At 72.5% G+C, this 57,370-nt stretch carries 46 protein-coding genes (2 of these 46 running past the window's edge); 23 read left to right on the top strand and 23 right to left on the bottom strand.

Features of this window, described 5'->3' with window-relative positions:
* On the bottom strand, positions 1-1,419 hold the 5' portion of the coding sequence (locus ACWZEH_RS13575) for an NB-ARC domain-containing protein (protein WP_456198445.1). The gene continues 6 nt to the left of window position 1, outside the view; only the first 1,419 of its 1,425 coding nucleotides appear in the window; it begins with the start codon at positions 1,417-1,419; the stop codon falls past the left edge of the window.
* Between the two features lie 246 nt (positions 1,420-1,665).
* On the opposite strand from ACWZEH_RS13575, the gene ACWZEH_RS13570 reads away from it, so the two are divergent.
* On the top strand, positions 1,666-5,091 hold the full coding sequence (locus ACWZEH_RS13570; protein ID WP_456198444.1) for an AfsR/SARP family transcriptional regulator: 3,426 nt from the start codon (positions 1,666-1,668) through the stop codon (positions 5,089-5,091).
* A 368-nt stretch (positions 5,092-5,459) separates the two neighbouring features.
* On the opposite strand, the gene ACWZEH_RS13565 is transcribed toward ACWZEH_RS13570, so the two are convergent.
* On the bottom strand, positions 5,460-5,603 hold the full coding sequence (locus tag ACWZEH_RS13565) for a hypothetical protein (protein ID WP_456198442.1): 144 nt from the start codon (positions 5,601-5,603) through the stop codon (positions 5,460-5,462).
* A 1,250-nt stretch (positions 5,604-6,853) separates the two neighbouring features.
* Here ACWZEH_RS13565 and ACWZEH_RS13560 point away from each other — a divergent pair.
* The gene (locus tag ACWZEH_RS13560) at positions 6,854-7,762 is read left to right on the top strand and encodes a Bax inhibitor-1/YccA family protein (protein ID WP_456198440.1); all 909 of its coding nucleotides are present in this window, start codon (positions 6,854-6,856) and stop codon (positions 7,760-7,762) included.
* 124 nt (positions 7,763-7,886) lie between these two features.
* On the opposite strand, the gene ACWZEH_RS13555 is transcribed toward ACWZEH_RS13560, so the two are convergent.
* Positions 7,887-8,120 carry a DUF4287 domain-containing protein gene (locus ACWZEH_RS13555; protein WP_055573748.1) on the bottom strand — a complete coding sequence of 78 codons (234 nt, stop codon included), beginning with the start codon at positions 8,118-8,120 and terminating at the stop codon, positions 7,887-7,889.
* Between the two features lie 99 nt (positions 8,121-8,219).
* On the opposite strand from ACWZEH_RS13555, the gene ACWZEH_RS13550 reads away from it, so the two are divergent.
* The gene (locus ACWZEH_RS13550) at positions 8,220-8,531 is read left to right on the top strand and encodes a hypothetical protein (protein WP_176726225.1); all 312 of its coding nucleotides are present in this window, start codon (positions 8,220-8,222) and stop codon (positions 8,529-8,531) included.
* A 107-nt stretch (positions 8,532-8,638) separates the two neighbouring features.
* Here ACWZEH_RS13550 and ACWZEH_RS13545 read toward each other — a convergent pair whose 3' ends face one another.
* From ACWZEH_RS13545 to ACWZEH_RS13535, 3 genes are all read right to left on the bottom strand, one after another.
* Positions 8,639-9,448 (bottom strand): hypothetical protein, encoded by an 810-nt coding sequence (locus ACWZEH_RS13545; protein ID WP_456198438.1) that lies wholly within the window; start codon positions 9,446-9,448, stop codon positions 8,639-8,641.
* A gap of 306 nt (positions 9,449-9,754) precedes the next feature.
* Positions 9,755-10,975 (bottom strand): acetyl-CoA C-acetyltransferase, encoded by a 1,221-nt coding sequence (locus ACWZEH_RS13540; RefSeq protein WP_456198436.1) that lies wholly within the window; start codon positions 10,973-10,975, stop codon positions 9,755-9,757.
* A gap of 105 nt (positions 10,976-11,080) precedes the next feature.
* Entirely contained in the window at positions 11,081-12,160 is a 1,080-nt protein-coding gene (locus ACWZEH_RS13535; RefSeq protein WP_456198435.1) for an SGNH/GDSL hydrolase family protein, read from the bottom strand.
* Positions 12,161-12,396: 236 nt separating this feature from the next.
* On the opposite strand from ACWZEH_RS13535, the gene ACWZEH_RS13530 reads away from it, so the two are divergent.
* Positions 12,397-13,785, top strand: coding sequence for a cystathionine beta-synthase (locus ACWZEH_RS13530; RefSeq protein WP_456198433.1), 1,389 nt, complete (start codon positions 12,397-12,399; stop codon positions 13,783-13,785).
* A gap of 440 nt (positions 13,786-14,225) precedes the next feature.
* Here ACWZEH_RS13530 and ACWZEH_RS13525 read toward each other — a convergent pair whose 3' ends face one another.
* Positions 14,226-14,660, bottom strand: coding sequence for a hypothetical protein (locus ACWZEH_RS13525; RefSeq protein ID WP_456198432.1), 435 nt, complete (start codon positions 14,658-14,660; stop codon positions 14,226-14,228).
* A gap of 196 nt (positions 14,661-14,856) precedes the next feature.
* Between ACWZEH_RS13525 and ACWZEH_RS13520 the strand changes: the two genes are divergently transcribed.
* Together ACWZEH_RS13520 and ACWZEH_RS13515 are read left to right on the top strand one after the other, a co-directional pair.
* On the top strand, positions 14,857-15,702 hold the full coding sequence (locus ACWZEH_RS13520) for a MurR/RpiR family transcriptional regulator (protein WP_456198431.1): 846 nt from the start codon (positions 14,857-14,859) through the stop codon (positions 15,700-15,702).
* Positions 15,703-15,817: 115 nt separating this feature from the next.
* The gene (locus tag ACWZEH_RS13515) at positions 15,818-16,402 is read left to right on the top strand and encodes a hypothetical protein (protein WP_456198429.1); all 585 of its coding nucleotides are present in this window, start codon (positions 15,818-15,820) and stop codon (positions 16,400-16,402) included.
* Positions 16,403-16,433: 31 nt separating this feature from the next.
* On the opposite strand, the gene ACWZEH_RS13510 is transcribed toward ACWZEH_RS13515, so the two are convergent.
* Positions 16,434-17,867, bottom strand: coding sequence for a type III PLP-dependent enzyme domain-containing protein (locus ACWZEH_RS13510; RefSeq protein WP_456198427.1), 1,434 nt, complete (start codon positions 17,865-17,867; stop codon positions 16,434-16,436).
* Positions 17,868-17,993: 126 nt separating this feature from the next.
* Between ACWZEH_RS13510 and hutU the strand changes: the two genes are divergently transcribed.
* From hutU to hutI, 4 genes are all read left to right on the top strand, one after another.
* On the top strand, positions 17,994-19,712 hold the full coding sequence (gene hutU, locus ACWZEH_RS13505; RefSeq protein ID WP_456198425.1) for a urocanate hydratase: 1,719 nt from the start codon (positions 17,994-17,996) through the stop codon (positions 19,710-19,712).
* Positions 19,713-19,744: 32 nt separating this feature from the next.
* Positions 19,745-20,998: an allantoate amidohydrolase gene (locus ACWZEH_RS13500; protein ID WP_456199589.1), complete on the top strand. Its 1,254-nt coding sequence runs from the start codon at positions 19,745-19,747 to the stop codon at positions 20,996-20,998.
* Positions 20,999-21,117: 119 nt separating this feature from the next.
* On the top strand, positions 21,118-22,461 hold the full coding sequence (locus tag ACWZEH_RS13495; protein ID WP_456199588.1) for a formimidoylglutamate deiminase: 1,344 nt from the start codon (positions 21,118-21,120) through the stop codon (positions 22,459-22,461).
* Between the two features lie 80 nt (positions 22,462-22,541).
* On the top strand, positions 22,542-23,750 hold the full coding sequence (gene hutI / locus ACWZEH_RS13490) for an imidazolonepropionase (protein WP_456198424.1): 1,209 nt from the start codon (positions 22,542-22,544) through the stop codon (positions 23,748-23,750).
* A 225-nt stretch (positions 23,751-23,975) separates the two neighbouring features.
* On the opposite strand, the gene ACWZEH_RS13485 is transcribed toward hutI, so the two are convergent.
* Positions 23,976-24,905 carry an RNA polymerase sigma factor SigF gene (locus tag ACWZEH_RS13485; protein WP_456198422.1) on the bottom strand — a complete coding sequence of 310 codons (930 nt, stop codon included), beginning with the start codon at positions 24,903-24,905 and terminating at the stop codon, positions 23,976-23,978.
* A 239-nt stretch (positions 24,906-25,144) separates the two neighbouring features.
* Here ACWZEH_RS13485 and ACWZEH_RS13480 point away from each other — a divergent pair, with 239 nt between their 5' ends.
* Both ACWZEH_RS13480 and ACWZEH_RS13475 read left to right on the top strand, forming a co-directional pair.
* Entirely contained in the window at positions 25,145-25,522 is a 378-nt protein-coding gene (locus ACWZEH_RS13480; RefSeq protein ID WP_456199587.1) for an STAS domain-containing protein, read from the top strand.
* A 308-nt stretch (positions 25,523-25,830) separates the two neighbouring features.
* Entirely contained in the window at positions 25,831-26,424 is a 594-nt protein-coding gene (locus tag ACWZEH_RS13475; RefSeq protein ID WP_456198420.1) for an ATP-binding protein, read from the top strand.
* A gap of 466 nt (positions 26,425-26,890) precedes the next feature.
* On the opposite strand, the gene ACWZEH_RS13470 is transcribed toward ACWZEH_RS13475, so the two are convergent.
* Positions 26,891-28,387: an oligopeptide:H+ symporter gene (locus ACWZEH_RS13470; RefSeq protein WP_456198418.1), complete on the bottom strand. Its 1,497-nt coding sequence runs from the start codon at positions 28,385-28,387 to the stop codon at positions 26,891-26,893.
* Positions 28,388-28,925: 538 nt separating this feature from the next.
* Here ACWZEH_RS13470 and ACWZEH_RS13465 point away from each other — a divergent pair.
* Together ACWZEH_RS13465 and ACWZEH_RS13460 are read left to right on the top strand one after the other, a co-directional pair.
* Entirely contained in the window at positions 28,926-29,603 is a 678-nt protein-coding gene (locus tag ACWZEH_RS13465; protein ID WP_456198416.1) for a response regulator transcription factor, read from the top strand.
* 43 nt (positions 29,604-29,646) lie between these two features.
* Positions 29,647-30,918, top strand: coding sequence for an ATP-binding protein (locus tag ACWZEH_RS13460; protein ID WP_456198414.1), 1,272 nt, complete (start codon positions 29,647-29,649; stop codon positions 30,916-30,918).
* 55 nt (positions 30,919-30,973) lie between these two features.
* Here the strand turns inward: ACWZEH_RS13460 and ACWZEH_RS13455 are convergent, their stop codons facing one another.
* Entirely contained in the window at positions 30,974-31,528 is a 555-nt protein-coding gene (locus ACWZEH_RS13455; RefSeq protein WP_456199585.1) for a GtrA family protein, read from the bottom strand.
* 195 nt (positions 31,529-31,723) lie between these two features.
* Here ACWZEH_RS13455 and ACWZEH_RS13450 point away from each other — a divergent pair, with 195 nt between their 5' ends.
* The 3 genes from ACWZEH_RS13450 to ACWZEH_RS13440 are packed head-to-tail and all read left to right on the top strand — an operon-like array spanning position 31,724 to position 34,598.
* Positions 31,724-32,863 (top strand): 5-(carboxyamino)imidazole ribonucleotide synthase, encoded by a 1,140-nt coding sequence (locus tag ACWZEH_RS13450; protein ID WP_456198412.1) that lies wholly within the window; start codon positions 31,724-31,726, stop codon positions 32,861-32,863.
* The gene (purE, locus tag ACWZEH_RS13445; protein WP_456198410.1) at positions 32,860-33,390 is read left to right on the top strand and encodes a 5-(carboxyamino)imidazole ribonucleotide mutase; all 531 of its coding nucleotides are present in this window, start codon (positions 32,860-32,862) and stop codon (positions 33,388-33,390) included. Before ACWZEH_RS13450 ends, purE begins: the two co-directional genes overlap by 4 nt.
* Positions 33,387-34,598 carry a dipeptidase gene (locus tag ACWZEH_RS13440; protein WP_456198409.1) on the top strand — a complete coding sequence of 404 codons (1,212 nt, stop codon included), beginning with the start codon at positions 33,387-33,389 and terminating at the stop codon, positions 34,596-34,598. Before purE ends, ACWZEH_RS13440 begins: the two co-directional genes overlap by 4 nt.
* A 328-nt stretch (positions 34,599-34,926) precedes the next feature.
* On the opposite strand, the gene ACWZEH_RS13435 is transcribed toward ACWZEH_RS13440, so the two are convergent.
* Complete coding sequence (locus ACWZEH_RS13435; protein ID WP_456198407.1) at positions 34,927-35,286, bottom strand: VOC family protein; 360 nt, start codon at positions 35,284-35,286, stop codon at positions 34,927-34,929.
* Positions 35,287-35,427: 141 nt separating this feature from the next.
* Between ACWZEH_RS13435 and ACWZEH_RS13430 the strand changes: the two genes are divergently transcribed.
* Positions 35,428-35,970, top strand: a complete 543-nt coding sequence (locus ACWZEH_RS13430) for a CGNR zinc finger domain-containing protein (RefSeq protein ID WP_456198405.1) — start codon at positions 35,428-35,430, stop codon at positions 35,968-35,970.
* 100 nt (positions 35,971-36,070) lie between these two features.
* Here the strand turns inward: ACWZEH_RS13430 and ACWZEH_RS13425 are convergent, their stop codons facing one another.
* Complete coding sequence (locus ACWZEH_RS13425) at positions 36,071-37,414, bottom strand: UDP-glucose dehydrogenase family protein (protein WP_456198404.1); 1,344 nt, start codon at positions 37,412-37,414, stop codon at positions 36,071-36,073.
* Positions 37,415-37,663: 249 nt separating this feature from the next.
* Between ACWZEH_RS13425 and ACWZEH_RS13420 the strand changes: the two genes are divergently transcribed.
* A complete protein-coding gene (locus ACWZEH_RS13420) occupies positions 37,664-38,836 on the top strand; it encodes an acyl-CoA dehydrogenase family protein (RefSeq protein ID WP_456198403.1) in 1,173 nt (390 codons plus the stop codon).
* Positions 38,837-38,896: 60 nt separating this feature from the next.
* Here ACWZEH_RS13420 and ACWZEH_RS13415 read toward each other — a convergent pair whose 3' ends face one another.
* On the bottom strand, positions 38,897-39,943 hold the full coding sequence (locus ACWZEH_RS13415; protein ID WP_456198401.1) for a glycosyltransferase family 2 protein: 1,047 nt from the start codon (positions 39,941-39,943) through the stop codon (positions 38,897-38,899).
* 211 nt (positions 39,944-40,154) lie between these two features.
* Between ACWZEH_RS13415 and ACWZEH_RS13410 the strand changes: the two genes are divergently transcribed.
* The gene (locus tag ACWZEH_RS13410; protein ID WP_456198399.1) at positions 40,155-41,627 is read left to right on the top strand and encodes an LCP family protein; all 1,473 of its coding nucleotides are present in this window, start codon (positions 40,155-40,157) and stop codon (positions 41,625-41,627) included.
* Positions 41,628-41,653: 26 nt separating this feature from the next.
* Here the strand turns inward: ACWZEH_RS13410 and ACWZEH_RS13405 are convergent, their stop codons facing one another.
* Positions 41,654-42,247 carry an acyl-CoA thioesterase gene (locus ACWZEH_RS13405; protein ID WP_456198397.1) on the bottom strand — a complete coding sequence of 198 codons (594 nt, stop codon included), beginning with the start codon at positions 42,245-42,247 and terminating at the stop codon, positions 41,654-41,656.
* A 90-nt stretch (positions 42,248-42,337) separates the two neighbouring features.
* On the opposite strand from ACWZEH_RS13405, the gene ACWZEH_RS13400 reads away from it, so the two are divergent.
* Positions 42,338-43,624 carry an LCP family protein gene (locus tag ACWZEH_RS13400; protein ID WP_456198395.1) on the top strand — a complete coding sequence of 429 codons (1,287 nt, stop codon included), beginning with the start codon at positions 42,338-42,340 and terminating at the stop codon, positions 43,622-43,624.
* Positions 43,625-43,751: 127 nt separating this feature from the next.
* Here the strand turns inward: ACWZEH_RS13400 and ACWZEH_RS13395 are convergent, their stop codons facing one another.
* The 6 genes from ACWZEH_RS13395 to ACWZEH_RS13370 form a co-directional block, all read right to left on the bottom strand.
* The gene (locus ACWZEH_RS13395) at positions 43,752-44,114 is read right to left on the bottom strand and encodes a four-helix bundle copper-binding protein (protein WP_456198393.1); all 363 of its coding nucleotides are present in this window, start codon (positions 44,112-44,114) and stop codon (positions 43,752-43,754) included.
* Between the two features lie 131 nt (positions 44,115-44,245).
* A complete protein-coding gene (locus ACWZEH_RS13390; RefSeq protein WP_456198391.1) occupies positions 44,246-45,958 on the bottom strand; it encodes an LCP family protein in 1,713 nt (570 codons plus the stop codon).
* Positions 45,959-46,122: 164 nt separating this feature from the next.
* Positions 46,123-47,877 carry an LCP family protein gene (locus tag ACWZEH_RS13385; protein ID WP_456198389.1) on the bottom strand — a complete coding sequence of 585 codons (1,755 nt, stop codon included), beginning with the start codon at positions 47,875-47,877 and terminating at the stop codon, positions 46,123-46,125.
* Between the two features lie 281 nt (positions 47,878-48,158).
* Positions 48,159-49,982 (bottom strand): LCP family protein, encoded by a 1,824-nt coding sequence (locus ACWZEH_RS13380; protein WP_456198388.1) that lies wholly within the window; start codon positions 49,980-49,982, stop codon positions 48,159-48,161.
* A 240-nt stretch (positions 49,983-50,222) separates the two neighbouring features.
* Positions 50,223-51,512, bottom strand: a complete 1,290-nt coding sequence (locus ACWZEH_RS13375; RefSeq protein ID WP_456198386.1) for an LCP family protein — start codon at positions 51,510-51,512, stop codon at positions 50,223-50,225.
* A 300-nt stretch (positions 51,513-51,812) separates the two neighbouring features.
* Positions 51,813-52,568: a TIGR03089 family protein gene (locus tag ACWZEH_RS13370; protein ID WP_456198384.1), complete on the bottom strand. Its 756-nt coding sequence runs from the start codon at positions 52,566-52,568 to the stop codon at positions 51,813-51,815.
* A gap of 128 nt (positions 52,569-52,696) precedes the next feature.
* Here ACWZEH_RS13370 and ACWZEH_RS13365 point away from each other — a divergent pair, with 128 nt between their 5' ends.
* Together ACWZEH_RS13365 and manB are read left to right on the top strand one after the other, a co-directional pair.
* Entirely contained in the window at positions 52,697-54,184 is a 1,488-nt protein-coding gene (locus ACWZEH_RS13365; protein ID WP_456198382.1) for a peptidoglycan recognition protein family protein, read from the top strand.
* Between the two features lie 132 nt (positions 54,185-54,316).
* On the top strand, positions 54,317-55,399 hold the full coding sequence (manB, locus tag ACWZEH_RS13360) for a mannose-1-phosphate guanylyltransferase (RefSeq protein WP_456198380.1): 1,083 nt from the start codon (positions 54,317-54,319) through the stop codon (positions 55,397-55,399).
* 83 nt (positions 55,400-55,482) lie between these two features.
* Here manB and ACWZEH_RS13355 read toward each other — a convergent pair whose 3' ends face one another.
* Positions 55,483-56,517 carry a DNA-3-methyladenine glycosylase family protein gene (locus ACWZEH_RS13355; RefSeq protein ID WP_456198378.1) on the bottom strand — a complete coding sequence of 345 codons (1,035 nt, stop codon included), beginning with the start codon at positions 56,515-56,517 and terminating at the stop codon, positions 55,483-55,485.
* 112 nt (positions 56,518-56,629) lie between these two features.
* Positions 56,630-57,370 carry the 3' portion of a coenzyme F420-0:L-glutamate ligase gene (locus ACWZEH_RS13350; protein WP_456198376.1) on the bottom strand. The gene runs 609 nt beyond the window's last position, so only the last 741 of its 1,350 coding nucleotides appear in the window; its start codon lies off the right edge, out of view — the gene reads right to left on this strand; it ends in the stop codon at positions 56,630-56,632.

Below are 57,370 nucleotides of genomic sequence, written 5' to 3'. Positions count from 1 at the left end.
TCGGGTGTCTCCTGTCAGGGCATGGGAACGGCACCGCGCGGTACCGGGTACGGGTTCGTGCACCGTCGGATCCGCCTGTGCACGTGCGAACTGACTCACCAGCGGCGGGAGTCCGTACCGCCCGGCCACGTCCGTCCGCTCCAGCAGCCCGGCGTCGACGAGTTCGTCGAGGAGGTCCTCGACGGTGTCCGCGTCCCGTTCCAGGGAGCGGGCGAGCGCGGTCACGGACGCGTGGGCCATCGTGTCCACGGACGGCGCGGTCCGGGTCGCCGCGAACCGGCGCAGCACGAGACGGGCCTGCGGGGTGAGCCGGAGGCGGGCGTCGTCGTAGCGCTCGGCGAGGTTCTCGTCGCCGACCCGCAGTCGGGCGAACATCTTTTCCCCGGCGACCAGTTCGGTGATCGCCTCGGTGAGCAGGGCCGCCGGGCGGGCCGCCAGCCGGCGCCCGGCGAGGGTGAGGGCGAGCGGCAGGTCACCGCAGGCCTCGGCGAGCACGAGACCCGCCCGCGGGGCGGCAGCGAGCCGCTTTCGGCCGAGGACCGAGGCAAGCAGCTCCATCGACTCGTCCCGGTCCAGTACCGGCAGAGCGAGGCGTCGTATCCCGTCCAGGCCGAGCAGCCGGGACCGGGCGGTCAGCACGATCCGGCAGTGCGGGGCGGCCACCATCAGCTCGCGCACCTGGCGTTCCTGACGCACTCCGTCGAACACCACGAGCAGCCGCCGCTCACGCAGCACCGACCGGTACAGGCCCACGCGCTGCGCCGGGTCGTCGGGGACCTGCTCCGGCTCGACGCCGAGCGCCCGCAGCAGGTCGCCCGCGATGCCGGCCGCGTCCCTGCGGCCGTCGGCGGCCGGGCCGAGGTCCACGTACAGCTGCCCGTCCGGCAGGCCGGCCGCCAGTTCGGCGGCCAGACGCAGCGCGAACGCCGACTTGCCGACGCCGGTCTGGCCGTGGACCAGCAGCGGCGGGGCGGGCCTGCCGGCCGGACCGGTCAGCATCCGCGCCCGGCCCAGCAGCCGGGTCCGGCCGGCCAGCGGCCGCGGCTCCATGGGGAGCTGGGCGGGTGTCGGCGGCAGCGCTCGTACGGCGGCGCCCCGCACCCGCGCCTCCGGCACCCGGTGCACGCCCCCGGCGGCCGGCCGGCCCTCGCTGCCCGCCTCCCGTGCGGCCTCCAGCCAGCGCCGCTCCCACACGGCCCGTTCCCCGCCGCACGCCTCGGCGAAGGCGAGCGCCACCTGAAGACTCGGCAGCCGGTAGCCGGCCGCCGCGTCCGAGAGGACCGAGGCGGAGAACAGTGCCCGCCTCGCCAGCTCCCGGTAGCTGGGGGAGCCCGCCCCGGACCGGAGCCGGCGCAGCTCCCGGGCGAAGTCGGTGGCCGGTCCGGCGTCCTGCGCCAACGGCTTCTCCGGTCTGCCCACGCCCACGCTCCTCGGGGATCAGTGGCGGTGCGCCGCGGGGTCGCCGCGGGTCCTCGCCGTCTGCTGCCTGGTCCCCGCAGACTCCGGTGGGCCGTTCCCGTTCCCCTCCCGGTGCGGTACCGCTGCCCCTTCCTGTCCCTTCCTGCCGCTTTCGTCGCTCCCCGTATCGCTCACCCGGCCGAGCGTTTATGATCCGGCTTGCCCGGAGCCCCGGTCGGGGGACGGGCATGGGGGCGGGGGAGCCGAATGACAGTCATGCATGTGAGGAACGGCGGGAACAGAGCCACGGACGGCGGTCCGTTCCGCCCGTCGTCCGGCGATTCGGACACGGGGTCGGTCCGCGAACGCCCGGCGGACGGGGCGACCCCCGCGCAGGGGCTGTGCTTCCTGCTGCTCGGCCCGCTGGAGGGCTGGTCGCAGGGAACCAGGCTCAGGCTGAGCGGCACCATCCAGGAACGCGTCCTGGCGATGCTGCTGCTCGAGCCGGGCCGGCTGGTCCCGGTGTCCCGGCTGGTCGAGGCGGCCTGGGAGGAGAACCCGCCGGCCACCGCCGGCCATCAGGTCCGCAAGGCGGTCGCCGATCTGCGCCGGCGCATTCCCGGCGGCAGCGAGGTGATCGTCACCGACGGCCCCGGTTACCGTGCCGCGCTCACCGGCGTCCGGCTCGACCTGCTGGAGTTCGGCGCCCATCTGCGGTCCGCCGCCTCCGCCGAGTCCGCCGGCCGCGTCACCGACGCCGTACGGGAACTGACCTCGGCGCTCACCCTGTGGCGCGGGCCCGTCCTGGCCAAGACCGGCGGAGCGGTGATCGAAGCGGCCGCCGCGGTCCTGGAGGAACGCCGGATCACCGCGGCCGAGCAGCTGTTCACGCTGAGGTTGACGCGCGGAGACGGCACGGCGCTCGTCCCCGACCTGCGGGACCTCGTCGCCGCCCACCCGCTGCGCGAGCCCCTGCGCGGCCAGCTGATGCTCGCCCTCTACCGCTCGGGACGGCAGGCGGAGGCACTGGAGGAGTACGGCCGTGTCCGCACCCTCCTGGTGGAGGAACTCGGCGTCGACCCCGGCCCGCACCTGGCCAAGTTGTACGAGGACATCCTGCGCGACAGCACGGACCTCCTTGCGGACCAGGGAGCGTTACCGTCTGCCGAACCGTCACTGCGGTGGATCGGCCGTGGGAGTGCCCCGGCCTGGGGCCGGGGCGAAGCCGCCGGACGTGCGAGGGCTGCCGGGGGCGCCAAAAGCGTGTCTCCCGGGGCTGCCGGGACCGCGGGAGACACGGACGGTCACGGCGGGACCGCGGGCGCGGAAGGCGCCGGGAACAGCGGGAGCGCGGGGAGCGGCCGGAGCGCCGGGCCTGCCGCGCGCGCCGGGGCCCACGAGGCCGGCGGGCCGGCCGGGGCAACCGGCGTCACCAGCCCCGTGCCCGCCGGCACACCCTCCCCCACGCCTCCCTCCCCCCAGCCGCCGGAGGCCCCCTGCACCCTCCCCTACGACCTCTCCGACTTCACCGGCCGGCGTACCGAACTCACCCGCATCGTCGGGCTCGCCACCACCGCCTCCGCCCGGGAGAACCGCGCCCGGATCATCGCCATCGACGGGATGGGCGGAACCGGCAAGACCTCTCTCGCCGTCCACGCCGCGCACCAGCTCGCCGGCGACTACCCCGACGGCCAGCTCCACCTCGACCTGCGCGGTTTCACGCCGGGTGAGGAAGCGATGCGCCCCGGGAGCGCGCTCGACGTCCTGCTGCGCATGCTCGGCATCCCGGGCGAGCGCATTCCGGCGGACCTCCAGAGCCGCGCGGCGCTGTGGCGGTCCGCCCTCGTCGGCCGGCGGATGCTGCTCCTGCTGGACAACGCCGTCGACGCCGCCCAGCTGCGCCCGCTGCTGACCGCCGCCCCGGGCTGCCTGGTGCTGATCACCAGCCGGGCCCGGCTGGTCGACCTGGACGGCGCGTCCTGGCTCTCCCTCGGCCTGCTGCCGCCCGGGGAAAGCGCCGCGCTGGTCGCCGAGACGCTGGGCGCCGACCGGGTCGCCGCCGAGCCGGACGCCGCCGCCGAACTCACCGAACGCTGCGGCCATCTCCCGCTGGCTCTGCGGATCGCCACGGCCCGGCTGCGCAACCGGCCCCGCTGGACGCTGGCCTACCTGGTCGACCGGCTCCGCGACGAGACCCGCCGGATGGTCGAGCTCACCTCCGGCGAACGGGGGGTCGCGGCCACCCTGCGCCTGTCCTACCTGGCGATGACCGAGCGGCACCGCACCGCGTTCCGGCTGCTGGCGATGCACCCCGGCACGCGCATCGACCCCCACGCGGCGGCCGCCCTGCTCGGTCTGGAGCTGTTCGACGCGGAGGACCTCCTGGAGCACCTGCTGGACGTCCACCTGCTCCAGCAGCCCGACATCGGCCAGTACACCTTCCACGACCTGGTGCGCAGCTTCGCCCGCGAACTGCCCACCTCCGAGGAGGAGACGGCGGCCGTCGTGGAACGCCTTCTCGGCTACTACGTCTCGGCGACCGAGGCCGCGTGCCAGATCCTCTTCCCGGGCCGCATGCAACACCCGACGGAGCTGCCCCCGTACGAGGGAGAACTGCCCCCGCTGGCCGACGCGGCCGCCGCCCGCCGCTGGTTCGCCCTGGAGCACAAGGGCCTGATCGCGACGACCGCGCTGGGCTCCGGCCGCGGCCTCGACCGGCACACCGCCGTCCTCGCCCGCAACCTGGTCTTCCACCTCAACGCCCGCGGCCACTTCACCGAGTACGCGGAGGTCGCCCGCACCGCGGCGGCCGCCGCGCGCCGCACCGGCGACCTGTGGCTGCTCAGCTGCGCCCTGTCGAACCTGGGCGTGGCCTGCTGGAAGCTCGGCCTGCTGGAGGAAGGCATCGAGACGGTCACGGAGGCCCGCGAGGCGGCCGTGCAGGCCGGTAACCGTCCCACCGAGGCGCACGCCGACAGCGTCCTGGGGATCCTGCACGCCACCGGCGCCGACTACGGACCCGCCCTCTTCCACCTGCGCCGCTCGCTGGCGCTGGCGCTGGAGCTGGGGGCCGAACGCAATCAGGCGGACGTCCTGTGCACGCTCAGCACCGTCCACGAGGAGCTCGGCCGCCATGCCGAAGCGGCGGAGGCCGCCCGGGAGGCCGCCGGGATCTCCCTGCGCCTCGGCTATCTCAACAACCAGGTGACGTCCCTGACGGACCTCGCGTTCGCCGAGGTAGGCCTGGGTGACGCGAGCGCCGCCGAGGAGAGCCTCGCCCGGGCCCGCGCGCTGTGCGACGAACGGGTTCCGGCCGGCGACAAGGCTCTGCTGCTCGCCCTGTCCGCCCGGGTCGCCCAGCTTCTCGGCGACACCGAGGCCGGCCACGGTTTCGCCGCCCGAGCCCTGACCCTGGCCGACGAGACCGACGCCCCGCTGCGTCGTGCCAAGACCCAGAACGTCGTCGCCCGCTTCCACTTCCACGCCGGCGCCCACGAGACGGCCCGCGCCCTGCACGAGCAGGCCCATCGCAACGCCACGCAGGCCCGGCTGCGCGCCGAGGAGTGGCACGCGCTGTCGGGCATGGCGAGCGCGGCACGCGAACTGGACGACCCGCTGGCGAGCACCCACCGGGCAGCCGCCCACGCTCTGCTGACCCGCCTGGGCCTGGCCCATCCCCCTGCGGAACGCTGAACACCCATCCGCGGACGGTGCCGCGTCCCCGGCACGAAGGCGCCCCGCCCGATGACCCGGGCGGGGCGCCTTCCCGAAGGTGTCCCCGAAGGGCTGCGCCGCGGTCGCATGCCGGCGCCGCGCGCCAGAGGCGGACAGGCCCCCGGGCCCGTCCGGCGGATCATGCCGAAGACGCGGGGTCCGGCACGCCCGTCCGCGGCGTTGTCGCCGGTCGCCGGCTCCTCCGGGCTCCCGGTTCCGCTCGAGCAGGGAGGGACCTCCATCGCGTCGGCGCCCTCCTCCGCCTCGCGGCCGAACGCACCGGACCCCACCCGCCCCGGCCGGACGGACACCGCCGATCGCCCCCGACTCGATCCGCCGGACACCCCCTAGTGCGGGCCGACGTCGCTGGCCACCACCCGGTGGCCGGCGGTCCCGGCCGGGAGGTCCGTGGCGGACACGGCGAAGCCCAGTCCGAGCGCCAGGGTCAGCGTCGCGTGAATCCCTATCAGTGCCGCTGCCTTCGTACGCATGTTTCCCATCCCCCAGGGGTAGTCGGCGGTGGCCGGCAGTGTTGCCCGCCCTCGACGCCGACGATGTTTCCGGCGGCGGTTCCCGATCCGGTCCCTTCTCGTTCCTCCGCCGCGCGGGAGCGTTACCGCTGTTCAGAACCCCCCCGTCGGCGCACCCCGCCACCCGCGGCCCGTTCGGGGTCAGCACGGTGTCGGTACGCAGCGGGCCCTCGGAGAGCCCGGCGAGGTCGAGGAGTTCGCGTACACAGGACCGCACCCGGGACACCTCGCCCGACGCGTCGGGCGGGCCCGCGCCCTTGCGCACCACGCTCACCACGTGATGCATCCCGCCCAGCGAGAGCGTCTCCACCCGGTAGCGGGGCCCGGGGAGCAGCTCCTCGACGAGTCGCGCACCGTCATCCGCGGTCCCGGCCCACAGGGCGAGCTCCTTCTCGTCCCGCACGAAGGCCGGCCCGCCCCACCGGCCGCCGGCGCCACGGGACCTGATGACGACGGGCAGCCCGATCCGCTCAGCGGCGGCCCGGCTCCGGGCGACCGTGTCGGCCTCCTCCGCCCGCACCGGGGGCCAGGACGCCTCGAGCAGCAGCCGCCGCAACGCCACCGGATCCTTCAGCCGCTCGGCGGCCGGGTCCCGCCACAGCATTCCGTCCCGCTCCCGCCGCACCCGCCGTACGACGGCCCGGACGTCCTCCCCGGCCCCCGGCCCGCACATCAGCTGTCCGATGCCGTACCGCCGCAAGAGCCCGGTCAGCAGGCCGTGCAGGGTCCCGTCGACGGCCCCGGCCGCACCGGCGACGAGCAGCCGCTCCAGGGGGACCGTGCCCGGCAGCGCCTCCCGCGCCCCCACCACCGCCCACAGGTCGAACCCGGCGGCCACGGCCGACCGCACGAGCCCCTCCCCGGGCATCACCAACAGCATCCGTTCTGCAACGCTCGCCACGGCCTCTCTTCCGCCGATCTGCTCGAACGCCGCCAGGTTCCCCCGACGTCTTCCTGTTCACCTCCCGCCCCGTTCCCCGCGCCACCGCTTCCGGCGGCAGAACGGCCGGATCCTGTGTGATCTCCGGCCGGTTCCGGGCAGGTTCCGGGTCGGTCATGATCCGGTCCCCGCGGTGAGGGGAATCACGTGGTCGCGTAGCGTGTTGTGCAGCACGACGAGGGAAAGATCCTTCCCAAGCATCGGGGTCATCCCTTTGCTTACCCATTACTCTTGAGCCCAAGGCCATGCTGTGTGGCCATGGAGGAGTGAAATGAGGAGCAGAAACCCGGTCTTCTCGCGACGGGGGTTCAGCCGCGACAACGGCTACGCGGGCTTCAACACCGCGCCGCAGGCCGGGGGTCCCGCTGTCGCCACGCAGGGCAACCCGTACGCGCAGCCCGCCGGCAACCCGTACGCGCAGAACCCCTACGCGCACAACCCGTACGGTCAGCAGGACGTGCAGCACGGCGCGCCGCCGCAGGCGCCCGCCGCTGCCGACCGGATGACCATCGACGACGTCGTCATGCGCACGGGCACCACGCTCGGCGTGCTCATCGTCTTCGCCGCGCTCGCCTGGGCCCTGCTGCCCGTGGACGACGCCAACCTCGGCCGGTCCTACGGCATCGGCATCGGCGCCGCGCTGATCGCCATGGTGCTGGGCTTCGTGCAGGCCTTCAAGCGCAAGGCGGCACCCGCGCTGATCCTGACGTACGCCGCGTTCGAGGGTGTCTTCCTCGGCGTCATCTCCAGCGTCGTCGACAACCGCATCGCCGACGGTGCGGCCATGCAGGCCGTGCTCGGCACCATGGCGGTCTTCGCCGGTGTGCTGGTGGCGTACAAGGCGGGCTGGATCCGCGTCAACCGCCGCTTCTACGGCTTCGTGATGGCGGCCGCGCTCGGCTTCATCCTGCTGATGGCCGTGAACCTGCTGTTCGCGGTGTTCGGCGGCGGTGACGGCCTCGGCTTCCGCAGCGGCCCGCTCGGCATCATCTTCGGTGTCGTCGGCATCATCCTGGGTGCCTGCTTCCTCGCCCTGGACTTCAAGCAGGTCGAGGACGGCCTCGCCTACGGTGCCCCGCGCGAGGAGGCCTGGCTCGCGGCCTTCGGTCTCACGCTGACGCTGGTCTGGCTCTACCTGGAGTTCCTGAGGATCATCGCGATCCTCAACAGCAGTGACTAGCGTTCGGTGATCAGCGCTCGACGCGTCTGATCCGCAGGTACGCAGGCAAGGGCCCCGGGTTCACCCGGGGCCCTTCGCCGTGGTGCGGACGGGATGGGCCGTGGACGGTGGGCGGGGTGCGGACTCAGCGCAGATTGCGCGCGGCCCTTCTCAGGTCGTACTCGTGGACGATCGCCTTGGCATGGCCGTACGCCAGGTCGTACTCGTGGCGGAGCCAGCTGACCTTCTCCTCGAAGCGGAAGAGCGACGGGCCCTCCTCCTCGACGGTGCGCAGCCAGTCGGACACCTCACGACCGGTGCAGTGCGGGATGCGGGCGAGCATGTTGCGGTGGGTCTCCTCGGAGAGGACTTGGGACATCGGCGCCTCCAGCGCAGGGTGTGAGCCGGTCCTTCAGGTCACCGTGCCTGAGCGTTCGTCCGTTGGCAACAGTCCTGTCGTGCCGCGTACGCTCACCGCGTGGTTGATACGACGCCTCTCACCCGTGCCGTGGATCATTTCGCCGACCGCCTGCGGGCCGCACCGCAGAGCCGGCTGCAACGGGGGGCCGCCGCCGAGGCGCTCGCCCTGGCCAGGGAACTGGCGTTGTGGACCCAGCGCGTGGAGGAGCCGGGCACCGAGCCCCGCGAGATGCCCGACGCGGGTATGTTCGCCGCAGCCGACCAGGTCACCGTCGCCGGCCACGACCTGGCGCTCGTCCTGGAGGACGAGGACGAGGTCGCGGAGGCGCTGCGGCTCGTGGAGGAGGCGCAGAAACGCGCCGGGGTGTAGGGCCAAAAGCGGCCCGGGTACACGCCGGCGCGGGGAAGGGCCCGGGCGGAGTGCCGGGCAGAAGGACCGGGCGGCAGTCCGGAGCGGACAAGTCCGGAGCGGACGGCTCAGAGGGACGCGATGACGCGGTCCGCCAGGATGTAGACGTTCTCCTCGCCGCAGGCGAAGGTCAGCGTGTACGCGCCCGAGACGCCGGAACCGCCCAGCAGGAACGGGCTCCGGCCCTCGCGCAGGGCGGCGGCCAGCCGTTCGGCGGTCTCCCGGTGCCCCGGCGTCATGCACAGCGTGGTGCCGTCGGCGAAGACGTAGACGTCCAGTGTGCCCAGCGGGCCGGGGCGGACGTCGGTCAGTTCCACCTCGGAGGAGGCCAGCTCCTCCAGTGTGGAGACGGTGCGCTCGTGGTCGTTCACGACCGGCGACGGGTTCGGGACGAAGTCCGGGTGCGAGGGGTGCCGACGGCGGGCCGCGGCCAGTTCCGGGGACTCGGTGGGCGTGACGCCCTGGACGAAGTCCTTCGGGGCGTAGTCGTCGGAGTCGGCGCCCGGATCGGTCACCGGCTCCAGCCCCACGAAGTCGGCCTGCCGCGGCATGAACAGCTCGCTGTCGGACAGGCCCAGCAGGGACGGCGCGTCGGAGACGTCACGCGACTCCTGGGCGGCCCAGAACGCCCGTGCCTCGGCGAGCTCCCGCTCCCGCTCCTCCGCGAGCGCCTCGGCCACGGCCGCGCGTATCTCGTCGGCGTGGGCGGAGCGGGCGGCGGGCAGGAGCGCGCGCGTGGCGGCGGCGCGGTCCTTGACCAGCTCGGCGTGCAGGGCCGCGACCTGTCGGCGCAGCACCAGAATGCTGCGCAGGACAGCGACACCCACGGCGCCGGTTGCGGCCGTGGTGACCAACAGGGCGATCGGCATGGCGCTCACTGACGTACTCCCGGTTCAAAGTCGACCCCCGACTTCCTACATCAGCTTGAAGGGCGGACTAACCATCTGTCAGTGCGTAACGTCACGAAACGGACAGGGTGTGGTTTCCAGGCCGGGTGGAGGCAGGGCCCTGACCTGTGTGAATCCCCGCGGTGAGGGAGATAGGTCACATCCTGGGGGAGATTGGATCACGGAACGGCCCGGAACCCCGGTGGTGCGGGGGTTCCGGGCCAAGGCCTCACCGGCTGACGTCTTTTGGTCACTCCGCGCGCTCGCGCGGTCTCGCGGCAGGGGCGGTCGATCCGGTCAGCTGAGGCGCTCGACGACCATGGCCATGCCCTGGCCGCCGCCGACGCACATCGTCTCCAGGCCGAACTGCTTGTCGTGGAACTGGAGGGAGTTGATGAGCGTGGCGGTGATGCGTGCGCCGGTCATGCCGAACGGGTGGCCGACGGCGATCGCGCCGCCGTTGACGTTCAGCTTCTCCAGCGGGATGCCGAGCTCGCGGTAGGAGGGGATGACCTGCGCGGCGAACGCCTCGTTGATCTCGACCAGGTCGATGTCGTCGATGGTGAGGCCGGCGCGGCGCAGCGCCTGCCGGGACGCCTCGACCGGTCCGAGGCCCATGATCTCGGGGGAGAGGCCGGAGACGCCGGTGGAGACGATCCGGGCGAGCGGGGTCAGGCCCAGCTCGCGGGCCTTGGTGTCGCTCATGACGACGAGGGCTGCGGCACCGTCGTTGAGCGGGCAGCAGTTGGCGGCGGTGACCATGCCGTCGGGGCGGAAGACGGGCTTGAGGCCCGAGACGCCCTCCAGGGTGACGCCGGCGCGCGGGCCGTCGTCCTTGGCGACGACCGTGCCGTCGGGCAGCGTCACCGGGGTGATCTCGCGCTCCCAGAAGCCGTTCTTGATGGCTTCCTCGGCCAGGTTCTGCGAGCGGACGCCGAACTCGTCCATGTCCTGACGGGTGACGCCCTTCAGGCGCGCCAGGTTCTCGGCGGTCTGGCCCATCGCGATGTAGGCGTCCGGGACGAGGCCGTCCTCGCGCGGGTCGTGCCAGGTGGTGCCCTCCTGCTCCGCGACGGCGGCGGTACGGGCCTCGGCCTCGGCGAAGAAGGGGTTGCGGGTGTCGGGCAGGCTGTCGGAGTTGCCCTTCGCGAACCGGGAGACCGTCTCGACGCCGGCCGAGATGAAGACGTCGCCCTCACCGGCCTTGATGGCGTGCAGCGCCATGCGGGAGGTCTGCAGGGACGACGAGCAGTAGCGCGTGACGGTGCAGCCGGGGAGGTGGTCCATCCCCATCTGCACGGCGACGACGCGGCCGAGGTTGTTGCCCTGCTCGCCGCCGGGGAGGCCGCAGCCGAGCATCAGGTCGTCGATGTCCCCGGGGTCCAGCTCGGGGACCTTGGCGAGGGCTGCCTGGATGATCGAGGCGGTCAGGTCGTCCGGACGCACCTCCTTGAGGGAGCCCTTGAAGGCGCGGCCGATGGGGGAACGGGCGGCAGAGACGATCACGGCTTCGGGCATTACGGCTCCTGGGGCTACCGGGTGGTTGGACAGGGCTGCATGGGAAGTTACCCGGACGTAGTGGCGGGGTCACGGGGCGCGCGGTGTGACACTGGCCGCAATTTACTAAGCGCTTGCTTTGGTCTGTGTCCCCCCGGATCCCGTGGCTTTCGAGGGTTCCTCCGCCAGGGCGGACCGCGCCCCGGTCTCCGGCTCCCGCACCCGGCGGCGCTTGCGGCGCTTGAGGAGGGCCCAGGGGCCCCTCGGTCCCGTGGGCATGGCCGCGGTGACCTCGGTGCCCGCCTCCGAGGCGGCCTCGGCCGCGGCCCGGGCGACGGGGAGGAAGCCCTCGCGGCGGGCGGCGTCGGGCCGTTCGTCCCGGGTCGGCCACAGGCCGAGCGCGGCGCAGACCGTCGGCAGGAGGGCCATGGCCGTTGTGGCGTACCCCTCGGCGGAGGGGTGGTAGCTGTCGGGGCCGAAGAGCTCGCGGGGGTTCGCGGCGAACTCGGGGCCGAGCAGGTCGCCCAGCGACACCGTGCGCCCGCCCTGCTCGACCGTGCCGATCGTCTGGGCCGCCGCCAGCTGCCGGGAGGTCCGCCGGGCCAGCCAGCGCAGAGGCTGCTGGACCGGCTCGATCGTGCCCAGGTCCGGGCAGGTGCCCACGACGACCTCCGCACCCGCCGTACGCAGCCGGCGCACCGCCGCCGCCAGGTGGCGGACGGAGAGCGCGGGCGGCATGCGGTGCGTGACGTCGTTGGCGCCGACCATGATCACGCAGATGTCGGGTGCCCGGGACGGATCCGCCAGGGCCCGCGTCACCTGCCGGTCCAGATCGTCGGAGCAGGCCCCGGGCACAGCCACCGTGCTCAGCCCCACCGGCCGCTCCGCGACCGCCGAGACCCCCGACGCCAGCAGTGCGCCCGGGGTCTGACCGGCCCGGCGCACGCCCTGGCCGACGGCCGTGGAGTCGCCCAGCATCGTCAGCCGCAGCGCCGGCTGCCCGGGCACCGTGTAGACGGCGCCGTACAGTCCGTCCGCGTTCGGCACGTTCGGGCTGCTGCCGTTGCCCACACGGCGACGCGCCAGCCGGACCTCGGCCAGCAGCAGTCCGACGCCGGCCGCGCCGGCCAGGCCGATGCCCCCGCCGCCGTACGCGGCACCGGCCGCGATCCGCCGGGCCACCCTCGCCCGCGACATCCTCGTCATGCCTCGCCGTCACCTCCCTTGAGCCGTACCACCGCACGGCCGCACAGCCGCACACCCAGTGCTTGCCCCGTACGGACCGTGATCCAATCTTCGCGGTGGGTGAACGACCCGGGAGGGCCGGCCCGGCCCGGGGTGCGGATGTGGGCCCGCGTCCGGGTTCACGGACAGGGGCCGGAGCAGGCTCTAGGCTGGCATCACCACTTCAACCACACCTTTTGCAGCATCCGGAGACAACGGTGCAATTCCACGACTCGATGATCAGCCTCGTCGGCAACACCCCGCTCGTGAGGCTCAACAACGTCACCCACGGCATCGGGGCTACCGTCCTGGCCAAGGTGGAGTACTTCAACCCCGGCGGATCGGTGAAGGACCGCATCGCCCTGCGCATGATCGAGGCGGCGGAGAAGAGCGGAGAGCTGCGGCCGGGCGGCACCATCGTCGAGCCGACCAGCGGCAACACCGGCGTCGGCCTGGCCATCGTGGCCCAGCAGAAGGGGTACAAGTGCATCTTCGTGTGCCCCGACAAGGTCTCCCTGGACAAGATCAACGTACTGCGGGCGTACGGGGCCGAAGTGGTCGTCTGCCCGACCGCCGTGGACCCCGAGCACCCCGACTCGTACTACAACGTCTCCGACCGGCTGGTCCGTGAGACGCCGGGGGCCTGGAAGCCGGACCAGTACTCCAACCCCAACAACCCGCTCAGCCACTACGAGTCCACCGGGCCGGAGCTGTGGGAGCAGACCGAGGGGAAGATCACCCACTTCGTGACCGGGGTCGGGACCGGCGGCACCATCTCCGGGACCGGGCGCTACCTCAAGGACGTCAGCGACGGCCGCGTCCGGGTCGTCGGCGCCGACCCCGAGGGCTCCGTCTACTCCGGCGGCTCCGGACGGCCCTACCTGGTGGAGGGCGTCGGCGAGGACTTCTGGCCGACCGCCTACGACCGGACCGTCGCGGACGAGATCGTCCCCGTGTCCGACAAGGACTCCTTCCAGATGACCCGGCGCCTGGCCAAGGAGGAGGGCCTGCTCGTCGGCGGATCGTGCGGCATGGCCGTCGTCGCGGCGCTGCGGGTCGCCGAGCGGCTCGGCGAGGACGACGTCGTGGTGGTGCTGCTCCCGGACAGCGGGCGCGGCTACCTCAGCAAGATCTTCAACGACGAGTGGATGGCCGACTACGGCTTCCTCGAGGACGCCGGCCCGAGCGCGCGTGTCAGCGCCGTCCTCGACCACAAGGAGGGCGGCCACATGCCGTCCCTCGTGCACATGCACCCCGACGAGACCGTCGGGCAGGCCATCGAGGTGCTGCGCGAGTACGGCGTCTCGCAGATGCCGGTCGTCAAGCCGGGCGCCGGGCACCCGGACGTGATGGCCGCCGAGGTCGTCGGCTCGGTGGTGGAACGGGAACTGCTCGACGCGCTGTTCAGCAAGAACGCCTCGCTCGACGACCCGCTGGAGAAGCACATGTCCGCCCCGCTGCCGCAGGTCGGCTCCGGTGAGCCGGTCGCGGACCTGATGGCCGTGCTGGGCAGGGCCGACGCGGCGATCGTCCTGGTCGAGGGCAGGCCGACCGGTGTGGTCAGCCGCCAGGACCTGCTCTCCTTCCTCGCCAAGGACGGCAAGTGACCGTGGGCGTGTGACCGGCGGTGTGCGACCGGCGCGGAGACGGGCGGCCGACGGGCGGGACGTTCACGGGCGGCTGACACCCGCCGGCCGGGGGGCGAACCGGCCGTGGACGCCGGGAGCCGGGCCGTACGTGATCTTCGTGGACTTCGCGGAAGTGGTACGCGGGCGTCACGTGCGCGCAGCACTCGCTTAACACCGGTCCGGCAGATTGGTCGTTGTCGGCGGGCAGGGAGCGGCTCCCCTTCCCGGCCGGCGGGGAACGGCGTCACAGGACCTCCGGAGCGGCTCCCGGACCTCCATGGACGCCAGACGCGCAACCCGGTCCGACCGGCCCGCGTCGCTACGCGGGGACCACCGTCGTCCCGCCCCCCGGTAACGGGGGTGCGGTGGTCCCCGCGTCAACCCGTTCAGCGTCCCGCGATCCCGTTCGGCCCCCGCGCTCAGTCCTCCCGGGCGTCGTCCTGCCGCCGGTGCCCGAGGCGGCCGAACAGGCCCGGGTTGGTGCGGGCCGCCTGGACGGCGTTCACGCCGACGATGCCCAGCCAGGCGACCAGCAGGCCGGGCAGCTGGGCCACGCCGCCGCCGATCGCGGACAGCGGCACCGCCAGGACCAGGGAGACGATCCCGAAGCCGAACCGCTCGCCCCAGGTGTCCGTGGCCTTCGGCGACCGGGAGTCCCGGGCCACCGTCATCTGCTGTTCGGTGAGCTGCCGGCGCACCCGGCGCTCCACCGCGCCGTCGATACGCTGGTCGACCTTCTCCAGGAACGAGTCGACCAGCGCGGACTCGTACTCGTCGCCCAGTTCCCCGCGTGCCCGCAGGGTGGCGTCGAGTTCCTTCTTCAGATCGGTGTCCCGTGCATCCATTCCGGTCATACGGACCACGGTAGGCAGCCCGGCCGCCCGGGGCACTGGGGATAACCCCCTTTGTCGGCGGGGGGCCTGCCCGCTCCCGGTCGTGCGCGCCCCGCGTTCGCCTGTATAACGGCATGCAGGAAGCACGGTGGGTGAATAGGCCGTGCGGGCGGCCGGGTGACCGGAGCCGGTGAACAGGTCGAGGGGGAGCCGCGTCGTGAGCGTCACCGAAGGGCCTGCCGCGCGCCTGCAGGCGCTGTTCGAGGGGCACCGGCTGACGCCGACGCAGCGGCGCATCGCGCACAGCATGGTGCGGCGCGCCGCCGACGTGCCGTTCCTGTCCAGCGTGGAACTGGCCGAACTGGCCGGCGTCAGCCAGCCCTCCGTGACCCGGTTCGCGGTCGCCCTCGGCTTCGACGGCTATCCCGCCCTGCGGCGGCATCTGCGCGAGGTCGTGCCCTTCGGACCGCCGGCGCCGGACGCCGGGTCGTACAACGAGTACCAGCGGGCCGTCGAGGCCGAGATCGAGAACCTGCGGCACCTGGCCGAGGTGCTCGCCGATCCGGAGCCGGTGCGGCGGGCGGGGCGGATCCTCGCGGGCAGCCGGCCGCTGCCCGTGCTCGGGCTGCGCGCGGCGGCGGCACAGGCCCACGGCTTCGCCTACTTCGCCGCCAAGGTCCACCCCGACGTACGGCTGCTCAACGAGGGCGGCACCATGCTCCACGACCGCATCGACGCCGCCGCGGCGGCCGGAGCCGGGGCCCTGCTCTGCTTCGCGCTGCCCCGGCACCCCCGGGAGGTCGTCGACGCCCTCACCCACGCCAGGGAGACGGGGCTGACCGTCGTCACCGTCGCCGACTCCGCCTTCGCGCCGGTCGCCAAGTTCTCCGACCTGCTGCTGCCCGCGGCCGTCGGCACCGGGCTCGCCTTCGACACGGCGTGCGCGCCGATGCTGCTGGGCCGGGTGCTGCTGGAGGCGATGTGCGACGACCTGCCCGACGCCCAGGCCCGCCTGGAGGAGTTCGACACGAAGGCGGCCGCGCGCGGCCTGTTCGTGGAGTGACGGCGCGAGGCGCCGTTCTCGGCGCGGTATCTCAGATTTCTCTCACCTCGGGTCACTAATCTTCGCTCCGGACCCTACGGACGCTCCACTGCAGTGGGACGGGAGGCTGGACGTGATGCGCGCAGGACAAGGGCTGGCTCGGGTGGCCGTGGTCGTACGGGCCGGAGCGGCACCACTGGGGTGGCTGGGCGTGTCCGCGGCGGGCATCGGCGTGCTGGTGCCGGGACTGACCGGCCGCCGGATCGGCGTGCTGGCCGGGGCCGCGCTGTTCCTCGTGGCCATGGCCGTGGTGGCGTACGTACGGCGCGGGCGGTACCGCGAGCTGGCCCGGCCGTCGGTGCGGGCGGGCAAGCACGACGTGCTCCAGGACCGCGCGGTCAGCGTGCGCGACTGGCGACGCCGGCACCGCTGGTGGCTGCTGCTCGCCTTCCTCGCCGCCCTGGGCAGCGGGTTCGCGGTGCCCGCGGCGGGCGGTCTGCTGCTCGCCGGGTGCGGTGCGGGTCTGTGGCTGAAGGCGTCCTGGATCGGCCGTCTGGAGCAGGCCGACGAGGTCCTCCTGTGGGTCCGCGTCGACTGGCTGAGCGGCGGCGCGAGCAGCCCGGCCGGCAAGGCGGTCAAGGGCTACCGCACCACAGGCATCGCGGCGGGCGACGCGACCCCGGGCGGCGCCCGCCGCCGCCGGGCCTCGGCCCTGACCTGACCTGACCCGGCCCGGCCCGGTGATCAGGTGGTCAGGTGGTCAGGGCGTCGGGGTGGGCACCACCCGATTCGGCCACGATCTCCTCGACGGTCTGGGCCGGGCGCACGAGCGCGAACGTGACCTGGCCGGGGCTGCCGGCGGTGAAGCCGTGAACGGCCGGGCGGGGAAGTGAGTTGTACCCGTAGTGGTGGGCGAAGTAGTACGCGCCCGTGTCCAGCGCCGCCGCGTGGTCGCCCTGCTCCAGCAGCGGCAGCGGCTGCCCCCGGGCGAGCAGGTCGCCCGCGAAGCAGGCCGGTCCCGCCACGTCCTGCACCACCGCCGGGCCCTCCTTCGGCCGCCCCCCGGCGTCGTACGCGGCGATCCTGAGCGGCCACGCCCCCGGCGCGTACACCGTCCGAGTGGCCACCTGCACGCCCGCGTGCGTCACCGCGACCGGACGCCCCCCGGCGCTCTTGGCGTACTCCACCCGGGCGACGACCGTGCCGTGCTTCGCCAGCAGCGACCGCCCGAACTCGGTGACCAGCCCGTACCGCCCGTCGAACAGCCCCGGCACGGTCTCCCTCAGCAGCCGCGCGTACCGCGCGTACGTCGGATCGGTCGCGTCGGAGGTGAAGTTCACCGGCAGCCCGCCACCGATGTCGACGGTGTCGACCTGCTGCCGTCCCGCGCGCCTGTTGATCTCCTCGGCCAGTGCGTACGTCCGGGCCACACCCCTGGCCATCAGGGGCAGGGCGATGCCCTGGGAGCCGGTGTGCGTGTGCAGCCGGGTCAGCCACGGCCGGTCGAGATACGTCCGCACGACCCACTCCCGCGCCCCCTCGTCGCGCAGTGCCACACCGAACTTCGAGGTGGCCGTGGCGGTGGCCAGTGCCTCGATGGCGCCACCGCCGATCTGCGGGTTCACCCGGATACCGAGGGGGGAGCGGAGACCGGCCGGCCGTTTCGGGGAGTCGGCCACCAGGGCGTCGATGCGCGCCAGCTCCTGCGGGTTGTCCACGTTGACGGCGATGCCCAGCGACAGCGCCTCCCGCAGCTCGGCCGGAGTCTTGGCGGGCGAGTCCAGCACCGTCCATGCCGGCGGCACCCCCGCCGCCCGCGCCAGGGCCAGCTCGCCGGGGCTGGCGACCTCGGCCCCGATGCCCTCCGTGCGCAGCAGTCGCAGCACGGGTATCAACGGGGTCGCCTTCACCGCGAAGGCGTGCAGCACGGGGGTGCCGGGCGGTGTCACCGCCGCGAAGGCCTCCCGCAGTTCGGCAGCCGACTCCCGGATGCCCGTGACGTCGAGCAGCGCCACCAGGGGGTGACCGGGGCCGAGCAGTCCCTGCGCCACGGCGGCCCGCACCGCCGCGTCCCGCCGGGCCGCCCGTCCGGTCCCCGCTGCCCGCCCGTCGTGCTCGCCGTGGCCCGTCTCCGGCGCTTTGCCGTCGTCTTCCCTGCCCCTGCCCGTGCTCATGTCGGCGCCCATGTCTTCAGCCAAGCACCGCCGGGCGCCCCGTGCCGACACGGCCGCATGCATTGACTGGCCCTATTCAGTCTGTGAAGGTGTGAATAAATGTAGTAAGTGCGGGAGCTCGCCACCAGGAGGCAGACCATGTCGGAACCCCGCCCGCCCGTCCGCGCCCCGCGCGGCACGGACCTGAGCACCCTGGGCTGGCCACAGGAGGCCGCCCTGCGCATGCTGCAGAACAACCTCGACCCCGAGGTCGCCGAGCACCCCGACCGGCTCGTCGTCTACGGCGGCACCGGCAAGGCGGCCCGCGACTGGCGCTCCTTCGACGCCATGGTCCGCACCCTGAGGACCCTCAAACAGGACGAGACGATGCTCGTCCAGTCCGGTCGCCCCGTCGGCGTCATGCAGACCCACGAATGGGCCCCGCGCGTCCTCATCGCCAACTCCAACCTCGTCGGCGACTGGGCCAACTGGGAGGAGTTCCGCCGTCTGGAGGCCCTCGGCCTGACCATGTACGGGCAGATGACCGCCGGTTCCTGGATCTACATCGGCACCCAGGGCATCCTCCAGGGCACCTACGAGACGTTCGCCGCCGTCGCGGCGAAGAAGTTCGGCGGCACCCTCGCCGGGACCGTCACCCTGACCGCGGGGCTGGGCGGCATGGGCGGCGCCCAACCGCTCGCCGTCACCATGAACGACGGCGTCGCGATCTGCGTCGACTGCGACCCGCGCGCCATCGACCGCCGCATCGGACACCGCTACCTGGACGTGCGGGCCGACTCCCTCGACCACGCCCTCCGCCTGGCCACCGAGGCCCGTGACGCCCGCCGCCCGCTGTCCGTCGGTGTCCTCGGCAACGCCGCCGACGTGGTCCCGCGGCTGCTCGCCATGGGCGCCCCCGTCGACATCGTCACCGACCAGACCTCCGCCCACGACCCGCTGGCCTACCTGCCCACCGAAGTCGCCTTCGAGGACATGGCCGACGCCGCCGCGAAGGACCCGGCCGGTTTCACCGCCCGCGCCCGCCAGTCCATGGCCCGGCACGTCGAGGCGATGGTCGGTTTCATGGACGCCGGGGCCGAGGTCTTCGACTACGGCAACTCCCTCCGCGGCGAGGCCCGACTCGCCGGATACGACCGCGCCTTCGCCTTCCCGGGCTTCGTACCCGCGTACATCCGCCCGTTGTTCTGCGAGGGCAGGGGCCCCTTCCGCTGGGCCGCCCTGTCCGGCGACCCCGCCGACATCGCGAAGACCGACCGGGCCGTCCTCGACCTCTTCCCCGAGGCCGAGTCACCGCAGAACGCGTCCCTCGCCCGCTGGATGCGCCTGGCCGGGGAGCGGGTCCGCTTCCAGGGCCTGCCCGCGCGCATCTGCTGGCTCGGGTACGGCGAGCGGGACAGGGCGGGGGAGCGGTTCAACGACATGGTCGCCTCCGGGGAACTGTCGGCCCCCGTCGTCATCGGCCGCGACCACCTCGACTGCGGCTCCGTCGCCTCCCCGTACCGCGAGACCGAGGGCATGCTCGACGGCTCCGACGCGATCGCCGACTGGCCGCTGCTCAACGCCATGGTGAACGTGGCGTCCGGGGCCTCCTGGGTCTCCGTCCACCACGGCGGCGGCGTCGGCATGGGCCGCTCCCTGCACGCGGGCCAGGTGACGGTCGCCGACGGCACGAAGCTCGCCGGCGAGAAGATCCGGCGGGTCCTGACCAACGACCCCGGCATGGGCGTCATCCGCCACGTGGACGCCGGCTACGAACTCGCGGACTCGGTCGCGTCGGAGCGGGGCGTACGGGTACCGATGCGTGAGGGGGCCGAAGGGACCGCGGGGGCCGCGGGGGCCGAGGCGGAGGGTGCGTGACCGTGCCCTCCGCGCCCCCCACCTTCCAGGAGATGTGGCGTGAGCTGCTCCCTCTCGGCCGTCACCCCGGCTCCGGCGGCTACCGGCGCTATGCCTGGACCGGTGCCGACGCCGAATGCCGGGCCTGGTTCGCCGCGCAGGCCGAACGGCGGGGACTGCGGCTCGACGTGGACCGGAACGGGAACCAGTGGGCCTGGCTCGGGGACCCCGCCGACGGGGGCGCCGTCGTCACCGGGTCCCACCTGGACTCCGTGCCGGACGGCGGCGCCTTCGACGGACCCCTCGGCGTGGTCTCCGCCTTCGCGGCCCTCGACGAACTGCGCCGGAGGGGGGAGGAGGACGGCACCCGGCGGCGGACCCGGGGCCGGGACCGGCTCCCCAGCCCCCTGGGCATCGTCAACTTCGGTGACGAGGAGGGCGCCCGCTTCGGGCTCGCCTGCGTCGGCTCGCGGCTCACCGCCGGACAGCTCACCCGCGACCGGGCGCACCGCCTCACCGACGGCGACGGGATCACCCTGCCCCGGGCGATGGAGGCCGCCGGACACGACCCCGACGCCATCGGCGCCGACCCCGAACGGCTCGCCCGCATCGGCGCCTTCGTCGAACTGCACGTCGAACAGGGCCGCGCCCTCGACCTGTCCGGCGACCGGGTCGGCATCGCCAGTGCCATCTGGCCGCACGGGCGCTGGCGGTTCGACTTCCGCGGCGAGGCCAACCACGCCGGCACCACCCGCCTCGCCGACCGCCGCGACCCCATGCTGCCCTACGCCGAAACCGTCCTCGCCGCCCGCCGCGAGGCCGAACTCGCCGGTGCCGTCGCCACCTTCGGCAAGATCGCCGTCGAGCCGAACGGCGTCAACGCCATCCCCTCCCTGGTGCGCGGCTGGCTCGACTCCCGCGCCGCCGACCAAACGAGCCTGGACGCCGTGGTCGCCGGGGTGGAGAAGGCGGCCCGCGTCCACGCCGCCGCCCACGGCGTGGACCTGGACGTGGTCCGCGAGTCCCGCACGCCCGTCGTCGACTTCGACCACGCCCTGCGCGACGAAGTCGCCCGCATCCTGGGCCGGGAGGCGGACGACGGGCGGGCGCCGGCCCGGATCCCCCTCCTCGGCACGGGCGCCGGACACGACGCCGGGATCCTCTCCGCGAGCGTTCCGACCGCCATGCTGTTCGTGCGCAACCCCACGGGGGTCTCGCACTCCCCGGCCGAGTACGCGGCCGAGGACGACTGCCTGGCCGGGGCGACCGCTCTCGCCGACGTACTGGAAGGGCTGGTGTACGGGTGACACGGGACAGCGGCACCACGACGAGCGCCACGGCCGGCCCGGCGGGCACGGCCACCACGACTGCCGTCCCCACCGCGCCCGCCCCGCCGTCCCCCACGGCCACCGGGCGGACGTACTGGCTGGAGCACGCCTGGCTCGGCGACCGGGTCGAGCCGGGCGTGACCGTGACCGTCGGTGTCCGTGACGCCGGCGACACCCGTGGCGACGGCCGCATCACCACCGTCACCACGGGCGTGCCCACCCCGCCCCCCGGGGCCGAGATCCTGCGCGGGCTGACCCTCCCCGGGCTGGCCAACGCCCACTCGCACGCCTTTCACCGCGCTCTGCGCGGCACCGTCCAGGCCGGTGCCGGCACCTTCTGGACCTGGCGCGAGGTGATGTACTCGGTCGCCGACCGGCTGACCCCCGAGACCTACCACCGGCTCGCCCGCGCCGTGTACGCGGAGATGGCGCTCGCCGGCATCACCGCCGTCGGCGAGTTCCACTACCTGCACCACGCCCCCGGCGGCACTCCGTACGCCGACCCCAACGCCATGGGCGAGGCCCTCATCGCGGCCGCCGCCGAGGCCGGCATCCGCATCACCCTCCTCGACACCGCCTACCTGTCCGCCGGCTTCGGCGAGCCGCCCACCGCCCACCAGCGCCGCTTCTGCGACGGCACCGCCGAGGCCTGGGCCGAACGCTGTTCACTTCTCAGGGAACAGGACCACGCGCGGATCGGTGCCGCCATCCACTCCGTACGGGCCGTGCCCGCCCGGGAGCTGGCGACCGTGGCCCGCTGGGCACAGGAGCGGCGGGCTCCGCTGCACGTGCACCTGTCGGAGCAGACCGCCGAGAACGAGGCCTGCCAGGAGGCGCACGGCCGCACCCCGGCCCGCCTGCTCGCCGACCACGGCGTGCTCGGACCGCGCACCACGGGCATCCACAGCACACACCTCACCGGCCAGGACATCGCGCTCATCGGCGACAGCGGCACCGGCACCTGCATGTGCCCCACCACCGAACGCGACCTCGCCGACGGCATCGGTCCCGCCGCCGCCCTGCAGCGCCGGGGCTCCCCGCTCTCCCTCGGCTCGGACAGCCACGCCGTCGTCGACCTGCTGGAGGAGGCGCGCGCCCTGGAGCTGAACGAGCGCCTGCGCACCCGCACCCGCGGTCACTGGACGGCGAACGCCCTGCTGCGGGCCGCCACCGCCGACGGGCACGCCGCCCTCGGCTGGAACAGGGCGGGCACCATCGAACCCGGCGCCCCCGCCGACCTGACCACCCTCACCCTGGACTCGGTCAGAACAGCGGGGCCGCTGCCCCGGCTCGGCGCCGAGACCGCCGTATTCGCCGCGACAGCGGCCGACGTCCGGCACACGATCGTGGCGGGACGACACGTCGTACGCGACGGGACGCACACCCTCGTCCCCGATGTGCCGCACGCCCTCGCGCGCGCTGTCGAGGCGCTGAGGCCCTGAACGCCGCCGGCCGGAACGCCGGGCGCCCGAGGACCGGCCACCGCAGCCCCGTACCCGCCCCCGCCATCCACGAGGACGCCATGAGCAGCACCGCCATCGTCAACATCGCCACGCTGGTCACCAACGATCCCTCCCTCGGACGGGGGACCCCCCGCTCGAGCACGTCCAGGAGCGGGGGAACGTCTCCTCTCGGGCTGGTCCGGGACGCGGCCGTCGTCATCGACGGCGACCGCGTGGTGTGGACCGGCGAATCGGGCAAAGCGCCCGCCGCCGACAACCGGGTCGACGCCGAAGGCCGGGCGGTGGTCCCGGGCTTCGTCGACTCGCACTCCCACCTGGTCTTCGCGGGCGACCGCACCGACGAGTTCAACGCCCGGATGTCCGGCCGCCCCTACAGCGCGGGCGGTATCCGCACCACCGTCGCCGCCACCCGGGCCGCGAGCGACGCGGAACTCGAGGCGAACCTGACCCGTTTCCTCACCGAGGCGCTGCGGCAGGGCACCACGACCATCGAAACCAAGTCCGGCTACGGACTGACCACCGAGGACGAGGCCCGCGCGCTGCGGCTGGCCGCCCGCCACACCGACGAGGTCACCTACCTCGGCGCCCACATCCCCGCCCCCGAGTACGCCGACGACCCGGCCGGCTACGTGGACCTGGTCACCGGGAGGATGCTGGACGCCTGCGCGCCGCACGCCCGCTGGATCGACGTCTTCTGCGAGCGGGGCGCCTTCGACGGTGACCAGGCGCGCGCCGTTCTCACCGCCGGCCGGGCCAGGGGCCTGCACCCGCGCGTCCACGCCAACCAGCTCTCCCACGGCCCCGGAGTGCAGCTCGCCGTCGAACTCGACGCGGCCAGCGCCGACCACTGCACGCATCTCACCGACGCCGACGTGGACGCCCTCGCCCACAGCCGTACGGTCGCGACCCTGCTGCCGGGCGCCGAGTTCTCCACCCGGTCCGCCTGGCCAAACGCCCGCCGGCTGCTCGACGCGGGCGTCACCGTCGCGCTGTCCACGGACTGCAACCCGGGGTCGTCCTTCACGTCCTCGGTGCCGTTCTGCATGGCCCTCGCCGTGCGGGACATGGGCATGACGCCCGACGAGGCGCTCTGGTCGGCCACCGCGGGCGGTGCGGCGGCCCTGCGCCGCACCGACATCGGCCGCATCACCCCCGGCGCCCGCGCCGACCTCGCCCTCCTCGACGCCCCGAGCCACGTCCACCTGGCCTACCGCCCCGGCGTCCCGCTGGTCGCGGGCGTATGGCGGCGAGGCGTCCGCGAACTCTGAGCAGTCCGCGCGCCACCCCTTCACGCGCCACCCCTTCGCGCCCCCGGAGCAGCGGCCGGCGGCGTGAAACGCGTTGCGCCCCGTACCCGGCCGGTGTCCGGTGCCCGGGGAGGGCGGTCCGGCGCCGGCGGGGTGCGGGGCGCGACGTGCGGGGCACGCTGTGCGAGTCGTCCGTGGGGGCCGTGCCCTGCGTCGACCGTGCGGGGTGCAGGACGCGGCCGTCCGTCATTCCTCGACGGTCAGCCCCTTGCGCAGCCGTACCAGGGTGCGTGACAGCAGCCGTGACACATGCATCTGTGAGATACCCAGTTCCTCGCCGATCTCCGACTGGGTCATGCCCGCCACGAAGCGCAGCGAGAGGATCTTCCGGTCGCGCGGCGGCAGTTCGGCGATCAGCGGCTTCAACGACTCGACGTACTCGATTCCTTCGAGCCCGTGGTCCTCGTAACCGATCCGGTCCGCCAGCGCGCCCTCGGAGTCGTCCTCCTCCGGCTGGGCGTCGAGCGAGGAGGCGGTGTAGGCGTTCGACGCCGCCATGCCCTCGACGACCTCGTCCTTGGAGATGCCCAGCCGCTCGGCCAGTTCGCCCACCGTCGGGGACCGGTCGAGCTGCTGCGCCAGCTCGTCACCGGCCTTGGCCAGGTCGAGCCGCAGCTCCTGCAGCCGGCGCGGTACGCGCACGGACCACGAGGTGTCACGGAAGAAGCGCTTGATCTCACCGATGATGGTCGGCATCGCGAAGGTGGGGAACTCCACGCCGCGCGAAAGCTCGAAGCGGTCGATCGCCTTGATCAGACCGACGGTGCCGACCTGGATGATGTCTTCCATCGGCTCGCTGCGCGAGCGGAAGCGGGAGGCGGCGAACTTGACCAGGGCCAGGTTCAGCTCGACGAGCGTGTTGCGTACGTACGAATACTCGTGGGTGCCTTCCTCCAGCGACTCCAGCCGCTCGAAGAGGGTCTTGGACAACGCCCGTGCGTCGACCGGGCCCACCTCGTCAAAAGGGGGGATCTCCGGGAGCCCGACGAGCAGATCGTCATCCGGGACGACACCCATGTCGTCCTGCTCGATGGGAATCAGATGTTCCGGAGGGAGTGTCGACGTCGCTTCCTGGGTAGGCGATGCGTCGAGCCGGGGTGACATGATGTCCTCCATCGTTCTCGGCGTATGGCTGCCGATGCCGTTACGTGCACTGCGGTGTGCGGCGCCTCCAAAGCCGGCCGTGTCGAGTACGTGTCCCTACTAGCCCTACCCGTTTTCACAAGCTCACCGCAAGTAAGTTCTGTTGGTGTATGTCCGTTTGGGGGCGATTGTTCGGCTGTCGAAGCGCGCCGGAAAGGCGTAATGTTCGGCAGCGTCAGTAGCAGCCACGACCGGTGGGAGAGAGAGACGGCATGGACCGCGGGACGGTCGGCAGTGCACAGTCGGGCCGGCTTCTGGTCGACGTGCGGGAAGAGGGCCCCAGTGTCGTCGTGACTCCGGCGGGTGAGTTGGATCATCACACCGCCGATCTGTTGCGCGAGCCGCTGGAGAAGTGCCTCGCCAAGGGATTCAAGCGGCTCGTCATCGACTGCTCCGGCCTGGAGTTCTGTGACTCCACCGGGCTCAATGTGCTGCTCGGCGCCAGGCTGAAGGCCGACGCCGCCGGTGGCGGGGTGCATCTCGCGGGAATGCAGCCCGTGGTCGCGCGCGTGTTCGAGATCACGGGAGCGGACGCGGTGTTCACCGTCCATGACAGCCTCGAGGCGGCTCTGGCCGACAACCCCGGATGACCGCGAGGGCAGGCCGGCGCCACCCCGCGGCGGGTCCGGGGGCGGGCGTTCTCCTTCCGGTGCGCCGGGCGACACGTCGCTCCCCGGGTTCCTTCGCGAGCCCTTTTTCGGCATGCTCCCGGATCGTTGCGCCGTTCTCGTGCGAACACGGGGGTGTGCCTTTGGTCACCTCGGGCAGAAGACAAGCTGAACATGTCCGCTGTTGTGGTCGTGGGGATGCCGAGAACCGGGCGATCCCGCACCGTGTGACTGAGTGAGTACGGATTTTTTCGAATGGTGAACTGGTGAATCGGTGAGGTGAAGCGCTGATGAGCACCACCCGGCCCTACCCGCCGGGCGACCGCGGTCCGGAGCCCAGCGGTGCTTCCGGGGTGCCCGGGGGCAGCGCGCCGACGGCGGGCGCGCCCGACGGGGGCGTGGCCTCGTCCCCGTCGGGCGCGCAGTCCACCGCGGCGTCCGTGCCGGAGGCATCGGGGTCGTCGGGTTCGTCGGGAGGGCGTCAGGTCCGCCGGCTGAGTTTCGAGGACCAGAGCGGTGTCGTTCCCCTCGCCCGCGACTTCACCCGCCAGGCGCTGCACGCGTGGGGCTGGCTGCCCGCCGCCGCCGACCGGAGGGCCGCCGCCGAGGACATCCTGCTCGTCGTGTCCGAACTGGTCACCAACGCGTGCCTGCACGCCGAAGGGCCGGACCGGTTGAGCATCGTCTGCGACAACAAGGTGATCCGGCTCGAGGTCACCGACCGCGGCACCGGTCAGCCGGCACCGCGTACCCCGCACCAGGCGGGGCGGCCCGGCGGGCACGGCATGTTCATCGTGCAGCGGCTCTGCCTGGACTGGGGCGTCGTACGCACCCCGGGTGTCGCGGGCAAGACCGTGTGGGCGGAACTCGGGGCGCCCGCCTGACCGGCGGAGCCCTCACCCATCGCGGTGCCGCTCGTCCCACACCGCCGACCGCCCGCCGAAGCCCCACGGATCCGGCTCGCACGGTGTCCTCCTCCCCCGTGGTCCCCGACGCACCTCGACGGGCCGTCCGGCCCGATGTGACGTCGGGGAGGGCGGGGGAGAGCGGCCTTTTGGGCCGTCCGCCGGACAGGTCCTCCGCGCGGGACCGGCCGTGGCGGGCCACGTGCGCCCCCGACCACCGGTGCCGACGGCCCCGCACCCCTGAGAACCGGGCCACCACCGACGCCGGCACGGCGCGGCCTTCGTGCCCCGCCCCGTGACCACGGCGGGTCCGCCCGTGCCCACCGCGACCGCGGCGAGATCGCCCAAAGGGCCCCGCAGCCGTACGTACGTTCCGGCGTACGTACGGCTGCGAGGCCCTTTGGCTCATGAGCGCGGCCTGCGGCGAGCCGCCCGGGTCACGGCCTCAGCGGACGCTGCCCATCAGCGACTTGACCTTGCTGCGGTACATCCACACCGCGACACCGGCGACCACCGCGAGGGCGGCCTCCATCGCGACGACGCCCGGCCTGTTCAGGTCGACACCGGCGATGGAGAGCAGGCCGGTCGTGGCGTCACCGGCGGTGACGGCCAGGAACCAGACACCCATCATCTGCGAGGCGTACTTCGCGGGCGCCATCTTCGTGGTGACCGACAGGCCGACCGGGGAGAGCAGCAGCTCACCGACGGTCTGCGTGAAGTAGATCGCCACCAGCCAGGCCGCCGCCGCCTTGTGGCCGCCCTCGGCGATCGACAGCGGGGCCAGGAACAGGAAGAAGGACGCGCCGACCAGCACCAGGCCGGAGCCGAACTTCACGATCGTGCTGGGCTCCTTGCCGCGCCGGTTCAGCGCCAGCCAGAACCAGGCGAAGACCGGGGCCAGCGCCATGATCAGGACCGGGTTGACCGACTGGTACCAGGAGACGGGGAACTCCCAGCCGAGGACGCTGTTGTCGGCCGACGCGTCGGCGAAGATCGACAGGGTCGAGCCGCCCTGGTCGTAGATCATCCAGAACACGGCCGCGGCCACGAAGAACCAGATGTACGCGGACATCTTCGACTGCTCGTCCCGGTCCAGGTCCCGGTCACGCTTGATCCGCACCAGCACCAGCACCGGGACGATCACGCCGAGCAGCGTCAGCGGGACCAGGATCCAGTTCAGCGTGTAGTTGCCGGAGAAGCCGATGACGGCGTAGGCGACGACGGCGATGCCGGCCCAGAGGGCGGCCTTGCGCAGCGTGGCGGACTTCTCCGCGGCGGACAGGGGCTTGGGCACGACGCCGGAGTGTGCGGCGAGGTGGCGGCTGCCCAGCAGGAACTGGAGCACACCCAGCCCCATGCCGACGGCGGCGAGTGCGAAGCCCAGGTGCCAGTTGACGCTCTCACCGACGGTGCCGATGATCAGCGGCGCGGCGAAGGCACCGAGGTTGATGCCCATGTAGAAGACGGTGAAGCCGCCGTCGCGACGCGGGTCGTCCGGACCGTCGTACAACTGGCCGACCATCGTGGAGATGTTGGCCTTGAGGAGGCCGGAGCCGATCGCGACCAGGCCGAGACCCGCGTAGAAGGTGCCGGCGGACGGCAGGGCCAGCGTCAGGTGGCCGAGCATGATGACCGCGCCGGCGACGGCGACGGTCTTGCGCGGTCCCAGCACCCGGTCGCCGAACCAGCCGCCCGGCATCGTGAGCAGGTACACCAGCGACAGGTACACCGAGTAGATGGCCGTCGCCGTGCCGGCGTTCAGGCCCATGCCGCCCGGGGCGACGAGGTACAGCGGGAGCAGAGCCCTCATGCCGTAGTAGGAGAACCGCTCCCACATCTCGGTCATGAAGAGAGTGGCCAGTCCGCGGGGGTGGCCGAAGAAGGTCTTCTCGGAGCCGGGGGTTCCCGGCGGGACCGAGTCCTTCGTCAGGCTGGACGCCATGGTCGTTCCTTGTGGGTCGGGACGCGTCGCGTGAGTGTGTACGCGCCCGGTGGGGGGCTGGCCGGCACCGGCGGCCCCCACCGTCCACCCCCACGCCCCTGGGGAGTCCGCCCCGGATCACGGAGCGGCGGACGGCGACCACCGGGATCCACGCCTCCACGCGCGTCCATGCGCGCCGAGGCCCGGCCACAGGTCATTTTTTCCGGGGCCGGCGGGAGCCGGCCGGGAGGGGCTGGCGCGAGACCGGCCCGCACACGGACGGAGACCTTCGGCGTCACATGCGCCAAAGGTCCCCGTGGTGCAACAGGCGTTGATTCACCATACGGCAGGACAGTGACCGAAATGGAAGGACTTGAGACAGGGATCACAGGTTCAGAGGGCCCGTGATCACCCGTTCGAAGGTCGTCTCCACGATCGCACCCCACACCTCCAGGTGCGGCACGCGGGTCCCGCGCGTGAGAATCCGGTGTGCTCCGGGTAAGAACCGGCGCCGGTGATCACACCCCGGGCCGTGCCGGTGCGGGACTACCATCAGTCCATGACCCGTGTACTGCTCGCCGAGGACGACGCGTCCATCTCGGAGCCCCTGGCCCGCGCCCTGCGCCGGGAGGGGTACGAGGTGGAGGTGCGTGAGGACGGACCCAGCGCGCTCGACGCAGGCCTGCAGGGCAGCATCGACCTGGTGGTGCTGGACCTCGGACTGCCGGGCATGGACGGCCTGGAGGTCGCCCGCCGGCTGCGTTCCGACGGTCACACGGTCCCGATCCTGATTCTCACCGCGCGCGCCGACGAGGTCGACACCGTCGTCGGTCTGGACGCCGGCGCCGACGACTACGTCACCAAGCCGTTCCGGCTCGCCGAACTGCTCGCCCGGGTGCGGGCCCTGCTGCGGCGCGGCGCCGCCGAACCGCAGCAGCCGCCCGCGACGCACGGGGTGCGCATCGACGTCGAGTCGCACCGGGCATGGATGGGCGAGGAGGAACTCCAGCTCACCGCCAAGGAGTTCGACCTGCTACGGGTCCTGGTCCGGGACGCGGGCCGGGTCGTCACCCGCGACCAGCTGATGCGCGAGGTCTGGGACACCACCTGGTGGTCGTCCACCAAGACCCTCGACATGCACATCTCCTGGCTGCGCAAGAAACTCGGCGACGACGCGGCCAACCCCCGCTACATCGCGACCGTACGGGGCGTGGGATTCCGCTTCGAGAAGAGCTGAACCCCACCCCTGTACGTCGTGATCCCGGTTCGGATATGAGGACATGCGCCGCCGACTGATCCAGTCCACGCTCGCCGTGGTGCTCGTCGTGATCGCCGTATTCGGCGTCTCCCTGGTGATCGTGGAGACCCGTACGATCACCGAAAGCGCCAGGGAGCGGGTCGAGTCCGAGGCGGTACGGCTCGCCAGCATCGTCGACAGCAGGCTGCTCCTCGAGGAGAAGGTCACCGCCGAGGTCCTCAGGGACCAGGTCACCGAGGACCGCTACGTCGTCGTCCGCCTGCCCGGCAGGGAGCCCGTCGAGATCGGCGAGAAGCCGGAGGGCGAGGTCATCGGCGCCTCGGCGTCCGGCGAGGAGGGCGAGACGGTCACCGTCCAGGAGCCGAGCTCCTCGGTGACCCGGGAGGTCGGCCGCACGCTGCTGATCATCGGACTGGTGGCACTGCTGGCGGTGATCGCGGCGGTACTGCTGGCGGTCCGCCAGGCCAACCGGCTCGCCTCCCCGCTGACCGACCTCGCGGAGACCGCCGAGCGCCTCGGCTCGGGCGACCCGCGCCCCCGCCACCGGCGGTACGGCGTTCCCGAGCTGGACCGGGTCGCGGACGTGCTGGACTCCTCCGCCGAGCGCATCGCCCGCATGCTGACCGCCGAGCGGCGCCTGGCCGCCGACGCCTCCCACCAGCTGCGCACCCCGCTCACCGCGCTGTCCATGCGGCTGGAGGAGATCACCCTCACCGACGACCCCGAGACGGTGAAGGACGAGGCGACGATCGCGCTGGCGCAGGTGGAGCGGCTGACGGACGTGGTGGAGCGGCTGCTGACCAACTCCCGCGACCCGCGGACCGGTTCGGCCGTCACCTTCGACCTCGACGAGGTGATCCAGCAGCAGCTCGCGGAGTGGCGCCCCGCCTACCGCAGCGCCGGCCGCGCGATCGTCACCTCCGGCAAGCGGCACCTGCGGGCCGTCGGCACGCCGGGCGCGGTCGCCCAGGTGCTGGCCGCGCTGATCGAGAACTCCCTCATGCACGGGGGCGGCACGGTCGCCCTGCGCACCCGGGTCACCGGGAACCAGGTCGTCATCGAGGTCACGGACGAGGGCCCGGGAGTCCCCACCGACCTGGGCGCCCGCATCTTCGAGCGCGCGATCAGCGGACACAACTCCACCGGCATCGGCCTGGCGGTCGCCCGCGACCTCGCCGAGGCGGACGGCGGCCGGCTGGAGATGCTTCAGGTCAAGCCCGCGGTCTTCGGCCTGTTCCTCTCCCGCACCCCGCCGCACAAATCCCGGGACGACAACCGCCACACGGTGCGCTGACCAGGGAGGAAGCCGGCGTACGTACCGGCGCCGGCCCGGGTCCGGGGCCCGGTGCCTACGGCACGCGCTGCCGGGAGGACTGCCCCGCGGCTTTGTGCCCGCTCTCCGTGGCGGGACCCGCCGCCGCGGGTGCCGCGACCCCGGGCAGCGCGCGGAACACCCAGGTGCGGTAGGACCAGAACCGGAACAGGGTGGCGACCCCGATGCCGAGGAACTTGAAGATGTTGCTCTGCAGCGGGCTGTCCCAGCCGAATCCGTAGGTCGCCGCGTACAGCAGGCCGTTCTCGATCACCAGGCCGACCGCGCTGAACAGCAGGAACAGCGACATCTCCTTGGTCCGCCCGGACTTGTCGCGGTCCCGGTAGGTGAAGTAGCGGAAGCCCAGGTAGTTGAAGACGATCGCGACGACGGTCGCGACGACGCTCGCCCGCACCACCGGGAGATCGGTCACCTGCCGGACCAGGTTGAACACGAGGAGATTGACCAGTAGCCCCGCCCCGCCGACCGCGCCGAACTTCACGGCTTCACGGACGAGCCGGTCGAGGCGCTGCCGTATGGAGCCGCGCGGGGCCGGGGCACCCGTCGAGGGCCCCGAGGAACCGCGTCCCATGGTCGTGCCGGCCCCCGTCCGTGGAGTGGCGTCGTAGGAGCGCCGAGGTGGCGTCAACCAGACCATGCTAACCACCCGTCCGCGCGATCTTCCCGCGGATGGACGCCGGGGCCGCAGACCGTCCGGGAACGGTCCAGGAGCGGCCGGGAACGACCGTGGAACCGGCCACCATGGCTCGACCGATACCCTGGGGGCGTGACGTTCCCGGTAGTCGGCATGGTCGGCGGGGGCCAGCTCGCTCGTATGACACACGAGGCGGGCATCCCGCTCGGCATCAGGTTCAAGCTCCTCAGTGACACTCCGCAGGATTCCGCGGCGCAGGTCGTCGGCGATGTCGTCGTCGGCGACTACCGCGACCTGGACACGCTGCGCGCGTTCGCCCGCGGCTGCGACGTGATCACCTTCGACCACGAGCACGTGCCCACCGAGCACCTGCGGGCCCTGGAGGCGGACGGCATCCCCGTCCGCCCCGGCCCCGAGGCGCTGGTGCACGCCCAGGACAAGGGGGTGATGCGTGCCCGGCTCGACGCGATCGGCGTGCCCTGCCCGCGGCACCGCATCGTCAAGGACCCCCGGGACGTGGCCGCGTTCGCGGCCGAGGGCGAGGGTTTCCCGGTCGTCCTCAAGACCGTCCGCGGCGGCTACGACGGCAAGGGCGTGTGGGTCGTGGACTCGGCCGAGGAGGCCGCCGAACCGTTCCGGGCCGGGGTCCCGGTGCTGGCCGAGGAGAAGGTCGACTTCGTGCGCGAGCTGGCCGCCAACGTGGTCCGCTCCCCGCACGGCCAGGCCGTCGCCTACCCGGTCGTCGAGTCGCGGCAGGTGAACGGCGTCTGCGACACGGTCGTCGCGCCCGCGCCCGGTCTGGACGACGACCTCGCCCTGCGCGCCGAGGAGATGGCGCTGAACATCGCCAAGGAACTCGGGGTCGTCGGCCATCTCGCCGTGGAGCTGTTCCAGACCCGCGACGGCCGCATCCTCGTCAACGAGCTCGCGATGCGCCCGCACAACTCCGGCCACTGGTCCATGGACGGCGCGATCACCTCGCAGTTCGCCAACCACGTCCGCGCCGTCCTCGACCTCCCGCTCGGCGACCCCCGCCCGCGTGCGAAGTGGACGGTGATGGTCAACGTCCTGGGCGGCGACTATCCCGACATGTACTCCGCGTACCTGCACTGCATGGCCCGCGACCCCCAGCTGAAGATCCACATGTACGGCAAGGACGTGAAGCCCGGCCGCAAGGTCGGCCACGTCAACACCTACGGCGACGACCTGGACGACGTGCTGGAGCGCGCCCGTCACGCAGCCGGCTACCTGAGAGGCACGATCACCGAATGAGCCCCAGCCCCGTAGTCGGCATCGTCATGGGTTCGGACTCCGACTGGCCCGTCATGGAGGCCGCCGCCAAGGCCCTCGGCGAGTTCGAGATCGGCCACGAGGTCGACGTCGTCTCCGCGCACCGCATGCCCCGCGAGATGATCGCGTACGGCGAGCAGGCCGCGGACCGCGGGCTGAAGGTGATCATCGCGGGTGCGGGCGGCGCCGCCCACCTGCCCGGCATGCTCGCCTCGGTCACCCCGCTGCCCGTCATCGGCGTCCCCGTGCCGCTGAAGCACCTCGACGGCATGGACAGCCTGCTCTCCATCGTGCAGATGCCGGCCGGCGTCCCGGTCGCCACCGTCTCGGTGGGCGGCGCCCGCAACGCGGGACTGCTCGCGGCCAGGATCCTCGCCGCCCACGACGAGGAGCTCCTCGGCCGGATGCGGGAGTTCCAGCAGGAGCTGAACGACCAGGCCACGGAGAAGGGCAGACGCCTGCGCGCCAGGGCCGAGGGCTCCGGCGACGGCTTCGGCTTCGGGAAGTGAGCCCCGTGACGTCCACGTCCCTCGACGACGCCCGCGCGCTGCTCGCCGAGTTCCCCGTCGTGGACGGGCACAACGACCTGCCCTGGGCGCTGCGCGAACAGGTCCGCTACGACCTCGGCGCCCGGGACATCACCGGCGACCAGTCCGCCCACCTGCACACCGACATCCCGCGGCTGCGCGCGGGCGGCGTCGGCGCGCAGTTCTGGTCGGTGTACGTCCGCGCGGACCTGCCCGACGCGGTGCCGGCCACCCTCGAACAGATCGACTGCGTACGGCAGCTGCTGGCCCGCCACCCCGAGGACCTGGCACCCGCGCTGACCGCCGCCGACATGGAGGCGGCGCGCGGACAGGGCCGTATCGCCTCCCTGATGGGGGCCGAGGGCGGCCACTCCATCGCAGGCTCCCTCGGCACCCTGCGCGGGTTGTACGACCTCGGCGTGCGCTACCTGACCCTCACCCACAACTACAACGTGGCCTGGGCGGACTCCGCGACGGACGAGCCCGGCGTGGGGGGCCTGTCGGCGTTCGGCCGCGAGGTGGTCCGGGAGATGAACCGGCTCGGCATGCTGGTCGACCTCTCGCACGTCGCCGCCACGACCATGCGGGACGCGCTGGACACCACGTCCGCGCCGGTGGTCTTCTCCCACTCCTCCGCCCGCGCGGTCTGCGACCACCCGCGCAACATCCCGGACGACGTACTGGAACGGCTGCCCGCCAACGGCGGCGTCGCCATGGTGACGTTCGTGCCGAAGTTCGTGCTCCAGGAGGCCGTCGACTGGACGGCCGCGGCCGACGAGAACATGCGCGCCCACGGCTTCCACCACCTGGACACCACCGCGGAGGGGATGAAGGTGCACGCCGCCTTCGAGGAGGACCACCCGCGCCCGGTCGCCACCGTGTCCACGGTGGCCGACCACCTGGACCACATGCGCGAGGTCGCCGGCGTCGACCACCTCGGCATCGGCGGCGACTACGACGGCACCGCCTTCACCCCCGACGGCCTGCGCGACGTCTCCGGCTACCCGAACCTGATCGCCGAGCTGCACGACCGCGGCTGGTCCAGGACCGACCTGGCCAAGCTGACCTGGCAGAACGCGGTACGGGTGCTGGGCGCCGCCGAGGACACCGCCCGCGGACTCCGGGCGACCCGCGGCCCGTCGAACGCGACCCTGGAGTCCCTCGACGGCGAGGGCAGCGGCAACGGCTGAGACAGGCCGGTCCAGCACCCGCGCCCCCGGCGCCGGCACCTTCTGCTAGGCCTCGTCGGCCTCCTCCCGGGTGCCGCCCGCCTCGAAGTCCGGGTGGAACTGCCGCGAGCCGTGGTCGGCCGGGGGCCGGCCGGGCGGGCTGTACCCGGGCGCCCGCCGGAAGGACGGGCGCGGGGCCCGGCGGGGACCTGGAGCACCATCCGGTCCGGGTCCTCCTCCTCGGGCACGCCGCCCCCGGCGGCCGTGTGGAAGCGGGCCGGCCGGCGCGGCTCGGGACAGCCGACGACGGGGCGCAGACGGGCCACAGCGGCCATGGGTCCTCCCGGCGTCAGCAGGCGCACAGACAGAAGGGGTGTCCCGCCGGGTCCGCGTACACCCGGAAGGCCCGCGAGCGGTCCTCCGTGTCCAGCGGCTTCGCACCGAGCGCCAGCACCTCCTTCTCGGCGGCGTCCAGGTCTTCGACGGTCAGGTCCAGGTGGAACTGCTGCGAGTGGTCCGGCGCAGGCCAGCGCGGCGGTACGTGCCCGGAGGCCTCCTGGAACGCGAGCGTCGGCCCGCCGGGCACCCGGAGGTCCACCCAGTCGCCCTGGCCCTCGATCGCGCCGCCCAGCAGTTCGGCGTAGAAACCGGCCAGCGCACGCGGATCGACGCAGTCCAGGACGACGGCACCCACCTTGGCGACAGGCATGACTTCCTCCTCGAATCCCTGATCTCTCATCCTTCTGGTTACCGCCAAAGCCGGGTAACCAGTAACCGTTACTGCATGCTGCCGCATGGAGGGTAACGTCGCAAGGGGAAACGCAGGGGATGCGAGAGGTACCGTCCGGACATGAGCGAGAGATCGGCCGCACCCGGAGGCCTGGCCCTGGTCCAGGACCTGGTCAACACACTCGACCTCGAGTCGGGTGCCGACACGCTGGACACGGCGGACGGCCGCTCCCGCTTCGGGCTTGTGGAGGGCGACGCGGCCGGCGTCGAGTCGGCGCGCACCCTGCGCGAGGCGCTGCGCGCGGCCCTGCTCGCCCACGCCGGTCATCCGCCGCACCGCGCGGTCGTCCCGCTCGGCACGCTGCTCACAAAGGCCCCGCTGGTGGTCACCGTCGACCCGGCGGACGGCTCCGCCGTCCTCGTACCCGTCGACGGGGGACCCCTGCTCTCCCGGGTCGCGGCGGCCGTGGCGGAGGCGGTCGCGACGGGTACGTGGATCAGACTGAAGGCCTGCGAGGCCGCCGACTGCCACTGGGCGTACTACGACCGCAGCCCCGCGGGGCGCGGCCGCTGGTGCTCCATGCAGGTGTGCGGCGCCCGCGCCAAGATGCGCCGCTACCGCTCGAAGCGGCCGCGGCCGCAACCGCGGCCGAGAGGGTCGTAGGCGTCACAGCGGCCCCGCCGGACCCGCCCCGTGGTGCAGAATGCAAGCAGACGCCGGTTCGGCCGACTGAGCCTCGGCCGAACCGGCGTCACCCGTTCCGTCAGGCGGTGGGGCGCCCCATCGCGCGGTAGCGCCATCCGGCCCGGCGCCACGCCTCGGCGTCGAGCGCGTTGCGCCCGTCCAGGACCAGCCGCTGGGCCGCGACCTCGCCCAGCGCCGCCGGGTCCAGCTCGCGGAACTCCCGCCACTCCGTCAGGTGCAGCACCACGTCCGCGCCCCGCACCGCGTCGAGCGCCGAGGCCGCGTACCCGAGGGTGGGGAAGAGACGCCGGGCGTTGTCCATGCCCTTCGGGTCGTACACGGTGACCTGGCCGCCCTGGAGGTGTATCTGGCCCGCGACGTTCAGCGCCGGGGAGTCCCGTACGTCGTCCGAGTCCGGCTTGAAGGTGGCGCCGAGGACCGCGACCCGCTTGCCCAGGAACGCCCCGTCGCCCAGTGCCTGCCGGGTCAGCTCCACCATGCGGCCGCGCTGGCGCATGTTGATCGAGTCGATCTCCCGCAGGAAGGTCAGCGCCTGGTCCGCGCCCAGCTCGCCGGCGCGCGCCATGAACGCCCGGATGTCCTTCGGCAGGCACCCGCCGCCGAAGCCGATCCCGGCGCGCAGGAACTTCGGGCCGATCCGGTCGTCGTAGCCGATGGCCTCCGCCAGCTTGGCCACGTCGGCGCCGGTGGCCTCGCACAGCTCGGCCATGGCGTTGATGAAGGAGATCTTGGTGGCGAGGAAGGAGTTCGCGGAGGTCTTCACCAGCTCCGCGGTCGGGAAGTCGGTCACCACGAACGGGGTGCCCTCGGCGACCGGCGTGGCGTACACCTCCCGCAGCAGCTTCTCGGCCCGCTCGCTCCTGACGCCCACCACGACCCGGTCCGGGTGCAGCGTGTCCTGGACGGCGAAGCCCTCGCGCAGGAACTCCGGGTTCCAGGCCAGTTCGGCGTCCTCACCGGCCGGCGCGTGCCCGGCCAGGTAGGCCGCCAGCCGGTCGGCCGAGCCCACGGGCACCGTCGACTTGCCGACGACCAGCGCGGGGCCGGTGAGGTGCGGAGCCAGCGAGGCGAAGGCGGAGTCGACGTACGACATGTCGCAGGCGTACTCGCCGTGCCGCTGGGGAGTGTTCACGCAGACGAAGTGGATGTCGCCGAACGCGCCGACCTCGGCCCAGTCCATGGTGAACCGCAGCCGGCCGGTCGACCCCTCGATCCCGGCCACGTGCCTGCGCAGCAGCTCCTCGAGTCCCGGTTCGTACATCGGGACCTCGCCCCGCCGGAGCATGTCGATCTTCTCCGGGACGACGTCGAGGCCCAGCACCTCGAACCCGAGCTCCGCCATGGCCGCCGCGTGGGTCGCACCGAGATAACCGGTGCCGATCACGGTGATCTTGAGGGCCATGCGTGCTCCAGGGGTGTACGGAAGCCAGTGCGGGCTGAGCATATCCGGGGCCGCCGGGCGCGCCGCACGGGGCGATCCCGCTCGTTACCGCCCATTGCGGCCCCGTAGCCGTTCCGCTGTCACCAAACTCACGTGCTGCCGCGGGGACGGGAGTTCTAAAATGGGAGTTACTTAACAGTAGTTAGCATCATCGGGGCGTCGCCCTTCGTCGTACCACGTCGCACCTCGTCGTCTTTGGAGTGAGAGACCTTGGCCGGATCGGCTGATTTCGACCTGTACCGCCCGTCCGAGGAGCACGACATGCTCCGCGACGCCGTCCGCTCGCTGGCCGAGGCGAAGATCGCGCCGTACGCCGCGGCGGTGGACGAGGAGGCACGCTTCCCGCGGGAGGCGCTCGCCGCGCTCCTCGGGGGCGACCTGCACGCCGTCCACGTGCCCGAGGAGTACGGCGGCGCGGGCGCCGACGCGCTCGCCACCGTCATCGTGATCGAGGAGGTGGCCCGCGTCTGCGCGTCCTCCTCCCTGATCCCCGCCGTGAACAAGCTCGGCTCCCTGCCGGTGATCCTCTCCGGTTCCGAGGCGCTGAAGAAGAAGTACATGACCCCGCTCGCCAAGGGCGACGGGATGTTCTCGTACTGCCTCTCCGAGCCGGACGCCGGCTCCGACGCGGCCGGCATGAAGACCAGGGCGGTCCGCGACGGCGACACCTACGTCCTCAACGGCGTGAAGCGCTGGATCACCAACGCCGGCGAGTCCGAGTACTACACGGTCATGGCGGTCACCGACCCGGCCAAGCGCTCCAAGGGCATCTCCGCCTTCGTCGTCGAGAAGTCCGACGAGGGCGTCTCCTTCGGCGCCCCCGAGAAGAAGCTCGGCATCAAGGGCTCCCCGACCCGCGAGGTCTACCTGGACGACGTCCGCATCCCGGCGGACCGCATGATCGGCGAGGAGGGCACCGGCTTCGCCACCGCGATGAAGACCCTCGACCACACCCGCATCACCATCGCCGCCCAGGCCCTCGGCATCGCCCAGGGCGCCCTCGACTACGCCAAGGGCTACGTCCAGGAGCGCAAGCAGTTCGGCAAGCCGATCGCCGACTTCCAGGGCATCCAGTTCATGCTCGCCGACATGGCCATGAAGATCGAGGCCGCCCGCCAGCTCACCTACGCCGCCGCCGCCAAGTCCGAGCGTGTCGCCGCCGGAGGGGCGGAGGGGGACCTCACCTTCCAGGGCGCCGCCGCCAAGTGCTTCGCCTCCGACGTGGCCATGGAGGTCACCACGGACGCCGTCCAGCTCCTCGGCGGCTACGGCTACACCCGCGACTACCCGGTCGAGCGCATGATGCGCGACGCGAAGATCACCCAGATCTACGAGGGCACGAACCAGGTCCAGCGGATCGTGATGGCGCGCAACCTGCCGTAACCCCGGCGCACGGACCCGCGAAGGGCGCCCGGGTACGCGTACCCGGGCGCCCTTCACCCGTCATGCCGGGGCGTCCGCGTCCGAACTCGCGTGGACCGCGGGGCGGCGGGAGGCGATGACCTTCTTCGCGAGGGAGCGCGGGCTGGTCAGAAAGCCCCAGCCCCAGGACATGTGCATGGTGGCCAGCGCCACCGGGATCTGCAGGCGTGCCTTCGGCGGGAGCCCCTTGCCCGCCGGTATCGAGCCGAGCGCGATCGCGGCGAGGTAGCCGCCGGGCACGACGAAGCCCCACGGGGTGAGCAGGCCGCCGGCCAGGATCCCGGCCGCGATCGCGCACACCGCGGCCGGCGGGGCCAGGTAGCGCAGGTTGATGGAACCCGAGTGGTAGCGGGCGACCACGTGCCGCCAGCGGCCGTAGTCCTTGTACTGCTTGGCCAGCGCCCGCATGCTCGGCCGGGGCCGGTAGGACACCTTCAGCTCCGGCGAGAACCAGATCAGCCCGCCGGCCTCGCGGATGCGGAAGTTCAGCTCCCAGTCCTGGGCGCGGACGAACTCCACGTTGTAGCCGCCCTGTCGCTCCAGCGCCTCGCGCCGGAAGACCCCGAGGTAGACGGTCTCGGCCTCGCCCGCCGTGCCGCCGGTGTGGAAGGCCGCGTTGCCGACACCTATCCGGGAGGTCATCGCGGCCGCGACCGCGTGCTCCCAGTCGTTCTCGCCCTCGGCGTGCATGATGCCGCCGACGTTCTGCGCACCGGTCTCCTCCAGGAGCCGTACCGCGGTGGCGATGTAACCCGGGGAGAGGATCCCGTGCCCGTCGACGCGGACCACGACAGGATGGCGCGAGGCCCCGATCGCCGCGTTGAGGGCGGCCGGGGTGCGGCCGGTGGGGTTGGGCACGGTGTGCACCCGCGGGTCCTCGGCCACGAGCTCGGCGGCGATCTCGTCCGTGCGGTCCGTGGAGGGACCGAGGGCGATCACGACCTCCATCTCGCCGGCGTACTCCTGGGCGAGGATCGCGTGGACGGCGCCACGCAGGTGCCGCTCCTCGTTGAGCACGGGCATGATCACGGAAACGGCGGGGAGCCGCACGTCGGGATTGGCGTTCATAGGGGCCTCACGTTACCGCGAACGGGGGACAGTGCCGCGCGCGCCGGGTGCGGCTGCGCCGGGCCGCAGATCGTATCGGCCTACGGTGCTCGGGATTCCGCGTACGACCCTGTACATCCCGTATGTCCTGTACGTCCCCTCCGTCCCGCCCGCATTCCCTCTCCCGCCCCCTCGCATCCCCTCGTACGGCCCTCGTCCGGAGGTGTCCCCCTTGCCCGCCTCGCCACGGTCCCCCCGGTCCCGCACCGCGCCGCAGCGCCGACCGCAGTCGCCACGGGAAGGCGGCCCGCGGCCACCGGGGCGTCAAAGGCCGCGCTGGGGCACCCGTGCGGTGACCGCGCTGTCGGTCCTGGTGCTCGCCTCCGCCGGGATCGGACACGCGGTGATCAGCAGCCTCGACGCCAGAATCGAACGGGTCGACCCGTTCCGGGACATGAAGAACCGCCCCGAGGCGGGTCACGGCATGAACATCCTGCTCGTCGGCACGGACGGACGCGAGGAGCTCGGAGCTCGGGAGAGGCGGAAGTACCGGCTCGGCGGGACGCCCTGCAACTGCACCGACACGATCATGATCGTGCACATCTCGGAGGACCGGGAGCGTGCCAGCGTCGTCAGCCTGCCGCGCGACTCGTACGCCATGACGCCCGCGCACACCGACCGGGTGAGCGGTGAGAAGCACGAGGGGCACCCCGTCAAGCTCAACGCGGCGTACGCGGAGGGCGGGCCGCAGCTGACCGTGCGCACGGTGGAGAAGATGACCCGGGTGAAGATCGACCACTACCTGGAACTCGATTTCACCAGCTTCATGAAGACCGTGGACGTGGTCGGCGGCGTCGAGCTGTGCACCGGCGAGCCCTTGAAGGACGACCGCACCGGCCTCGACCTGCCCGCCGGCCGGCACACCCTGGGGGGCGGCGAGGCCCTGCAATACGTACGCGCCCGGCACGTCGACGGTGCGGCCGATCTCAGCAGGATCAAGCGCCAGCAGCACTTCATGGCGGCCCTGGTGGACCGGGCGACATCCTCCGGGATCCTGCTGAACCCGGTGAAGTTCCGGGACGTGACCCGCGCGGTGCTCGGCTCGGTCCGCGCCGACAAGGGCTTCGGCACCGACGAGATGCTGGACCTGGGGCGGGCGATGCGGTCCTTCTCGCCCGCCTCGTCGGAGTTCACCACCGTGCCGCTCGGCAAGGCGGGCCACACGGTCGAGGGCATCGGGGCGACGGTGGCATGGGACCCCGAGAAGTCCGAGGACATCTTTCAGGCGCTGCGCGAGGACGAGCCGCTCTCCGCGCGGTCGTCGCCCGACGCGGCACGGCGCGTCCCGGTGGATCCCCGGCAGATCCGCGTCCAGGTCGAGAACGGCACGGGGACGAAGGGCCTGGGCCGCCGCGTGGACGCGGCCCTCGCTGCCACCGGTTTCAACACCACCAACGTTCCGGTCAACGCGGCGGACCGCTCCGTGGAGCGGACCGTCGTCGCCTACGACCCGCGCTGGGACCGCTCCGCGAAGTCCCTCGCCGCCGCCCTGCCGGGCAGTGAGCTGCGTGCGGTGAACGGCCAGGGTGCCACTCTGAAGGTGATCGCCGGCAGCGACTTCGAGAAGGTCCGCAAGGTCCGGCCAAAGGATCCGGGGAAGGACGAGTTCGGGGTGGTGCGGGGCGACGAGGTGGGCTGCTCGTAGCCCCGCCGCGCGGGGGACGGGCGGGGTCAGTCCTCGATCCCGTCCGCCGCCCGCCTCTCCCGCAGCTCCACGATCGCCCGGCGGCGGGCCAGGCGGTGGGTGCGGCGGATCTGGGCCTCCTGGTTGCGGCGCCGGTCCCGCTCGCTCTCCGGTATCACCTGAGGCACGCGGCGCGGCCTGCCGTCGGCGTCGACGGCCGCGAAGACGAGATACGCCGAGCCGACCTGGGTCGCCGGGGCGGACTCGTTCCACCGCTCGGCCAGGACCCGCACGCCGACCTCCATGGACGTCCGGCCGGTCCAGTTGACCTGTGCCTTCACATGGACCAGGTCGCCGACCCGGACCGGTTCGAGGAAGGCCATCTCGTCCATGGAGGCGGTGACGGCGGGCCCTTCGGAGTGCCGTCCGGCGACCGCGCCCGCCGCGTCGTCGACGAGTTTCATGATCACGCCGCCGTGCACCGTACCCAGGAGGTTGGTGTCGCTGTGGGTCATGATGTGGCTGAGGGTCGTCCGCGACGCCGAGACGGGCTTGCCCGGGATGTCGGGTGTGTCGAGAATCTCCGTGAGTGGGGCCGGGGCCTGATCTGTCATGGCCTCCACCTTATGCCGAGGCCGCATCCCGGAAATTTGTGTCAGCTTCGCAACAGCGCTGCTCCTATTTCCCGGGGACCGGTACGGCGCACAGCCCGGACCTGCACACTGTTGCGCATGAATGATTGGCCCGAGGCCTGGTCCGACGACAACCGCGGCCCCCGCTACGGACAGGGGAGCGCGAGCGCACAGCCCGAGAGCGCCCGTGTCATGCGCCAGGTCCGCCGCGGCCAGGCGGCCCCGCCCGGCCACGGGGCGTACGGCGGCGGAGTGCCGCAGCAGCCGTCGTACGTGGACGGCCGCGGGCACGGCGGCGGCTTCGACGACGGCTACAACACGGGCCAGGTCTACGGCTCCCCCGGCGGGGGCGGCCACGGCGGTCCCGGGGGGCCGGGCGACGACGGCCGCTACGCACCGAGTCCCGCGCCCGACTGGCGCCGCCGGATCAAGGTGACGGCGATCACGGTCGCGGTCGTGCTGGTGGTGACGACCGTGGGCACCTACTTCTGGGCCGACTCGAAGCTCAACCGCGAGGTCGACCTGTCGATCGTGCTGGACCGGCCGGAGGCGGGCGAGGGCACGAACTACCTGATCGTCGGCTCCGACAGCCGGGCCGGGCTGACCGACGAGCAGAAGAAGAACCTGCGCACCGGGTCCGCAGAGGGCAAGCGCACGGACTCCATGATGATCCTGCACACCGGCAGCAACGGCCCCACCCTGGTCTCGCTGCCCCGCGACTCGAACGTGGAGATACCCACCTTCAAGGGCTCCGAGTCCGGCAAGACGTACCAGGGCACGGGCCGGCAGGTGAAGCTGAACGCCGCCTACGCGGAGGACGGGCCCGAACTCCTGGTCCGCACCGTCGAGTTCAACACCGGCCTGCGCATCGACCACTACGTGGAGATCGGTTTCGCCGGTTTCGCGAACATCGTGGACGCGGTCGGCGGTGTGGAGATGGACATCCCGCAGGACATCAAGGACACCAAGTCCGGCGCCGACCTCAAGAAGGGCAGGCAGACACTGAACGGCGAGGAGGCCCTCGCCTTCGTCCGTACCCGGTACGCGCTGGCCGGTTCCGACCTGGACCGCACGAAGAACCAGCAGAAGTTCCTCTCCGCCCTCGCGAACCAGGTGGCGACGCCGGGCACGGTCCTGAACCCGTTCAAGCTGTACCCGACCATGGGCGCGGGCCTGGACTCGCTGATCGTCGACAAGGACATGGGCCTGTTCGGCCTGGCCGACATGTTCTGGTCGATGAAGGGCGTCAGCGGCGGCGACGGCACCTCCCTGAACATGCCTCTCGCGGGCTCCTCGGGCGGCAACCTGCTCTGGGACAAGGCGAAGGTCAAGCAGTTGGTGGACGAGCTGAAGAACGACGAGAAGGTCACCGTCAAGGGCGACTGAGCCCCACGGCACCGACGAAGGGCAGGCGGGACGGACGGGGCGGCCGAACGACCGAGGGCACCCCGCGGGGTGCCCTCGAACGTGTCCGGCGTCCGGCCTCTTCCGGCGCCGGTGTGGACGTCCGGCGTCACATCGTGGCGCCCGCCATGGCACGGCAGGACTCGGAGCAGCGGCGACAGGACTCCGCGCAGCGCGTCATCTGCGCGTCGTCCGACATGGACATGCACGCCTCGGCGCACAGGTCGCAGGCCGTGGCGCACATCGCGCACATCTCGGCGGCCAGCGGAGAACGGCGCATCATCATGTCGGCGCACATGCGGGTCATGTCGGCACAGTCCATGAGGGCTCCCATGATCTGCGCGGGGGCCTGGCCACCCATCCGCAGACAGGAGCTCATGGTCTCCTCGCACGTGCTGTGGCAGTCCATGCACGCCTGGACGCAGTCCTGCATCTCCTTGCTCATGGGGGACGCGGCGGCAGACCGGGTCATGATTCCTCCCAGGGGAACGGCGGGAGCCGCGGACCGACCCCCGCCCTTCAGTCCTACGCCCCTCGCCCCATGAGCACCACAGGACGAACGACGCACCCGGTCCGGGGGCGCGCGGTGACTCCCGGCTCCCGTCAGGACCAGGTGTAGGCCGGGTCGACCTCCATGCAGGCGGAGTCGTCCGCCCCGTTGAGGGCCTCGGCCGACTCGGGGGTCGTGTCGTCCTGTTCGGGTGCCTCGTACGCCGTTCCCTCGCGCCAGTCGGCGCCGACGACGACCGTGACCCCCGAGACGTCGGTGGACCGGCGCACCGAGCCCTCCGGAATGCCCAGCGACTCGGCGACGCGCAGGGCGTTGCTCTCCAGGTCGGTGCTCGGGTAGCGCACCAGCGTCAGCTGCTCGGTCAGGGAGCCGGCGGTGTCGGCGGACGCGCCGGTGAACCCTTTCTCGTGCAGGAGTCCGGCCACGGTGCTCGCGCGGCCGGACGCCGCGGCAAGGGTGTCGGTACGGGTGCCGTTGACGACCCGGACCGCGATCTCGGCGTCGGGAGCGGCCGGTTCGGCGGACGCGGCCTCCTTCTCCTTCTCCTTCTCCTTCTCCGCCTCCTCGGCCTGCGTCGGCTCCTCGTCCTTGCCGTCCAGGGCGATGTCGTCGCGGACCAGCCGGAACAGCTGGTCGGCGTCCTCGGTCGGCTCCACGCGGGCACCCACGTACCGGTTGGGCATCGTGGTCATGGTGATGCGCTCCGGCTTCACCTTGCGCAGCTCGTTGCTGAGGTCGTACAGCTTCTTGACGGTGTCGAGGCCGGGGTCGACGGTGAGCGCCCGGGTGGCCTCCTCGGCCAGCCTGCGCAGCTTGTTGGGGCTGCTCAGGGTGGCGTTCTCGCGCAGCTCGCGGGCCAGCGAGTTCATGTACATGTGCTGTGCCTTGGCGCGGGCGAGGTCGCTGCCGTCCTCGAAGCCGTAGCGCGTACGCAGCCACTGGAGGGCCTGCTCGCCCTTGACCGGGTGGGTGCCCTCGGGCAGCTTCAGACCGGAGCCGTGGCCCCGGCTGTTGCGCGAGAGGATGTTGGCGTCCACGCACACGGGGACGCCGCCGACGGCGTCGGCCATGGAGACCACCCCGGCGAAGTCGACCATGACGAAGTGGTCGATGTGGATGCCGGTGAGTTCCTGCCAGGTGGCCACGGTGCAGCCCGGGCCGCCGTGTCCGAGGCTCTGGTTGGTCATCGTCCGCCCGTTGCTCGCCTCGTGCACCGTCCCGTCCTCGGGGTCGGTGCACTTCGGGATCCGGACGAGGGTGTCGCGGGGCATGCTGATCACGGACATGTTGGTCCGGTCGGCGGACAGGTGCAGCAGCATCTGCACGTCGGCCAGCGGGGTGGAGCCGAACGTCTCGCGGGCGCCGCCGAGCTCCTGGTTCTCCTCGCTGTCCCGGGCGTCGGAGCCGATCAGCAGGATGTTCAGCGGGGTCTGTCCGGCGGCGTTGGGTGTGGGTTCGGCGACCTTGCCGTCGCCCAGGTTCAGGGGGTTCTGCTTGATGTTGCCGTTCAGGTGCCGGTAGTAGACGTAGCCGGCTCCGGCCGAGCCGAGGAGGAGCAGGGCGAGGGCCGCCGCGGCCCACTTGAGCATCCGGCGCCGCGGGCGACGGCCGCCGCCTTTGCCGGAAGCGGGCGCGTCGGCGCCGGACGGGGGTATGCCGCCGTCGTCACCGTCCGACGCGGGTGTCTCGCCGCTGCCGTCACCGCCCGCCGCGTCTTCGCCGGCCGGGACGCCGCAGGGGCCGTCTTCCGGGCCCGGGTCACGCCGGTCGTCGCGGAGCGTCTTCCGCGCGGCGCGCTGCGTCACTTCGGTCGCCCTCCCCACCCCTGGTACTCCTCGCGTCATGGAACTGGCCTGTTCTGCGTTGTGTTAGACGCACGACAGGCCAGTCAGTTGCCCCAGGAATGCAATTCCACGTCAACAACTTCTGATGAGCCGCGCGGGAGCCCCGAACGCGGCTCGGTCGAGCGTCAGGTCGCGCATCCGGCCTTGTCGGCCGTGGACTTCTCGACGTCCACGGCCCCCGCCGCGGAACCGCCGAGCGGTGAGCCGGCGCCCGTGAAGTCCTCGCCGAGGGTCAGCGTCATCGCGGGCAGTCCCTGGGAGTTGGTGACGCCCTCGCCGGGCTTCAGCGCCGAACCGGACAGGCCGAGGAGGTCGGCGAGGCGGCGGGCCTGGCCGGCCTGGTCGGGCGCGTACTCGAGGGTGGTCTTCTTCAGTGTCTCCGGGGCGTTGCCGGCGTTCTCCGACTTGCTGACGCCCTCCTCGACCTGGAGCCGGCGGAGCATCTCCTGGGCGCTGCCCGCCGGGGCGCCGCCGTTGAGGACCTGCACCCGGACGTCGGAGGCCGGTGCCCTGGTGCCCTCGAGGCGGGCGGCGACGGCGGCCTTCTCCCGCTTCTCCCGCTTCTCCTCGACCTCGGTCAGCGACACGTCGCCGGCGATCGCGTCGAACAGCTGCGGCGCCCTGGACTCGTCCACGACGACGGTCGCCCTCACCGCCTCCGCGGGGTTGTCACGCACCGGCACCGTGGTGAACGAGATGTTCTTCGGCGGGACCTTCCTCAGCTCCAGGGCGACGTCCTTGAGCGTGCCCACGTTGCCGATGCCGGTGTCCACGGTCAGCGCCTCGGTGGCGGCCTCGGCCAGTCTCACCAGCTTGGTGGGGCTGGTGAGGGTGTCGCCGGAGGACATCTTGCGCATCAGCGAGGCCAGGAAGTGCTGCTGCACCTTGATCCGGTCGAGGTCTCCCTCGTTGCCGAAACTGTGCCGGGTCCGGACGAAGGCGAGGGCCTGTTCGCCCTCCACCTTCGACTCGCCCGCGGGCAGCTTCAGCTTCGACTGCTTGTCGTCCACCGCGTGTTCCACGCACACGTCGACGCCGCCGACCGCCGAGGTGAGCGTCTTGACCGCGTTGAAGTCGGCCATCATGAAGTGGTCGGGCTTGATGCCGGTGGCCTCCTCCACCGTGCGCATCGCGCAGCCCGGGTCCCGGCCGCCCTCACCGAGGCTCCGGTTGAAGCGGGCGCCCCGCAGCCCGGGGATCACCTTCTCCGTCCCGTCCTCCAGCTTCGTGGGGCAGTCGGGGATGTCGACTATGAGGTCGCGCGGGATGCTGAGCGCGGTCGCGTTCGTGCGGTCCTTGGAGACGTGCAGCAGAATCGTGGTGTCGGCATGACCCACGCTGCCGGCGTCCCCGTAGCCGTCGTTGCCCGACCCGGTGCGCTTGTCGGTGCCGAGGACGAGGACGTCGAAGGCCTCGTCCTTGCTGAAGTCGCCCGAGCCCGCGTCCCCGACGTCGGTCGTGTCGACGTTGCCCTCGAGATGCTTCAGATAGACGTAACCGGCCGTGCCGGTGGCGAGCACCACGAACGCCGTCGTCCCGCCGATCCACAGCAGGGCCTTCCCCGCCCTGGGCCTGCGCTGCCCCGGCCGGCCTCCGCGCCGTCCGGGCGGCGGCTCGGGCGCGCCGCGCCGCCGCGGCGGCGGGACCTCGTGGCCGGGTGCCCGCGGAGGGCTGCCGGGCACGGCACCGTAGGGGCGGCCCGTGCCGCCGGGGCCGGCCGGGTGGTTCGTGGTGTGCGGGGAGGTTCTGCGGGGTCCGGGGAAGGGTGACTGCGGTGCGGAGGGCCCCAGTCGCAGTTCGTATTCACCGGTGGCAGGATTGAGTACCCATTGGTCTGCGGGGTCGACTCTGTCCGCCCGCCCACGGCTCTGCGCGTCCACGCTCGTCCGATCCTCCGTCGGGGCCACACGGCACCCTCTCCCCTCCGGAGGGTGCCCGTGCGTACTGGTCACCACCGTGCGCGCGACGCCGGAACGGTCCTCGCGGCCGGGGCACTGGAGCGTTCACATTAGCCGCCGACCTGAGCGGAACGGGGCCTCAGTGACGAATTCCTCGTCCGCGAAAAGGGGTAAACCGCCCTATTGGGTGGGGAAATGACGTCATGAGGTGGCCCCCTCCGCAGGGCGCGCGCCCTGCGGAGGGGGCCACGCCCCGCGTCGGGTCACTCCGCGCACTCGACCTTGTCCGCCGTGGACTTCTCGATGTCGTCCGGCGCCTTGGACGGAGTGGTGAGGGAGACGCCCGCACCCTTGAAGTCCTCGCCGAGGGTCAGCGTCATCGCGGGCGCCCCCTGGGAGTTGGTGACGCTCTCGCCGGGCTTCATCCCCGAGCCGGACAGGCCGAGGAGGTCGGCGAGGCGGCGGGCCTGGCCGGCCTGGTCGGGCGCGTACTCGAGGGTGGTCTTCTTCAGCGTCTCGTCGGCGTTGCCGGCGTTCTCCGACTTGCTCACGCCCTCCTCGACCTGGAGCCAGGTGAGCACCTCCTGGGCGCTGCCCGCCGGGGCGCCGCCGTTGAGGACCTGCACCCGAACCTCGGAGGCCGCCGCCTTGGTGCCCTCGAGGCGGGCGGCGACGGCGGCCTTCTCCTTCTTCTCCTGCTGCTCGACCTCGGTGAACGACACGTCGTTCTTGATCAGGTCGAGGATCTCCGGGGCCTTGGACTCGTCCAGGACGACGGTCGCCTTCACCGTCTCCGCGGGGTTGTCGACCACCGGCAGCGTGGTGAAGGTCAAGTTCTTGATGTTGAGCTTGCCCAGCTCCAGACCGAGGTCCTTCAGCTTGTTGATGCTGTCCAGCTGGGAGTCGACGGTGAGTGCCTCGGTGCCCGCCTCCGCCAGTTTGATCATCTTCGACGGGCTGGTGAGCGTGTCACTGGACTTCAGCTGCCTCATCAGCGCGCCGAGGAACTGCTGCTGCACCTTGATGCGGTCGAGGTCGCCCTGGTTGCCCCAGGCGTGGCGGGTGCGGACGAACGCCAGGGCCTGTTCGCCCTCGATGGTGTGCGTGCCGGCGGACAGCTTGAGCTTGGAGTCCTTGTCGTCGACGGCTTCGGCGACGCAGACCTCGACGCCGCCGACCGCCGTGGTGAGCGTCTTGATCGCGTTGAAGTCGGCCACCATGAAGTTGTCCGGCGTGATCCCGGTCAGCTCGGTGACGGTCCGCATGGTGCAGCTCGGCGTACGGTCGCTCTGGCCGAGGCTGGTGTTGAAACGGGCCCTGGAGCCCGGAATGACCTTCTCCGTCCCGTCCTCCATCTGGGTGGGGCAGTCGGGGATGTCGACTATGAGGTCGCGCGGGATGCTGAGCGCGGTGGCGTTCGTGCGGTCCTTGGAGACGTGCAGCAGGAGCGTGGTGTCGGCGTGCCCGGCGCTGCCCGCGTCGCCGTAGCTCTCGTTGCCCTCGCCGGTGCGCTTGTCGGTGCCGATCAGCAGGATGTTGATGGCCTTGTCCTTCTGGAAGCCACCGGTGCTCGCACCGTCGTCGGAGACGGAGCTGATGTTGTCGTTGAGATGCTCCAGATACAGGTAGCCGCCCAGGGCCGTGGCGAGCACCACGAACGCCATCGTCCCGCCGGTCCACAGCAGGACCTTCCCGGCCTTCGACTTCTTCTTCACCGGGCGGCGCCCGCGCCTGCCCGGCGGCGGCTCCTCCGGCGCACCGCGGCGCCTGCGCGGCGGCCCCTCGTGCTCGGGTGTTCCTCCGCGCTCGGTCGTCCCGGGGCCGGACGCTCTGCGGCCCGCGGGCCGCTCCGCCGTGCGTCCGGGAGCATCGCCGCGGCCGCGCGGCGCACCCGTGCCGGAGCCCTTGCCCGCCCCCGCGCCGCCACCCGGACCGGCACCGGAGGAACGCGTTCTGCGAGGAGAGGGGACCGGTGGCTGCGGTGCGGAACTGTTCAGTCGCAGTTCGTAATCACCGGTGTCCGGGTTGAGCACCCACTGGTCTGCGGGGTCGGTGTCGTTGCCCCGCCCACGGCCTTGCGCGTCCACGGTCGTTTGAATCCTCCGTCGGTGCCACGCGGCGCCTTTCCCCTCCCAGGCGCTCGGTCGGTCCTCGGTGCGCGCTTAAGGAGTCGAATCTCGGGAACGCGTGCACCGGGAGCGCACACACTAACGGCACGGAACGGCCTCCGGCGACGCCGGTGGCACATTCCACATCCTCACAACTGGGCAATTCACGCATATCTCTTGACATGACTTCACAGTCTGGGAGTCACCTGAGAGTCGGCTTTACGCGCAGGTGTCCTCGGCGGCCGTGTTCCCGGAGAACGTCGGTGCGGGAGAAGCCGCTTCAAACGCTTCCTCCGGTTGCTCCCCGGATTCATTTCGAGTGACCTTTCCGTCACCCTCCGTGTTTCCGTCGTCCGGATTTCCGGGCGGCGCCCCGGACCCGGATTCCGTGCCGGTGCCGTGCGTCCCGCCCTGTGTGACCGCGACCGACGCGTCCCTGCGCAGCCGTTCGAACAGTTCCTCCGCCTCGGGCTGTGAAAGCTGGTCCCGATTGGCGTCGTTCGTATACGGCTCCCGGGGGACGGTGAGGAATTGCACACGTTCCGTGGGGATGTCGCGGAGTCCGCGGACGAGTTCGTACAAACCCCGCAGGCTCGCCAGTCCCGGGTCGGTCGTCAGCGCCGAAGTGGCCGCGTCCAGGACGGGATACAGCTTGGCCGGATTCAGCAGAACGTCATTGCCGCCCGCCTTGTTGACGAGCGCCCCGAGGAACCGTTGCTGACGCTCCATGCGGTGCGTGTCGCTTCCGTCGCCGAGAGACTTGCGGGCGCGGACATAGCCGAGGGCCTGTTCCCCGTCCAGCGTCACCCGGCCCGCGGGCAGTTTCAGTTTGGCGGCTTTGTCGTCAATGGGTTCACGCAGACACACCTCGACGCCGTCGACCGCCTCGACCATCTCCTTGAAGCCCTGGAAGTCCACGACGATGTGATGGTCCATGCGAATGCCGGTGAGTTTCTCCACGGTACGGATCGCGCAGGCGGAACCGCCCCACTCGAAGGCCTGGTTGAACATCGCGAACACGGGCTCGGTGCGGCCGCCGTCCCGGCGCCGACAGCCCGGCACGTCCACCATCAGGTCCCGGGGCAGGGACACCGCGGTGGCGCTGCCCCGGCCCGCCGACAGGTGCAGCAGGATCGCGGTGTCGGACCGCTCCGTCCCCGGGTCCCGGCCGTAGCGGGCGTTCTCCTCCCCGGAGCGCGAGTCCGAGCCGATCAGCAGGATGTTCCGGGCGTCCCTGACCAGTGCCGTCGGCCGTTCCTCCTCGAACCGCGCCAGCTCGGCCACGGCCGCCTCGTCCGGCGTGATGTTTCCCTCGAGTTTCACGTACACCGCCCACCCGGCCCCGGCGGCCACGACGAGCAGGGCCGCGGCACCGAGCCCGGCGCCCAGCATCCACCGCCGCCGTCTGTGCCGCGGGAGCCCCGCCCCGCTGGCCGAGGCTCCCGCACCCGGCCCGAGGGCGTTCCCGCCCGCCGGGTCCGCGGGGGACGCGCCTGCGGTGTCGCTCATGACCGGTCCACCCCCTCGCGGTGTACGGGACGGCTTGCGGCGGCATGCGAAACCGCGGGACGGCGTACGGACATACGGGGCGGCGTACGGACGTACGGGCGTCGGCGAGTGGCGTGCCGCTGCTACGACGATGACCCGGATGCGCGGTGGGGGCGGGCGCTGCGCATCCGAACGGGGGACGGGACGCGGCGGACGGAGGGCGGCCCGGCGGGGCCGGTCCGGGCGACCGGCCCCACCGCGCCGGGGGTGCGGCTGGGGGCGGGAGTGAGGGCAGGGGCGGCGGGTGGGGCGGGGTGGCCGTCAGCGGGCGATGACGGTGACCCGCTCGCTCTCAACCCGCTTGTCCAGGGCGTCGCCTTTGAGCCGGTCCAGGTTCCGGCACAGCACCACCGAACCGCCGGTCGCCAGCGGTCCGTACAGGCCCGCGTGGAGACCCTCCCACGTGTCGTACGGCAGCCCCGACAGGATGCGCGAGGCCGGTCCGGTCAGCCCGAGGTCCGTCGCCTGCGCGCGGGCCCGCTGCACCACCTCGGCCCCGGTGAACTCCCGGCCCGCCACGATCAGCGCCGGCGCCTCGGGGTCCACCGGCGTGTACGGCGCGAACCGGTCGCCCTGCCCCGGGACCTCCACGGCGTAGTCGGCGAAGCCCTCCGGGGGCTGCGGGAACCGTCCGCCGAGCGGCCTGAGGGCCAGCGCGACCCGTGCGCCCGAGCAGGCCCGCGCGGTCTCCAGCGAGTCCGGGCCGCTCACCACGACATCGGCCGCCGCCGGGTCGCCGGACACGTCCGCGACCACGCCCACCGACGCGCACGCCAGCAGCCACACGGCGGTCTGCCAGTGCGCGGGCAGCAGCAGCGCCACGCGGTCACCGGGCTCGGCGGCCAGTTCGTCCTGCAGCAGGTTCGCGGTCTTGGCCACCCAATTGGCGAAGGTGGCCACGGACAATTCGACGCGTTCGCCCGTGGCGTCGTCGTAGAAGGTCACCAGGGGGCGTCCCGGGTCCGCGGCGAGCGCGGAACCCAGCAGGTCGGCGGGGGTGCGGTCGGTGGCGTTCACCCGCGCAAGCGTACGCGGAGTCGGCCGTGCGCACCGGGCCCCCGGGCACCGGTTCGGCGGAACGGGCCCCGACAGTCCGTCAATTCCCCGATGGACAGATTTGTATGACTATGTCCAAGATCAGGAGCATGCGTAGAAATCTTGCTTCCTCCATCGGTGTCACCTGCGCGGCCGCACTCGCCCTGACCCTCGCCCCGTCCGCCGCCGCGGCGGACGCGGGCCCGGGCCGGACGGCACCGGCGGCCACCCGCGTGGCGATGACGACCGGGGCCGGCAGCCCCGGCAGCACCCAGTCGCTGCCCCTGCAGCCCTTCGGTCCCGACCGAGCCTCCGGCGCCACCGCATTCGGCCTCGCCCCGCGGTCCGTACGGCACTTCTCCCTCGTCGGCGTCGTCTGGGACGACCCCGACGCCGAACTCCACGGCCGGGTCCAGGTCCGCGTCCGCGCGGCGGACACCGGCGCCTGGTCCGGCTGGCAGGACATCGAGACCCACAACGCCGACCACGCGGCCGACCCCGGGACCGCGGAACGCGCCTCGGGCCGGGTCCGCGGCGCCACCGCACCGCTGTGGGTGGGCGACTCGGACGGCGTGGAGATCCGGGTCCGGGCGGAGACCGGACCGGGCTCGGAGCCGAAGGCCGGCTCCGAGCCCACCGGCTCCACCGCCAAGGAGGGGGCCGGGGAGGGCGCCGAGAGGTCCGCCCCGCTGCTGCCGTCCGGGATGCGCCTCGAACTCGTCGACCCGGGGGAGGGCGCCCCGCCCGAGGACAGCACTGCCGGGAGCCCCGACGGGAACACCGGCCAGAACCCCGCCGACGGCTCCGCAAGCCCCGCGGCGGAGGCCCCCCGGACCGGTGTGATGAGTGCCGAGGCGGCCGCCGCCTCGGCCGCCAACGCCCCGCTCGTGCCCCTGGGCGTCACCGGGATCCCGGCGCTGACCCGGGCGGAGACCGAGGAGGAGTACCACGCCCTGCGCGGCACCGGAACGGCCGGACAGCGGACGGACCCGCACATCGGCCCGCGGCCCGGCATCGTCACGCGCAGCGGGTGGGGTGCGGACGAGAGCCTGCGGGAGAAGGCGTTCGTGTACACCGACAAGGTGGGCGCGGCCTTCGTGCACCACACCGCCTCCGGCAACAACTACACGTGTGCAGAGGCTTCTTCCGTCATCCGCAGTATCTACCGCTACCACACGGAGAGCATGGGCTGGCGGGACATCGGCTACAACTTCCTCGTCGACAAGTGCGGGAAGATCTACGAGGGGCGGGCAGGGGGAGTGGCCAACCCGGTCCTGGGCGCCCACACTCTGGGATTCAACAGCAGCACCATGGGCGTGGCGGTCCTCGGCACCTTCGACACCACGAGTCCGCCGGCCGTCGCGGTGACGGGCGTCGCCCAGCTCACCGCGTGGAAGCTCGGACTGCACGGCATGGATCCGAGCGCGAAGACATACCTGACGTCCGACGGTGGCAATCTCTACGCAAAAGGCACGAAGGTACGACTGAACGTGATCTCCGGTCACCGGGACGGGTTCAACACCGTGTGCCCAGGGGGGAAGCTCTACGACGGGCTCGGCACCGTCCGCTCCGCGGCGGCCGGTTACCAGGGCCGCTGAGAGCGGCGGACCGCCGGGCCCGCGTTCCCTCCTGCCGGAGACACCGCCGTCGAAACCGCCGTGCGACGGTCTGCATACACTGGCCGGCCGAAAGACAGTTCGGCCGGTCCCGGCAGGAAGCAGAGACGACAGGTGACAGAAGCGATCCTCCTGGTCGGCGGCAGGGGCACACGGTTGCGCCCGCTCACGGTGCGCACACCGAAGCCCATGGTCCGGGCGGCCGGAGTGCCCTTCCTCACGCACCAACTGGCGAGAGCGAGAGCGGCGGGCGTCGAGCACATCGTCCTGGCCACGTCCTATCTGGCCGAGGTCTTCGAGCCGTACTTCGGCGACGGGGCGTCGCTGGGGCTGCACATCGAGTACGTGACGGAGGAGGAGCCGCTGGGCACCGGCGGCGCCATTCGCAACGTCGCCTCCCGGCTGCACTCCGGCCCCGACGAACCGGTGCTGATCTTCAACGGCGACATCCTCACGGGCCTGGACATCCGGGCGCTGGTGCACACCCACGAGACGACGGGCGCCGACGTCTCGCTGCACCTGACGAAGGTGACGGATCCGAGGGCGTACGGCCTGGTCCCCACCGACGACACGGGCCGCGTCCTGGCGTTCCTGGAGAAACCGCAGACACCCGAGGAGATCGTCACCGACCAGATCAACGCGGGGGCGTACGTCTTCCGCCGCTCGGTCATCGACACGATCCCCACGGGCCGGCCGGTGTCGGTGGAGCGGGAGACGTTCCCGGGGCTGCTGGCGGCCGGAGCCCATCTCCAGGGCCTGGTCGACTCCACGTACTGGCTGGATCTCGGCACCCCGGCGGCCTTCGTCCGGGGCTCCGCGGACCTGGTACTGGGCCGCGCCCCGTCCCCGGCGGTCCCGGGGCGTTGCGGCGACCGGCTGGTCCTGCCGACGGCGCGGGTGGCACCGGACGCCAAGCTGGCGGGCGGGACCGTGGTGGGCGAGGGCGCGTTCGTGGCGGAGGGCGCGCGCGTCTTCGGCAGCACGATCCTGCCGGGCGCGGTCATCGAACCCGGCGCGGTCGTCACCGACTCACTGATCGGCACGCGTGCGCGGGTGGGGGAGCGGTCGGTCCTCACCGGGACGGTGATAGGCGACGGCGCGGTCGTCGGCGCCCGCAACGAACTCCGGGACGGAGTCAGGGTCTGGTGCGACGCGCGGATCCCGGCGGGGTCGGTGCGGTTCTCCTCGGACGAGTAGCCGAGGCGTGGGCAGAGGACACGGACAGGGGGCAGGGGGCAGAGGACACGGACAGGGGGCCGGACGGCTGCGGGGCTCGGGCCTCACAGCCGTCCGATGTCCCAGCGCGGCATCTTCGGCGCCCGCCGCGCCGGCGTCCGTCCGCTCAGCAGGATCAGCCGCGCCGCCCGGTGCCGCTGACCGGCATACGGCTCCAGCAGTTCTAGCATCGCCGCGTCGTCCGCGTCCCGGTTCCCGGCCAGCGCCCACCCCACGATGCCCGGCAGATGCAGGTCCCCCGTGGTCACCTCGTCCGGCGCGCCGTGACTGCGCTGCACCGTCTCCGCCGACGTCCACGGCCCGATGCCCGGCACCAGTTCCAGTCGTCCCCTCGCCGCCGCCGGAGCCATCCCGGCCGCCTCCTCCAGCCGTGCCGCGACCCGCACCGCCCGCAGCACCGCGGACGCCCGCTTGTCGTCGACACCGGCCCGGTGCCAGTCCCAGGAGGGGATCAGCGCCCAGGTCCGGGGCGACGGCATCACCGCCATCCGCTCGGGTGCGGGCCCGGGGGCCGGCTCCCCGTACTTGTGGACCAGCAGCCGCCACGCCCGGTACGCCTCACCGGTGGTGACCTTCTGCTCCAGGACCGACGGGATCAACGACTCCAGCACCAGCCCGGTCCGGGCCAGCCGCAGCCCCGGCCGGCGGTGCCGGGTGAGCGCCAGCAGTCTGTGCCGGGGGACGAACGCGGCCGGGTCGTCGGCGGCGCCGAGCAGGTCGGGCAGCCGGTCCAGGAACCACCCGGCCCCCGGGCCCCACGCCTCGCCCCGCACCTCGCCGCCGTACCGCGTCACCCGCAGCGTGCCCGGCCCGGCGGGTGTCAGGCTCGTCCGCCACACGGAACCGTCCGGCATCGCGCGAAACGTCGGGTCCGAGGCCCCGCGCCGCAGTGGCCCGAGGACCAGGCCGAGGTCCAGCGGCCCGTCCGGCGCCCACGTCCGGACCAAGGACGGGACGGGCGGGGCCGACGCCTGCCGCGGCACCCCCGCGGGTTCGACGGCCCGCCCGTCCCGCACGGTCGTAGGAGCGGGGCGGGGAACGGGCCGGGGGGTGGGCCGGGGAGCGAAACGTCCTGCCACGGAGGGGTCCCGGGGGGTAGGGGCGAAGGGGGAGTGGTGCGGAGGTGGGGGAAGGCGGGGTGCCTACGAGGGTAGACGCCCCGCGCGTCCCGTCCGGCTCATCGCCGTCCGTTCATCGCACGGCGATGAACGCGCCCGCGTCCCGTTCCGGCCGCGGGCGGGGCTCCCCGGCGGGGTGGCCCACCGCCACCGCGCCCATCGGGTCCCAGCCCGTCGGCAGGTCCAGGACCTCGCGGACCACGTCCCGGCAGAACATCGTCGACGACACCCAGGCCGAGCCCAGCCGCTCACCGGCCAGGGCGACCAGGAAGTTCTGCACGCCGGCGCCCGCCGCGACCACGAACATCTCCCGCTCCGCGCCGTCCCGCCGAGCGTCCCCGTAGGTGTGCGAGCCCTCCATGACCAGGCAGGGCACGACCAGGCAGGGCGCGTTGCGCAGGACGTCGCCGCGGCGGACCCGCTTGGCCACGGACTCCTCCGACTTGCCGTCCCGGCGCAGGTCCGCGATCCAGGCGTCCCGCATCGCGTCGAGCAGCCGGGTCCGGGACTCCCGCGACTCCAGCAGGACGAACCGCCACGGGGTGGTGTGGTGCGGGGCCGGAGCCGTCACGGCCGCGGCCACCGCGCGGCGCACCGCCCCCGGGTCGACCGGCTCGTCGGTGAAGGCCCGTACCGTGCGGCGCTGGGTCACCGCCTGCCGTACCGCCTCCGACGTACCGAGCCGGAACATGTCGTCACGGGAGTCGCGGACCATGGCCCGCGCGCCTCCGCCGTGCTCGCCGTCGGCCGCCACCAGTGCGGGCAGCCCGCGTACGACCGCCACCGGCAGGCCCGCGGCCTTGCCCTTGACCAG

This window comes from Streptomyces yamdrokensis, assembly GCF_053890455.1.
This window is presented reverse-complemented; position numbering and strand designations above follow the sequence as displayed.

What these genes read in the sequence shown, in the direction of transcription:
- ACWZEH_RS13480 (WP_456199587.1), top strand. Translation starts at nt 25,145, where the DNA reads ATGGACCGCGGGACGGTCGGCAGTGCACAGTCGGGCCGGCTTCTGGTC.
- ACWZEH_RS13365 (WP_456198382.1), top strand. Translation starts at nt 52,697, where the DNA reads ATGCGTAGAAATCTTGCTTCCTCCATCGGTGTCACCTGCGCGGCCGCA.
- ACWZEH_RS13430 (WP_456198405.1), top strand. Translation starts at nt 35,428, where the DNA reads ATGAGCGAGAGATCGGCCGCACCCGGAGGCCTGGCCCTGGTCCAGGAC.
- ACWZEH_RS13515 (WP_456198429.1), top strand. Translation starts at nt 15,818, where the DNA reads ATGCGCGCAGGACAAGGGCTGGCTCGGGTGGCCGTGGTCGTACGGGCC.
- ACWZEH_RS13395 (WP_456198393.1), bottom strand. Translation starts at nt 44,114, where the DNA reads ATGACCCGGTCTGCCGCCGCGTCCCCCATGAGCAAGGAGATGCAGGAC.
- ACWZEH_RS13425 (WP_456198404.1), bottom strand. Translation starts at nt 37,414, where the DNA reads ATGGCCCTCAAGATCACCGTGATCGGCACCGGTTATCTCGGTGCGACC.
- ACWZEH_RS13570 (WP_456198444.1), top strand. Translation starts at nt 1,666, where the DNA reads ATGACAGTCATGCATGTGAGGAACGGCGGGAACAGAGCCACGGACGGC.
- ACWZEH_RS13565 (WP_456198442.1), bottom strand. Translation starts at nt 5,603, where the DNA reads ATGCGTACGAAGGCAGCGGCACTGATAGGGATTCACGCGACGCTGACC.
- hutU (WP_456198425.1), top strand. Translation starts at nt 17,994, where the DNA reads ATGTCGGAACCCCGCCCGCCCGTCCGCGCCCCGCGCGGCACGGACCTG.
- ACWZEH_RS13375 (WP_456198386.1), bottom strand. Translation starts at nt 51,512, where the DNA reads ATGAGCGACACCGCAGGCGCGTCCCCCGCGGACCCGGCGGGCGGGAAC.
- ACWZEH_RS13405 (WP_456198397.1), bottom strand. Translation starts at nt 42,247, where the DNA reads ATGCGGCCTCGGCATAAGGTGGAGGCCATGACAGATCAGGCCCCGGCC.
- hutI (WP_456198424.1), top strand. Translation starts at nt 22,542, where the DNA reads ATGAGCAGCACCGCCATCGTCAACATCGCCACGCTGGTCACCAACGAT.
- ACWZEH_RS13455 (WP_456199585.1), bottom strand. Translation starts at nt 31,528, where the DNA reads ATGGGACGCGGTTCCTCGGGGCCCTCGACGGGTGCCCCGGCCCCGCGC.
- purE (WP_456198410.1), top strand. Translation starts at nt 32,860, where the DNA reads ATGAGCCCCAGCCCCGTAGTCGGCATCGTCATGGGTTCGGACTCCGAC.
- ACWZEH_RS13510 (WP_456198427.1), bottom strand. Translation starts at nt 17,867, where the DNA reads ATGGGCGCCGACATGAGCACGGGCAGGGGCAGGGAAGACGACGGCAAA.
- ACWZEH_RS13465 (WP_456198416.1), top strand. Translation starts at nt 28,926, where the DNA reads ATGACCCGTGTACTGCTCGCCGAGGACGACGCGTCCATCTCGGAGCCC.
- ACWZEH_RS13460 (WP_456198414.1), top strand. Translation starts at nt 29,647, where the DNA reads ATGCGCCGCCGACTGATCCAGTCCACGCTCGCCGTGGTGCTCGTCGTG.
- ACWZEH_RS13485 (WP_456198422.1), bottom strand. Translation starts at nt 24,905, where the DNA reads ATGGAGGACATCATGTCACCCCGGCTCGACGCATCGCCTACCCAGGAA.
- ACWZEH_RS13400 (WP_456198395.1), top strand. Translation starts at nt 42,338, where the DNA reads ATGAATGATTGGCCCGAGGCCTGGTCCGACGACAACCGCGGCCCCCGC.
- ACWZEH_RS13540 (WP_456198436.1), bottom strand. Translation starts at nt 10,975, where the DNA reads ATGCCCGAAGCCGTGATCGTCTCTGCCGCCCGTTCCCCCATCGGCCGC.
- ACWZEH_RS13470 (WP_456198418.1), bottom strand. Translation starts at nt 28,387, where the DNA reads ATGGCGTCCAGCCTGACGAAGGACTCGGTCCCGCCGGGAACCCCCGGC.
- ACWZEH_RS13435 (WP_456198407.1), bottom strand. Translation starts at nt 35,286, where the DNA reads ATGCCTGTCGCCAAGGTGGGTGCCGTCGTCCTGGACTGCGTCGATCCG.
- ACWZEH_RS13475 (WP_456198420.1), top strand. Translation starts at nt 25,831, where the DNA reads ATGAGCACCACCCGGCCCTACCCGCCGGGCGACCGCGGTCCGGAGCCC.
- ACWZEH_RS13500 (WP_456199589.1), top strand. Translation starts at nt 19,745, where the DNA reads ATGTGGCGTGAGCTGCTCCCTCTCGGCCGTCACCCCGGCTCCGGCGGC.
- ACWZEH_RS13555 (WP_055573748.1), bottom strand. Translation starts at nt 8,120, where the DNA reads ATGTCCCAAGTCCTCTCCGAGGAGACCCACCGCAACATGCTCGCCCGC.
- ACWZEH_RS13415 (WP_456198401.1), bottom strand. Translation starts at nt 39,943, where the DNA reads ATGAACGCCAATCCCGACGTGCGGCTCCCCGCCGTTTCCGTGATCATG.
- ACWZEH_RS13525 (WP_456198432.1), bottom strand. Translation starts at nt 14,660, where the DNA reads ATGACCGGAATGGATGCACGGGACACCGATCTGAAGAAGGAACTCGAC.
- ACWZEH_RS13560 (WP_456198440.1), top strand. Translation starts at nt 6,854, where the DNA reads ATGAGGAGCAGAAACCCGGTCTTCTCGCGACGGGGGTTCAGCCGCGAC.
- ACWZEH_RS13535 (WP_456198435.1), bottom strand. Translation starts at nt 12,160, where the DNA reads ATGACGAGGATGTCGCGGGCGAGGGTGGCCCGGCGGATCGCGGCCGGT.